Here is a 57,671-nt window from a genome sequence, read left to right as displayed (position 1 = left end):
AGACTGTGCTTGCTAAAAAATTACTTGAAAAGTATAAATATCCTTATTTATCGATAGACCATTTGAAGATGGGTTTAATTCGTAGCGGCTATACTAAACTTACTGTTAAAGATGATGATAAGCTTACAGAGTATCTTTGGCCTATTGTTCGTGAAATGATTAAAACCGCTATAGAAAACAGGCAAAATCTCATTGTTGAAGGATGCTATATTCCATTTAATTGGGGTAATGATTTTGAAAAAGAATATCTTGATAATATTAGGTACTACTGTCTTGTTATTAGCAAAAAATATATTGAGAACGATTTTGATAATATAAAAAAATACGCAAATGCCGTAGAAAGTCGCATAGATGATGAATGGTGTACTATGGAAAGTGCCTTAGATGAAAACACTAAATTTTTGATAGGCGCAAAAAAGCATAATGTAAACATTGTATTTATTGATGACAGTTATAAAGTAGATATTGATTTGTGAGGAGAGGGGTAAATTTAGTGGTTATAAAAAATATTATTGAAAGCATCAATATAGATATTATTAATGTATAGTTGATGTATAAGGTGCGGTACAGACTTATTATTAAAAAGTTGAGGTGGTAAGAGATGAGTATTGAAGCGGAAAACCTTGACTCACTTCGTAAACTGGTAAGAGAGTTGCAAGCAGAAAATACTTTGTTAAAGAAAAAATTAAAGAAAGCCAATATAACATATCCGGAAAGTTGTATATTTGAAGAAAAGATAGAAAATACGTCTGAGTTTGATCCGGATCAAGGCGAAAGAATTATCAGAAAGTATATTACTGAAGAAATGGCAAATAGGTACTTTGCAATGTTCTGGGGAAGAACAGATGTGTATGCAAAGAGAGGGAAAAAGGTGGATATTTTCCTCAATGTGATAATCGCTGGAATGATAGACTTTGTCCCAAACAGCAAGGGGAGAAAATACATTGTGAAGATTGTAAGAACACAAGCTGGACTAAACTTACTGCTAAAAAAATAGTGGAGCACTTGTTAGGATATAAAGATGACGGTTCGGATGTTATAGGCGTATATCCATTATTACCGGATGGTACATGCAGGTTTATAGTATTTGACTTTGATAATCATGAAAAGGGTGCAGAAGAAACAGATTTTACAAATGTGACTAAAGACTGGCATAAAGAGGTGGAAGCTTTGCGTCTTATTTGTGAAAAAAATGGAATCACTCCGCTGGTAGAACGCTCAAGGTCCGGACAAGGAGCACATGTGTGGATTTTTTTTAAAAAGCCTATTCCTGCTTCCTTGGCACGCAACTTCGGTTACCTTTTGTTGGATAGAGGTCAATCTTTAATTAATCTGAAGTCGTTCCAATATTATGACAGAATGTATCCATGTCAGGATAGTGCAAACAGTATAGGAAATCTTATTGCTCTTCCATTGCAGGGAGGGGCATTAAAAAATGGAAATAGTGCCTTTATTGATAGTAACTGGAATGCATATCCCGATCAGTGGGATATTTTATTAAATCATACAATGAAGTTGTCTATGGAAGAGATAGAGGCCTTTATGGAAAAATGGAAGGCTGAAATCACTGAAGCAACAGGTGTTGGACCGGATAATATGGAATGTAGACCTAAACCCTGGAAAAAGAGACAAGTATTTAATAAATCTGATGTTGTAGGGAAAATGCATATTATTCTTGGCGATGGGGTATATGTAGATGCATTGAATCTTATGCCAAGGATACAGAATCAAATAAGAAGCTTGGCTGCATTTGACAACCCTATCTTTTATAAGAATAGGCGCTTAGGATATTCAAATTATTATAATTTTAGTGCTGTTTATATGGGAAAGGATATTGACGGATATATTCGTATTCCAAGAGGACTTAGAGAACAACTTATAAATAATTGTAAAGAAGCCGGCATTGAGTACGATATTAGTGATCAAAGAGAAATGGGAAGACCTATAAAAGTTTTCTTTAATGGAGATTTGCGTATAGAGCAGGATTTGGCGGCGGACAAAATGTTACAGCATGATCATGGAGTGCTTAGTGCAACTACTGCATTTGGAAAAACGGTGGTCTGTAGTTATTTGATATCACAAAGAAAAGTCAGTACATTGATTCTTCTTCATAGCAAAGATTTGATTGAACAGTGGGTAGAAGAATTAAATAGGTTTTTAATTATAAAAGAGAAACTACCAATTTATAAAACAAAGACAGGTAGAGAAAAACGAAGAGATAGTGTCATAGGAGTATTAACAGGTAATAAGAATACACTTACAGGGATTATTGATGTAGCTATGATTGGGTCAATGTATAGTAAGGGAAATTTCAACGATTTTATTAATTCCTATGGGCTGGTCATTATGGATGAATGTCATCATTGTGGATCTAATACCTCGATAGAAGTAATGCAGAGAGTAAATTCTAGATACGTTTATGGAGTTTCAGCAACACCAAAGCGTGGGGATAGTCTTGAAAAAATAATATATATGTTACTAGGTCCGGTAAGACATAGTTATACTGCAAAAGAACGTGCTAAAGAACAAGGGATTGGACATTATGTATATCCAAGATTTACAAAGGTTATTGATACAAATGAAACTATGAATGATATTAATGCTGCTTATAATTTGATAAGTAACAATAAAATAAGAAATGAAATGATTGTTAATGATACAAGACAGGCAATTGCCGATGGGAGAACGCCACTTATCCTTACAAGATATAAGGAACATGCAAAGAATTTACTTGATAGTCTGTCAGGTGCAGCAGATTATGTGTTCTTGCTTTATGGTGATAATAGTGATAGTGAGAACTCTGAAATCAGAAAAAATTTAAAGAAAGTTCTAAATGAAAAATCAATTATTTTGATAGCTACCGGGCAGAAGATTGGTGAGGGATTTGATTTTCCAAGATTAGATACATTGATGTTGGCATCACCGGTTTCATTTGCCGGAAGATTGGAGCAGTATGTTGGGAGATTACATAGAGATTATGAAGGTAAGAAGTATGTAGTTGTTTATGATTATATAGATGCTCATTTAAAAGTTTTTGAGAAAATGTATTCAAAACGTCTAAGAACTTATAAGCGTTTAGGATATTCTATAATTTCGAATGTGATATTAGATAAACAAGTGGCAAATACAATTTATGATTCAGGGAACTATATTGATATATTTGAACGAGATATTATAGAGGCAGAAAAGAGAATAATTATTTCAAGCCCACATATTGTACAGGATAGAATTGATAGAATAATTTATATTACAAAACAGCAGGTGGAAGCAGGATGTAAGATAGTCGTGATAACAATTGATCCTGAAAAAATGAGCTTTGGAAGCATTAATGATTATCATGAAATGATTAATCAGATGAAAACATCAGGAATACAGGTTGTTATTAAAGATGAGGTAGATGAACACTTTGCAGTTATAGATGAAGAACTGGTGTGGCATGGTGGTATGAATCTTTTAGGCAAGGAAGATGTATGGGATAATTTGATAAGGATAAAATCTGCTGTTGTGGCGGAGGAACTGTTGGAATTATCCTTTGGAAATTAGCAGTTTCAAACAAATGAAATCAATTCATTGTTTTTGAATAATTGTAGATAATGCCAATGTTATAAACAAATAAAATTTATTATAAGTCGGATGTTGAAAAGCTAATATTTGCAGTAAAGATAAATTGGTGTAGTTGACATGTATGGAAAGTTGCAAAAAGAAAATTAAAAATAAAGATATGTAAAATAAACCTCAGAGGTTAATTTAAAATTTGACAAAAATTTATATTCATGCTAATATAAATTTACCTCAAAGGTAAATATATATAAGAGGCAATGCTTTGGATATTACTTACAAGAATAAGAAAATTGAAAGGGTTTGTACGGATGCCAAAACAGCGGAGAGAACCTATGGTCGAGAAATGGCAGATAAAATACATCAGCGTATAGATGAAATTTGTGCTGTAGATACGGTTGAGATAATGATACAGTTTCATATCGGGCGATGTCATGCACTTAAGTAGAATAGGAAAGGACAATATACAGTGGACTTGGTTCATCCATACAGATTGGTATTCGAGAAAATTGGTAATGAAATTCAAATAGCAAATATTTTGGAAATTGTTGACTATCATTGATGGTTAATATTTCAAGTCGGGGAGGTAGCGCTATGGTTAGAAGTCGCAGTTATATTGCAACGCCACCCGGAGCGACAATTAAAGAGCAGTTAAACGACAGGGGAATGAGCCAGAAGGAGTTTGCTGCCAGAATGGATATGTCTGAAAAACATATCAGTAAGCTCATTAATGGCGATGTACAGCTTACACCTGAAACAGCAGTCAGATTAGAGATGGTTTTAGGTGTTCCTGCTAAGTTTTGGAATAATTTGGAGTCAATCTATAGAGAGAAGATTATTAAGGCAGAAGCAGAAAATGCAATGGAAGCCGATAAAGAGATGGTAAAAAAAATTCCTTATAGGGAGATGGTAAAATTCGGTTGGATTCCGGATGCAGTAGAATCTAATGAAAAGGTTGTTAATCTTAGGAAATTTTTTGAGGTTGTTGAACTTTCTCTTATCGGAAAGGAGCAGATTACAAGAATTGCATGTAGACGTTTGGCAATTACAGAAAAAAGTGATTTGGCTTTAATGGCGTGGGCTCAAGAAGCAAGGATTAAGGCGCGTAATATTCAAACAGCTTCCATAAATATTAAAGGGTTAACTTCAGTTTTGAATGATATAAGAAATATGACGGTTCTTAAACCAAAGGAGTTCTGTCCTAAGATAAAAAAATATCTTGCAGACTGTGGTATTGCTTTAGTGTTTTTGCCACATCTTGAAGGCTCTTTTCTACAGGGAGCTTCTTTTACAGATGGGAATAAGATTGTTCTTGGACTTACTGCAAGAGGAAAGGATGCAGATAAGTTTTGGTTCAGCTTATTCCACGAACTTGCACACATTGTTCTTGGCCATGTGGAGCAGACAAACGGTACATCTGAAGATGATGAGAAAGAGGCTGACAGATGGTCAGGTGATACACTGATTGACTCTAAAGACTTTGAAGATTTTAGAAGAAATGGAGATTATTCAGAAAGCCAAGTACTTCAATTTGCAAAGGCACAGGGAATCGCTCCGGGGATAATAGTCGGAAGGATGCAGTTGGAAGGGATGATTAAGTATAGTATGTTAAATAATTTGAAAGAGAAATATGAAATATTTATCTAAATCTGTTATCAAAAAATTTAAAGTGTCGGAAAATATGGAGATTTGATAATTCGGCAGTAAAAGTTTTAGTCGATGACATTAATAATATATCTAAATTATAATACGGAGTTACTAAATAAAGTAAAAAACTAAATTTTATGCTAAAATAAAAGGGCAATCCTACATAGGACTGCCCTTTTAGTATACAAATTTCAGGGGGATATAATGAGAGAATTTAAAACAGCATCAACCCTTTTTGATGGAAACTTAAGCTTATCTATAGCACCTGCACTTACCCCAAACGGTATAGAGAATGATCCTTTATTTTTCAATGGAGAAATCATTAATCCGACAATAGTTTCAGGAGGACTGCTTGTGCTGGCAGATATTGTCAGTACAAGATACTTTAAATACGTACCGGTGGACCAAAGAGACCCTATCCTTTCCGCCCAGGGTGACAGACTGAGGGCAGAATGCTTCTCGGCTTGCAACGGTGTTTATGCAAGAATGGATGTATTCCAAAGTGCTTTGGACGGTGACATACTTTATGGTACTACAAATGTGGATATAGGCAACAATTTACGAAAGTCTCTTCTTAATATAAGACAGGGAGACAGGTTGAAGTTTAGGATAGGAGATGAAGGACTTAAGACCTTGCACAGTAAAAATCTTGATAATGGAAGTTTGCTTACAGACATAGTTACTCAAAGGCCTGTAAAGATGCCTGACAGATGGATAAGAGCACTTGGAAATTGTGCTATGCTGCACCAAAATATGAAATACAAGTTCCATGTAGAGGGAATGCAGGCAAAGTCATTTATTGCAATGTTACCTCCTGTTACAGGGAAGGAAAAATCAGGATGGCTTACACCTACAAAGACAGGCGTGATGTTAAAATCAAGAGAAGAAAAAAACAGTGTATATATCAGCGGTATTCACAGACTTAGTGCACTTAAAAAAGTGATGAGCAATGTAAACTCGATCTTTTTTTACGCACCTGAGAATGATGAGCCGGGGCAGATGATGATTGAAGTATGTATGACAGGCGCAAATATTACGCTTAGTTTGACGGCAAAGAGCTATGAAGGGTATTCAGGCGAGGGAGCATTACTTGATTCGCTTTCAACTCCTAAAATACTTGAATGTGCAGACAAAATTGATAATATATTAAATTTTGAATCAAGACTTGATATTGATAAAATATTAAAATCAATCGGAATAGTAAAAAGTGATATGGATGATGCAATGGAGCTGCTTGCCGTTTCAGGGAAGCTTGGTTTTGATGTTCGAGAGAGAGCATTTTTCCATAGGGAATTACCTGATGATCCTGATAGAGTTTTAAAGGATAATCCCAGGCTTGTAGGAGCAAAAAAACTGCTGGAAAATACCGAGTATATTGAAGATAATATATGGCATGTAAAATCAGGGGATACAACTTACAGAGTTATTTATCCTACAGATGAAAATTTGGAAAATGCAAAATGCACCTGTACATGGTATCTGAAACATCAAAACAGTAGAGGACCATGCAAGCATATTTTGGCGGTAAAACTGAAAAAAGGAGTATAGTATGGCAAGTAAATTAGAAAAAGCTGCAGAAATATATCGTTCTCTCGGCTATGAAGAGACAGATTTTGACGATATTTTAAATCTCGGAATAGGAAGCAAAGAAGAACAAAAAGAGGCAAGAGAAGGATTAAAATCCGGAGACTGGACAGAGATAAAACAATTATCAGATAATACATATGGATTTGTTTCTGTGGTGGATGTAAATCTTGAAAAGCTTGCAATCTTTGCTATAAGAGTGGGAGTGGATGCCAAGCGAGCTGCAAATATTCTTAGAAGAAGCAGTGAAGTTGCCCTAAAGGCTATAAAGGAGAGAGGTGAGACTTTCGCAATGAACTTTATACAAGCCGCCTGTACATCAAACAGGAGAATATGGGAGCATTCCCTGTCAGTGCTTGGAATGTTGGCATTAAAACTTGTGCATGAAATGAATCTTGAAATTCCCGAGTCTGTGGAGTATATGAAGGACTGGGCAGCTGTAGCGGCAATACTTTTGACATCAAAAAGAAAAGACTACAATTTTGATGAGAGATTTGTAATTGAAAAATCGGAAATTTTAAGAAGATTTAATGAGCATATAGAAGTAGGCGTTGCCTTGAATGTGCCTGCAACCGGACCTTTTTCAAAGATACTTATATGGGGTGTACAAAATAATCTTATTGCGAAAGATACTGCTATGGAGCAGGTGTTTTACGGACTTAGCATTGCACAAAGGCCGGGAGACAGAAAAGAATATGTAAATGTATTGGAACAAATCGGAATTACAGATGAAGAGATAAAATCAAGAGTAGAAACAATTATTCCACTGCTTGGACTCGGAGAAACGGCTTTGATGGAGAGATTTGCTCCTGTACTTATAGAGAGTGCTACAGACGAATGGCTATATCCTATACTGATTTCCTGCAGTTCTGCAAAGGTGAAAAAAATAAAAAAACTGATTTTAAACACTGTTTTAAAAAGAGAAAAGCCTAAGTCGGTAAAAGAGTATGAAGAATGGCTTTTACTTTATAAGCAGGATGAGGATAAAAGTATAGCAAAGCTTGCGGGAAGTATTGAAAAGGCTTGGGGACTGGAGATAGAAGATGAAGATGTAAAAGAAGAATTGCAAGGGCTTTGGAGAGAAACACCTAAACTTTGGGAGGTGCCAAGGTTTGAAATAGGAGAAGTTTCGCCGGAAAATCTGACTGATCTGTTGGCAGTGATTTCCGACAGAAAAGAATATATTGACGATGTGGCTTTCGAGAGATTTATTGCAATGGCAAATAATATTGCACATAAAAATCCTGATGAAGCAAAAATAAGTCTGTCAGGAATTACAATAAATGATTCAAGCGGTATGTGGGCACTTGGAAGATGGGCAAAAAATATTGAGAATAATGTATGTCCGGACAGTAAGACGAATGAATGGAACGGTGAAAAGGAAGTCTTAAAAATCAGGTATAGCGGATTAGTTTATACAAGAAGGGTAGTATTATTTGAGTCAATAGATAAATGGCCATGTATATTAAGTACACCAAGTTATGAGGACCTAAGTATATCTTTACCTGATTTAACAGATAGACTTATCAGGTATAAGAATGAGAATTTTTTATATGTCGCTGAACCGGATTTACAGTTTGCAATTACCAGGCTGGATATTGAACGTATTACAAAAGAAGATAAAAAAAGGTTTTTGGAAAAAACAGATGGCTTAAAATTAAAAATTTTACTTCCTTTGGGAGAATTTTTAAAGGATGAAAAGGGAGAAGATATCTTTGCTGAGGAAATCATAAAAGATTACTTGGATGACCCATATGTTGAACCTAAATTTATACTTGGAAAAAGCGCATATTGGAGAGAGGACGTTGATGTGCCGAAAAGCTTAAAGGCATTTCCTTTTAGACTTTCATGGTGCTATGAAGATATGTATTCTATATTTCCGACCTGGGGAGATTATTCACTTACTGCAATACGAAGAGATACTGAAGTCTATCATAGTCAGGGTATAAATTTAAGGCAGATAGCAAAAAGGAGAAAACCTCTTACAAAAGGTGCAATGATGAACTGGATTGCAACGAGGAGTAACTTAAGTGATGAGAATGCTGCAGATGTTATTACTGCGACTAATGAAGCATGGGAAAGGGGACTTCTCTTACCGGGAGTTGCAGGTATTTCATATTTGGATTGGAGCGGCGGTACACCTTCAAACTTGGCAAGTCTGGCTTTTGCAATGGAAAATATGGCAAAAGACGGTATGCTGAGTTTGGTATGGATGGCTGCCTGTGATGTGGTGGAGGTATCGCTTAAAGCACCTAGAATGCTTACAGGAACAGCTGAGATTGTAAAATTTCTAAGAGATTATCTTGATGAAGTTATTTTTGCGGTAGAAAATAAGCTTGCCCCACAAAATGCATTGGAAATGAATGCCGTAAAAAATCTCGCCACAAAATCCGGATCTTCAAAGGCTGTAGAATATGCCAAGGAAATAGTGAATAAGCTAAATTCCCTTGGTATGGATATAAAAGAAGGAAAGTATGAAGAAGTACAGAATCAAAATACACCAAATGATTTTGATGAAGTATGGGTAGTATTACCTGAGGCAAAAAAGCTTATCTATGATAATGTTGAGTTTAATATAAATGTATTTGAAGTAAGGAAAGGCGAAAAAGCTTTCAGCTTTGATTTGAAATTACCTGATATACCTGACAGGCTGTTTCAGGTATATATTTACGGATGGTTTTACGGAATTCAAAAAGAGGCTCAAATGTCGGGAGCTGTGGCCGACAACAACGGAAAAATCATAGATGAGAAAGAAAAGAGCGTATGGCTTCATTATGATCCTGAAAAGAAAAAGGTTGTAGTAAGCAAATATAGAAACTGGAGAGGTGAAAAAGAAGGACCACTTGAGGGCAGCTCAACACCTTACTCAAAGATATTTTTAAGTATTGCAGTGAGTACTTTGGCACAGGACGGAGAGAGTATTTATGGAGCAAAAAGTCTTTTCAGACAACTGGCGGACTCGGGAGATTTATCTGTAGAGAATTTAAGAGAAGTCATGAGAGAACTTTTATTACATGAGGAGATAAGCCCGGCAAAGCTTGTAAGAATAGTTGAAAAAGAAAATAAGCTTTTAAGTATATGCTATGTGATGCTTGTTGAGTGTATCAAATATGCAGGAGAGGTTGTTGTAAAAAATAATAAGCCGCCTGTATGGATAAACAGAGTTTTGGATATCTGTACTTATTATGCCGACTATTTAAGGGAAGCAATGAAGAGAGGATTTATTTCAAAAGAAGATGCCGAATGGCAGGGGCTTTTAGAAATTGCAAACTGTACTGCCAAGTCCACTGCAGTGAAGAAGGCAAAGAGTTTGGCAAAAATACTGGGGATAGGATGATTAAGGAATGAGAATAGCGGATAGTGGAATATATAAAACTCCCAAGGAAGCATTGAAGGCTGTATTTGGTTACGACTCATTTAGGCAGGGGCAGGAATCGGTTATTAATGCTGTTTTGGATGGAAGAGATATTCTTGCCGTGATGCCTACAGGAGCGGGAAAGTCACTGTGCTACCAGGTTCCGGCTATGCTGCTTTCAGGCATCACATTGGTCATTTCTCCGCTTATCTCTCTTATGCAGGATCAGGTAAAGGATTTGAATGAAGCCGGTGTGGATGCTGCATTTATAAACAGCTCTTTATCTGAAAGGGAGATGCATGATACTTTCAAAAATGCATCGAAAGGTCAATATAAGATTATATATGTGGCACCTGAGAGACTGATGAGTGAAGGTTTTGTTAGGCTTGCAAAAGGTGTTGAGATTTCAATGATAACTGTGGATGAGGCACATTGTATCTCACAGTGGGGACAGGATTTCAGACCAAGTTATATGGATATAGCGGAGTTTGTAAATGTTTTGGATAAACGTCCGATTATAAGTGCATTTACAGCAACTGCCACTCAGAATGTTAGAGAAGATATTATTTGCTCTTTGGGGCTTAGCAATCCATATTTTCTTGTAACGGGATTTGACAGGGAGAATTTATTCTTTCAGGTAGAAAAACCACAAAGTAAAGACCGCTTTATACTTGATTATTTAGACAGACATAAGGGTGAAAGTGGAATTATATACTGTGCAACCAGAAAAAACGTGGACAGTTTATATACATTATTAAAAAAGCGGAACATATCTGTTGCAAAGTATCATGCAGGAATGAGTATTGAAGAGAGAAAGCAAATGCAGGATGGTTTTGTATTTGACTATACAAGTATCGTAATAGTAACAAACGCTTTCGGAATGGGAATCGATAAATCAAATGTCAGATTTGTCATTCATTACAATATGCCGTCAAGTATGGAAAACTATTATCAAGAAGCGGGAAGAGCCGGCAGAGACGGACTTAACTCCGAATGTATTTTACTGTTTTCACCTCAGGATATTATAATTAACAGATTTTTATTGGAACATAAAGATTTTAGCGATATTGATCCGACAGATGCAATGACAATCAGGGAGAGGGATATTAAAAGACTTCAGATAATGGAGGGATATTGCTATACGACTGAATGTTTGCGCAACTATATTTTAAAATATTTCGGAGAAAATCCCAAAAAGCCATGTGATGATTGCGGTAATTGTCTGCGTCAATTTGAAACTCTTGATATGACGGATGAGGCTAAAAAGATAATAAATTGTATCTATGAGTCTCGTGGAAGGTATGGTAAGAATATAATAATGGATACAGTACTTGGAGCAAAGACTGCAAGGCTGGAAGAAATAGGAGCAAGTGAATATAAATCCTATGGAGTTTTGGAATCATCAAATAAAAATCTTTTACGGCGACTTATTGAAGAGCTTTTACTTGAGGGCTATATTCAGACAGGAGAATATCAGGTTTTAAAACTTGGAGATATAAGTAAATTAAAGTTAAAAGATACTAAGGTCCTGGTAAAGATAACCGATGAAGATAAGGCCACAAATAGGAAGTTAAAGCCTAAGAAGAATATAAAGGGAACGGATTCACTTACTTCTTCAGGATTCAAACTCTTTGATAAATTAAAAGAGCTGAGACTTGAAATTGCCAGAGAAGAGAAGATGCCTCCATATATTGTTTTTAATGATAAGACCTTAATTGATATGTGTGCAAAGATGCCTACTACAAAATCCGATATGCTAAATGTTTCCGGTGTCGGAGAAAATAAATACAGTAAATACGGTGAAAGGTTTATTGATGTAATAAAAGAGCATGTGAAGCAGTTAAAATAATATAATAAATAACAGAGTAAAAAAGGCTCCATTCGATAAGTAATCGTTTGGAGCTTTTTATATGTTTAAAGCGTTATTATATATCGGAATATAATTTTAATGTGCAAAATATTGTACATTCTTTATGCTATTTTAATATAGAAAATAAATCGGATGAAGAAATTTTGGTATGACTAAAGAGGGAGGTTGATTTTTGAATAAATATGACAAAGTAATCGGAAAACAGTTTGGAATTATACAAGGTGAAAAATATCTTGTTTTTATTAAAACCGGTAGAGGTGGAAGTATAGAAGGGTTTGAAAATAAATATTTGAGCATATGCAGTATTTTATTTAAAAAATATGGTTATACATTTGTTGTTTCCGCCAATCCTAAAGATTCGGTATGTGATTTGGAGGAAGAAATAAAATGTATAAGTAAGTATGTGGGGGATTATAAAGAAATAGTTTTTGTCGGCATTTCAAACGGAGCTTTTATAGGTGCAGCTCAGTGTAGAAAAATTGAAAAAATAAAGAATGCTGTTTTAATAAATGCTCCATTGATGATTAACTTTCATAAAATAAAAGAAGGTGTAGAAAAGTTTAGAGGGGATAATATGTACTTTTTGTATGGTGAAGAGGATCCTTCATTTCGCTATATTGAAATTTTGAATGTTATAAAAAATACCGCCTGCAAATATAAAATAATTAAAGGTGAAGGACATGATTTTTCAAAAGAGTCTTTGATATCTGAATTAAATTATTTTTTACAGGTTGAAGGCGGAAAACAAAGGTAATAGAAAAAATCAGGTTAGAATAGAGGAAAATAAAAATGAGTGAATTTGATAAAATTATAGGATATGCTGATATAAAGGATGAATTAATACGTTTTTGTGATGTACTGAAAAACTTTAAAGATTATAAGAGGCTGGGTGTAGAAATACCGAGGGGAATACTTTTGTATGGAGAGCCGGGTATAGGGAAGACTTTGTTAGCTAAGAGCTTTATTAAAGAAAGCAAAATTAAATCATTTACAATAAGGAAAGATAAACACAGCAGAGAGTTTGTTAATCATATCAGAAATATATTTTATAAAGTAAAAAAGGAAGAATGTGCCATAGTATTTCTTGATGATATTGATAAATTTGCAAATGAGGATGAATACCATAAAGATGCTGAGGAGTATGTAGTTGTACAATCATGTATAGATGATTGTAAGGGCTCAAATGTTTTTGTTTTGGCTACAGCAAACAATATATATTGTTTACCGAATTCATTGATGAGAGCAGGGCGTTTTGATAAGGTTATTCAGATGACATGCCCAGGTGGAGATGATGCCAAGAAGATAATAAAGTATTTTTTAAGTAAAAAACGAGTACTTGGAGATATAGATATAGATGATATATCAAGTTTTCTGGCAGGACATTCCTGTGCAGAATTGGAAATGGTTATAAACGAAGCAGGAATTTATGTGGTATTTGATAAAAGGTCAAAGATAGAGCAAAGAGATATTATAAAGGCATGTATGCGTTTGATATTTGATGCATCGGAGTCGGTAGAAAACATCGATACTAATATTTTAAAAAAGATTGCTGTACATGAATCAGGACATGCTGTTATTTCTGAAATTTTGGAACCGGGATCTGTAAATCTTGTTTCAATCTGTGGATACTCAAATAATTCAGGGGGTATAACCTCTGTAAGAAAACCTGACGATTACAATTTTAGTGTAGTTGCAAAAGAGAATGAAATCATCAGAAGTCTGGGAGGTAAGGCTGCGACTGAAATGATTTACGGAACATTTGATCTTGGTTGTGACGGTGATTTGCATACAGCCTTTGATTTGGTTACAACATTTGTTGATGATTATGGTGCATATGGATTTAATGCTTTTGAAAGAGGTAATTCATCCCAATATTTACTGGAAAGCAAGGACAGAAAAGTTGCAGAAGAGTTGGATAGATATTATAGAAAGTCAAAGCAGATTATTGCCGAAAATAGAGGATTTTTTGATGCCATGGTTCAAGAACTTTTGAAAGAGAAAACACTGACTAAAAAGCAAATTAGGAGTATACGAGACAGTGTAATGATTAGAGCTTGAAAAAATGTTGTAATGATGTAGAATAAAAATGAGTTATTATTGTAATCTTAATAGAATAAGTTATTATGAGGAGGAGTTATGGGATTTCCGATTGATTCTAAAGTGTTGGGACTTAGAGATATAATAAAAGAAAGGTATAGAATACCTATTTATCAGCGTCCATATGAATGGACAGAAAAAAATATAAATGATTTTTTGAATACTATTTTTGAAGCATTCAGTACGAAAAATGAAGAGGATGCCGGAAAATATGCAAAGTCCGTGTTTTTTGGGACAATACAGTTTAACAAAGAAACTAAAGATGACAATATACTTGATATTGTTGATGGTCAACAAAGACTTACAACATTTTTACTTTTGTTGGATGTACTTCAAAAAGAGATAATCAAAACCCATCCGAAAGAAAAAAACAATGATTACAGCAATACTATAGATTCTGAAGAACTCAAAAAAGTAATGAGTGAGACTCAAATAAAAAAAGTTTCCTCTAAATATTCTAAAAATAAGGAACAGTTAAGGAAGGCTACTTCTGAGTATTACGAACAAGAGTTTAAAGATAAAACGAATTTTTATTCAGAACTTAAAGATTTTGTATTGGATAATATATACTTTGTAACACTGACGACCGAAGAAATGGATCTACCGGAAGTGGTATCTGTCTTTAATACTATAAATACTACCGGGCTCGATTTGAATGCAACAGATATTTTTAAATTAAGATATTATAATTACCTTAGAAAAATCGATGATACAGACAACTGGATGAAAGAAATTGCCAATTGTTATAAATTGATAGATGATAGCAATAATGCACTGGGCGTAGGCGGAAGAAAAGACCAGACAGAATTTAATATGTCGTGGGTTTTAGATATCTATAAACATATAATTTGTGCGGAATTTGGCTGGGGATTTTCTGAGGTATCCAAAAGCAATGAAAAGTTCTTTGATGAACTTTTCAAAGGAACAAAGCTTGATGAACAAAGGGATCTCAGTGTTCTGGAGTTTTCAACATTCAAGCATATAGTTGAAGAATTTATTAAGTATTGGCGCTGGATTGAAGATGTAAGGTATGACGGCACACATCATGAAATTGCAAAAGAAATCTTTTCGATTTATATGGTTGAAAAAACAAGATATAAAAGGTATTGGACTATACCATTTGTGGTTGCATACTTTAAAGCTAAAGGAAAGGGCTGGAGCGATTACTATATAGATTCACTGAGAGTAAATATGTATATGTTTAGATTCTTTTTAATCTATACCGTTGTAAATGACAGAGTGATAAATTCTGTTCAAAATAAGGTTTGTGAGGAATGCTTTAAGTGGTTTAAGGAATGCAGTACTGATGAGATTATAAAAAATATTAAAGATATACTGTGGTCACCGGTGCGCAGTAAGGACCATGAACCTAAGGAAGATTTTTATACAACTATTAAATCGGGATTATTTTACAATGCAAGTAGAGTCAGGCTTGTTTGTACACTGTCCGGATTACTTGATGAAGTAGCTAATTTGGGGGAATCGTTCATTTGCCAAGGAAATGAAATAGTAATAAGTGAGCAAGAAATCTATGAAAAGTTTTTCCACTATGCAATCTACGAAAAGAATAAAAACCCTTATGATATAGAGCATATACGGGCAAGAAATAATTTCAGTGATAATAGTGATGAGTTTAACGGAATAGGAAATTTGATTGTACTTGATAGCCATATAAATAAGAGTATTCAGGATAATACTGTAAGTAAAAAAATTACTGAATACAAAAATTCACAATATGCGGCAGTTAGAATAGAATTTATGAAAGAATATGAAAGTTTGGGAGATTGGGATATAGAAGCTGTAAGAAAAAGAGCGAAAAAGGAAATTGAAAAGATAGAGAGTTTTATGAATGAAACTTAAGAACAATAGATGTATTATAATACAGGAAAATATATTGAAACTTTAGAATATAAGAATAAAATATCAGTATCTGTTACAGCAGTATATTTGACCTTGAGATGGGGGTGCATGGATGTACGGTATAGGTAATAAAAAGATGTTGAATATGTTCATACTGGAGATACTTCGCAATTATACCGATGAAGATCATTCTTTGACACAACAAGAGATTATAAAGCTTTTGGAAAAAGATTATGGAACGGTATGTGACAGACGCTCTGTAAAGAATAATGTCTTGTTATTGAAAGAATTCGGCGAGAGCCATGGATTTGAAATATCAATGGAAGAAGGATACAGAATGGTTTTTAGAGAGTTTGACGATGCGGAACTTAGGATACTTATTGACAGTGTTTTATTTTCAAAAGAATTTTCTTCAAATCAGGCTAAGGAACTTATTAAAAAGGTACGAGGGCTTTCAAGTAAATACTTCAATGCAAAAGTATCAAATATATACAATATACCTGAGCTTAACAAGAACATAAACCGACAAAACATCTACTCTATAGATAAGATAAATGATGCTATCTCAGAGGGACATAAGATCAGTTTTATATATAATGATATAGGAACCGATTTTAAGCTTCATCCAAGGAGAGAAGAGCGTTATATTGTAAATCCGTACAGGATAGTTGCAAATAACGGGAAATTTTATCTGATAGGAAATTATGACAAGTATGATAATGTAGTACATTTTCGTATAGACAAAATGACTGAGGTATGTGAACTTGAAGATAGAGTTAAGCCGATGAAAGATGTGCCTGAGCTTAAGGCCGGGATAAATCTTCCAAAGCATATGGCTGAACATATTTATATGTTTAGCGGAACAAGCACTGCCGTTAAGCTCCTAACAACCAAAGATATGATGTCTGAGTTGGTGGATTGGTTTGGAACTGATTTTAGTATCATTAAAAAAGATGAAGAACGGATTATAGTGAGAGTCAACTGTAATGAAAAGGCAATGAAATTTTGGGCATTGCAATATGGTCCTTATGTAGAGATTCTGGAACCTGAAAGTCTTAGAAATCAAATTAAAGAAAGTATTGCCGGTATGTCAAAGAAATACTCTGATGGATAATTACCGGCATATAATGGTTTTAAAATGTCAATTTAAGGTTTAGTAGCTGTCATTTTTAATGGACAGATGCTCTGATAAACTCCAATTGTAACAAAGAAGTACTTTGTGGATTGGAGGAAGAAGATGATAGCACAGATGAGTAGTAAATCAAAGATTTATCACAGACCGGGATGCAGATTTATAAATAGAATAGAAGAAAAGTCATTGATAAGCTTTGACATGGATGACGGAAGGATTAAATATTTAAATCCATGTAAGTGCTGTTGCAATATCAAGTCTTTATATAATGAGTATAGAGAAAATTTAAAGGATGTATTTAGAGATTTACCTATCTGGACAGAGCTTAAGGAAGATTATATAGGAGTGCATACTGATTGGTATAATTGGAGAATCAGTCTAAGTGAATCAAGTCAGGAAATACGACTGTACCTTGAAGAGTGGAATGAGGAACTTCAAAAAGATTTGTTAATCAGAGTGGATGAAGTCGGAAAAAGTAAGAATCTGAAAACAGCTATGAGATATATTGCAAAGGAAGAGAGGGTAGCCTTCTATCCTTGTAAGTATAGAAAGTATGCACTCGGAATAGAGTGCTTAGCTAATAAAAGAGGAGTACAAATAGAGTTTGACGATACCAATCTTTATATTCTTACCGATATGGCTGCTTGGAAAATATCATATATACAATATTTTAACAGGTATAAGTTATTGCATTGTCCATTTAACGGGAGGCCTCTTACTATGGAGGAGGCAAAGACTGCACATTACCATGTACAAAGGGATGTGGAAAAGAATCAATCACCGTATAATCATTTGGAATATATTGTAAAACATGATGAAGCAAAAAAGTTAATGCAGATTAGTTATAAAAAATTACCGAAAGTAACAAAGCAACAAAAAAAGTATTATCGTCAAGCTGAAAATAGGGAAAAAAGAAACAGTATCAGAAGAGTTTGGAAGCTATTTGCAGAACTTGAAGCGGGAAAGGAGAAATATGGCAGCGGATTTTAAGTATGATATAGTAGAGGAAATAGGTGTTTTATCGGAGAATGCAAAGGGGTGGAGAAAGGAGATAAACCTTATTTCATGGAACGGTGCAGCACCTAAGTATGATATAAGAGAATGGGCACCGGATCATGAGAAGATGGGAAAGGGTATTACATTAACCAAAGAGGAGCTTGAGGCTCTTAAAAAACTTATAGAGTAAAGGTCTAATACACTAATGGGCAGAGCTGAAATTCGGCTCTGCCCATTGGTAACTATTTTATGAATTTTACCACCGACCTTCAAATTTTTTATTAAAAGTTATATTTGCTGTAAGGGACAAAATATGTTTTGACCGGAGAGAGTATCCTGATAATATAGCGCCATAATTTGCATATAGTCAAATATGAAATAGTTGATATTATACTGTTTATCTATTTTAATATCAAAGAAAATTGAAAGAAAACAGTCAAAAGAGTATAAAAAATACCTTAAATAGAATTATATTGATGATTTTAGCCTAATATGTTATTATATAATTATATGGAGGTAGTTTTATGTGGAAGAGTATTGTTAGATTATCATCTTTAACAATAAAAAATATTAAGAATGTAAAAAGCGGTACAATAATCATGCCACATGAATACAATAGAAGTTTTGATTGTGGAAGTGCGGAAATACTGGGAGTTTATGGACAAAACGGTTCAGGAAAGACTGCAATTGTTGATACATTTTCATTTCTTCAACAAATCATGATTGGTGAGGAATTAGACCAAAGAATAGCTGATTATATTGATACAGATTCAGAAAATGCGGAAGTGAATGCCGAGTTTAAAATATTTAAGGAAAATATTTTATATGAAGTTGGATATTATATAATTTTTTCTAAGGGTGATAATGGAATATGTATCGATAGAGAATACATAAATTGTGCAATAAATCAGGATGGAAGCAGAACAAATAAAAATGTTTTCATGGACTATAGGAGAAATGAGACTGAAACTATTTTTAAGCCACAGAAACGACTTGAGGAATTGATTGGAAAGAATAAGGACATTAAAACAGATCTTATTGTAGCAAAAAAAATGGCTGAAAAAAGTAATTGCTCATATATCTTTGGCGAAAACAGCAGAGATATTTTCTTTAATAATGTATCAGACAAATTTAAAATTTATGTGGATGTACTGAGTGCATTGTTTAGATTTGCACTTGGAGATTTATTTGTAATAGACAATTCACACTCAGGTATGATTTCAACCAATGTTCTTTTACCGATGTCTTTTCGTGTTGATAAAAAGAAAATCGGAATGAAGGGAGATTTTGCAGTACCTTTGATGGAGCCTTTTGTGTTGGACAGTGAACGCGAAGAACTCCTTAAAGAGATTGTGGACCAAATCAACACAGTGCTTTATACAATAATTCCCGGAATGCGGATAGATATTAAAGACTATGGTAAACAAGCTTTAGATTCAGGTGAAGAGGGATGGAAAGTTGAACTTATGTCTGTAAGAGGAAATAAGAAACCTATTCCTATCAGAATGGAATCGGATGGTATTATTAAGATCATTTCCATTTTAAATGCCCTTATACAGGCGTTTAGCAATGCTTCAATATGTTTGATTATTGATGAGTTGGATGCCGGAATCTTTGAATACCTCTTAGGTGAGTTATTGGATATTTTTTCAAAGAGTGCCAAGGGACAGTTGATTTTTACATCTCATAATCTTCGTGCTCTTGAGATGCTTGATAAAGAAAGTATTATGTTTTCAACGGTTAATCCTAATAACAGATATATTCATATGAAGAATGTTAAAGATTCAAATAATCTTAGAAGTATGTACATTCGGAGCATAACGCTTGGAGGACAGGAAGAGCCTATTTATGAAGAAACTGACAGTTTAAAGATAGCAAGAGCATTCAGAAAAGCGGGGAAACTTTTGCATGAAGAGAGAAAAAAAGGTTGTGATGGTAATAGTTGAAGGCCCTAGCGATGAAAATGCAATTGGAGGTATTTTAAAAGAATATTTTTCGTCTAAAGAAGTTCAATTTGCGGTGGTTCATGGAGATATTACATCCGATTTTGCTACTACAAAAGATAATGTACTGATTAAAATAGGAGATAAAGTAGAAGAAATTAGAAACAAGTATGGATATCGTCCGGATGACTTTGTCAGTATAATTCATATAACAGATACAGACGGTGCCTTTACAAAAGATTGTATAAGGCAAAGTAATGTAAAAAATATACAGTATTATGAGGATCATATTGAGACTGATGATGTCTCTAAAGTAGAGAATAGGAATAAACATAAGTCGGAAATCCTTTCTAAGTTATACTCAACCGGAAAAGTTAAAGATATTAATTACAGGATTTACTTTAATTCTTGTAATCTCGAGCATGTATTATATAATGAACTGAAAGATTTTACAGATGAAGAAAAACAGACTCTTTCAGATGATTTTGCAGAGGAGTATGAGGGGGAAGTTGAGGCATTTATTGAATTTATTTCCAATCCGGATTTTGCAGTTATAGATACTTATAAAAACACTTGGAGATTTATAGAGAAGGATATGAACTCATTGCATAGACATTCCAATATGCACTTAATAGTTAAATGATATTTACTTGCAAAGTTTAATGTTATTTGTAGTAAAATTATAATAGAGAAAACAAGAGTATACCGTTAATACAGCATTTCGTAAGACTGCCATATTAACGGTATTTGTTTTACTAGCCGCTACTTTTACCTTCCCGTCTTTATATCCACTTTATTAAGATACAACATACCTATACCAAAAGTAATACAGATATAAAATAAACATGATAATATAGTAAGAGGTATATTAAGCTCTCCCTTGATATTTGTGCTTCCCATGGAATAAATCAGCATTGAAAACGGTGTGGCATAAAAAAGTCCTTTTAAATTAAGCAAAAGTCCAAATATATTTCCAAGGAATGCAAGTCCTACAGGTATTGCAAAGGAGCGTATTATTAATGACAACATACATTGGAAGCCAGCAATAGCAATAATACAGATTAAACTTGTAAAAATCCTTAAAAAGAATATCGGAGGTATATTACCGGGGATACCGAGCAGCTTTCCGGAAATAATATATATTATTGCAATCCATATTATACAAATCATGGAAAGAGCTGCAGTTGTAAGCCATTTATCCTTTAAGATTTTAAATCTTGAGTTTGCTGTAAGTACTATATTCCAGTTATTTCCCTGATGCTCCATACGAAACAGAAGACTTGCCAGAATAGCAATCAAAGGAGACAGGAAAAACATTCCTAAAAATAAAGATTCTTGAGTCCAAAGGTCATCCCAGTTAAAGGACAGTACATACTGGTTTCCAAGGAAATTTATAATACCGATGCTTGCTGAAATAACAGGAATTAAAATAAAGGGAATCCATACAGGATTGTATTTAAGCTTTATAAGTTCGGCAGGCAGTATGGTATATATACTCCTGCTTTTAGCCTTTGAATGAATAAAGGTAAAGTTCCTTGTTTCCGGGGTATTAAATACTTTAAAGCCTATTATAAAGGTAACAAAAAAATATATTAACCCTACAAGAACAGCCGGAATGTTTATCTTATTCCATGAAAGCAGTATTTGTCTTGTTGCAGAATCAAAATCCATAGATACGGTACTTAGAGAAAACAGTACAGACCATGGTGTAAGTGAAAACTTGCTTATAAAAGCAAGGAAAACGCCTGCCAGTGTTCCTCCAAATGCGATAGAAAGTGCTGCAAACTGACTCTGAAATCTTAATGAAAGCAGACATTGCAATTGGAAAATAATCATACCGTATATAATTTCGGATAATATTGTAAATACAAGGTAAAAAAGCGGGAAATCACTTTCGGGCAGAATCTTTATAGAAAAATAAAGCAGTAAGATTGTCTGCAATATACAAAATAAAATTATATGCACGAAACCGAACATCAGCTTTGATATATAAAGTTTTGTTCTGCTATAAAGTGTGGGCAGAGTATTCCACATGTTGCCTTTATTTTCCATATCAATGCATTTGCTGGCAAGTACAGACATCATAATGGAAATCAATAATGTATTGATAAAAGGAATTGAGGCAAAAATCATTTGCCATTCCTGCCCCTGCGGCAGTCTGCCTTGTAATACATAAAGACAGTTTAAAATAATTCCGATAAATAAAAGTAAAGCTGAAATTATAAACTTATTTTTCTTAAATTCTATTAAAAGATACTGATGTAAACCTATTTGCTTCATAGTGATTCCCTTTCTCCGGTAAGTTCCAGGAAAATCTGCTCCAGATTTTCGCCGGTTGATTCAAGTTCGGATAATTTTCCCTGATATAGCATCTGTCCTTGGTGAATGATACCTACATAGTCAGCCATTTGTTCTATCTCATTAAGAAGATGGCTTGATATAAGAACAGTTATATCTCTTTCCTTTGGTAAAGAGGTAATCAGATTTCTGATTTCCATTATGCCTGCAGGATCAAGTCCGTTACTTGGCTCATCCAAAATAAGGAACTTGGGATCCCCAAGTAAAGCCATAGCAATACCAAGTCTTTGCTTCATACCGAGTGAATATGCACCAAGCTTTTTATCCTTTTGTTCATATAAACGAACTGTTTTTAATGCTTTTTCTATTTCCGATTCATTTACACCCTTTAATTTTGCAATGATTTGCATATTTTCAAGACCGCTTAGATGTGGGTAGCCTCCGGGGTTCTCTATAAGGCTGCCTGTTTTATGCAGTAAAGACAAAAGATTTTTAGCCGATACATCTTCACCGAACATCTTTATTTCACCGGCATCCTTTTTTATAAGCCCCAGAATCATTTTCAGAGTGGTTGTTTTACCGGCTCCATTAGGTCCAAGGAATCCGTAGACACAGGATTTCGGTATGCTCATGGATAAGTTTTTGACACGATAGCTGCTACCGCTCTTTTTAGATAAATTTTTGATTTCAAGTATTGTATTGTTCATATATATTCCTTTCTGATTACTTTAAAAGTCTGCCTTTGTCGCAGTCAGACTTTTAGTATTAATATTCCTAAAATCGGCATATGCAGTTTTTTGCATGTATATAGAATAATGGTCAAAGCTTATATTAAGATTATCTCTACATTATGATTACATTAAGAAATTCATTTTTATATATTGTATGAGCTTATATAAGTTATAATAAGTGAAGAAAACAATATAGGAGTAAATATGGAAAAGAAAGATTGTAAAATCCTTATAATAGATGACGAAAGAGAGCTTGCAGGAGTAGTAGCGGATATTTTAAAAAATGAAGGTTACAGCAATGTAGAATCGGCATTCAGTTTAAAAGAGGCAAATGAAAAAATAAAAAAGAGTCAAGTACATTTGATTTTACTGGATGTGATGCTTGGTGACGGAAACGGATTTGATTTTTATGAGAGATTAAAAAATGAAGGAATCTTTCCCAAACTGCCTGTGATTTTTCTCTCCGCAAGGGATGAGGATGAGAGCAGACTGCATGGTCTGGGACTTGGAGCGGATGATTATATTACAAAGCCTTTTCTTCCAAAAGAATTATTGCTTCGTATAGGGGCGGTAATCAGAAGATGTTATACAATAGATGAAAATATATCGGAAGTAATATTGGGAGAAAGCCTGGTATCTTTAGATGGAGGTACAGTTAGAAAAAACGGAGAAGATATAACACTTACAGCAAAAGAACTTACGCTGTTTTCTGTTTTATATCGAAACAGAGGAAGGATAGTAACCACAGATATACTTTGCGAGGAACTTTGGCCGGACGGAAGCTATGGACTGGAAAATTCCTTAATAGTTCATATGCGACATCTGCGTGAAAAAATAGAGAAAAATCCGTCAAAGCCGGTATTTTTAAAAACAGTCAGAGGGCTTGGCTATAAATTGGAGAGAGCATGAGAATAAGGGGAGAAAGAAGAGCACAATTTATAATTAATATATTACTCTGTGCGATAGTCATACTATTTATTGATTTGATAATTTACAGCATAATAGTACATGAAAGCCAGGATGTGTATGAAACATCTGCCGGAGAAATAATGAATAATATGACCGGTGATAAAGGAAAATTCTCATTAAGTGTGGAAGAAAGTGTAAAACTTCATAGTAATAATGAATTTGCTTTTATAATTGATAAAGAGGGAAAAACTGTATGGAGTGAGAATTTACCGGATGATCTAAAAAATCGACAGTATACTTTGCAGGATGTGGCAAAGTTTTCAAGATATTATCTGGAGGATTATCCGGTACATACCTATGTAGTAGATGATGGAGGGCTGTTAATAATAGGCAAGTTAAACAGCAAAATATGGAAATATACATTGGAATATGATGTAAATAATCTTTTATTATTTGTTAAAATAACACCTTTAGTACTTGCTTTTAATATTATTTTATTGATTTTTATCTCTTTAAAGCTATATAAGGCAAAACAAAGAAGGAGAGAAGAAGAAAGGGTGGAGTGGATTGCAGGAGTTTCACATGATATACGAACACCACTTGCTATTATACTTGGCAATGCACAAATGATATTAAATGAAAGCTCGGATGACAGAATAAAAAACAAAGCCGAAATTATTGATAAACAGGGAGTGCGTATAAGATCACTGGTTGAAAATCTAAATCTTTCAAGTAAGCTTGATTTTGGAACAGGAAGATTTATAAAAAAGCGAGTTCAAATGAGTGTTTTTATTCGTAAAATCTTAACCAATATTATAAATACATTGGATGAAGATATGGAATCAAAGTTTGAATTTGATCTGAATATAGAAGAGAGTTTACAGGGAAAAATCTTTTTAATAAATGAGGAGCTTGTGGAAAGAGCGATAATAAATCTTATAAATAACTCTATGAAATACAATGAAGAGGGCTGCTCCATCAGCATAAACCTGAATGAAAATAATAAAAACACTGTTTTAGAAATAAAAGATAACGGGCAGGGAGTAAGCAGGGAGTTTTTGCAAAAAATAAATAAAAAGTCCTATGCCTTTGAAAAAAGTATGGGCAATCACGGACTTGGATTGAAGATAGTAAAAAAGGTGGCGGAATATCATAGATGGAAGATTGAATTTTTAAAAAATGAGGAAGGCGGATTTAGTTGCAGGATGCAGTGGTGATGCATCAAAGCAATATAATGGAGTCGGGCAGCACTATTACAGAGTATTTATTTTGGATAAATACTCTGTGGGTGTGCATCCGTATATCTTTTTAAAACGGCGATTAAAATATGCAGCATCTGAAAAGCCGCATTCATAGGCGGCTTCGGATATAGGCTTTTTTATATTGAGTTTCATTTTTTTAACAGCTTTTTGAACTCTGTAATTAATGAGGTATTGTATAGGTGTTGTACATAAAATATCTTTAAACAGACGCAGACAGGTGCTTACACTTATATCTGCACTTTTTGCTATATCTTTAATACCAATAAATGAATCGTAATTATTTTCAATAAAAACAATAGCTTTTTTGATGCGGGATTCATCTTTTTTTGAATTACCGGTATAAATGTTTTCTTCCGATATAAAATCTATATGATCAATTATTAAAGCAAATACCTGACCAAGATCGGCTTTAACATTTAAAGGATAATCTTTATGCTCATAAGCACCCTGCTGCCAGGCATTTTCACAAAGCTTCAGTATTTTATTCTGCCAGCTGATTTCGGGAGATAATTTTACAAATGGAAAAGAACAATTATTTATAATAGGATCTATATAAGTTTTTCTAATGATATCATCTTTTGAGCATAAAAGATCCGGCGAAAATATAAGGCAGTGCTGATGTCCGGTCGCAGATTTAAGGTTTGCAGAGTGCAATATGCCTCCATTGGCAAAATAACCCTCTCCGGCTTTTAATATAAGTTCGCTGTTTGATATTTTGACATTTACAATGCCCTCAGTAATAATTACCACTTCAAATTCATCATGCCAATGCCATGGAACGGCAACCTTAACCAAATCATCGTCAAAGAAAGCTATCGGAAAATCCTTTGTTCCATAGGTAAGCATTTCCCTACCGTCTTTATCAACCTTATCTACAGAGTACGAAAGTGACATTTTATCTCCTATATAATGACCATATAGTACTATTAAAATAACGATAATAAACGATATAGTACTACATATTTTGATTTATTTTACGATATAATACTAGCATATAAAATGAATATTTGAAATGAGGTAAATATGATTTCTTTACTACTGGCTGTTATATATCTGGTTTTTATCAGTCTCGGACTGCCGGATTCGCTTTTAGGCTCAGGATGGCCGAAAATACAGGTGGTATTTGGAGTACCGTCTTCATACGCAGGTTATATATCAATGACTATATGCTTTATGACTATTATATCCGCACTTTTAAGCCCGAGAATGATTAAGAGATTTCATACAAAGTGGATTGTAATATCATCAATAGTACTTACTATTTTGGGTTTAACCGGTTTTTCCATTTCACACAGATATGAAATGCTTTTTATTTTTGCGATTCCTTACGGGCTTGGAGCAGGAGCGATTGACGCATCTGTCAATCATTATGTGGCAAGCAATTACTCAGGCTCCGTTATGAATTTTTTACATTGCTTTTATGGAGTAGGGGCAATGATCAGCCCGTACATTATGTCGCTTGCACTTAAATATGCCAAGTGGAATGAAGGATATTTATGGACAGCTTTTGTTCAAACGGCTATTTTGGCAATTGTAATAATTTCATTGCCGCTATGGAAGGGAAATGAATCGGAAGCGGAGGAAGACAGGCAGGATAGTGCCGGAATCAGAGAGAGTATTAAGGTGCCGGGAGTATTGTTGACATTGATTGCTTTTTTTGCCTACTGTTCAGGTGAGGCAACCTGTTTTTTGTGGACTCCCAGCTATTTTGCAGGCACCAAGTCAGGACTGTCGGATGAAAGGATTGCAGCATTCGGAGCACTTATATTTGGCGGCTTGATGTTTGGAAGATTGATTTCAGGTTTTATATCAAATATATTTGGAGACAAAAAGCTTATCAGATTAGGTATTATTTTGGAATTTATCGGGATTTTTATGTTATTTATTCCTACACAAAACTATCTTATTGCGGCTATAGGCTTTGTGATAATAGGAACCGGTATGGGACCTGTATATCCTGCAATTCAGCATATGGCACCCACAAATTTTGGAAAAAGATATAGTGCGGCTGTTATCGGACTTCAAATGGCATTTGCCTATACAGGAAGTACATTTATGCCGATGGTATTCGGAGTGCTGCAACAGCATATAGGTATCGGGATAATGCCTGTGTATTTGATATTTTTTGCAATACTTAATATAGGAATGCTTGAACTGGCATATTTAAGATGCAAAAAAATCCAAACCATATAAAATATATTTCCTTCTTATAAGCCCATATAATATGATGTCATTTTTATCGGACACATTATATGCTAGGATAAAAATAGATTTTTTAAAGCCTAAGATGAAGGTTAAACTTATCAAGGAGACGGATAATGAATATGATAAGGAGGCAATCAAGGTGGAACTGCCGGGGCTTGGCACTATAGGTTATGTGGCAAACAGCCCTTATACCGTAGTCGGTGAGAGTTACAGTGCAGGAAGGCTTTATGATAAGATAGGTGAAAGTGCGAAGGGAAGAATTTTATATGTAATGCCAAAAGGCATCCTGTGTGAACTTATAAACTAGTAAAAGCCATAAAATAACAGTGGACTTTAAGTTTATTTACAAACAAATACCGGGGTTAAAGAAAAATGTACATCTTTTGACAGTGTACATTTTTTTACTTATAATGATGTTAAATTGCCTAATGGAGGTATACCATGAATGTAAAAAGAAACACTTTGCTATTGCTTGCATGCTTTGTGTGGATTGCGGCAGGCTTTAATATCTTTAGAATAGGATTTATAGAGTATAAGCCATATCATAATATAATAAATTATTTATTGTCGATACTTGTCTTTGTTGTTTTTCAGATTTTTATTTTCGCTAAATTGGTAAAAAAGCATACGGAAAGAATCGGCAATTATACTGAAGAAAAACATCTTTTTATAAAGTTTTTTGATGGAAAATCCTTTGTTATAATGGCATTTATGATGACATTGGGCATTGTTTTGCGTTATGGCGGATTGGCTCCAAAGCGCTTTATCGCAGTTTTCTATGCAGGTTTGGGGGCTTCTCTGCTTTTGGCAGGTCTTAAGTTCGGGTATAATTTTATAAGAGCGGAATTTAATATTTTAAAATAAAAATATGGGTAAATATATAGGCGATGTAGTATATCGTATATAATATGCAACAATAGGTGACTACTATGAAAGATGATTCTAATAAAAATAAATTCTCAGATGATTTATCATGGGAGGGCTTGTTTGAGATGGCAGAAAATTATGATGATGAAAGTATACAGTTTGATGATATAGATTTTTATGAGTATTCAGGTAAAGAGGATGCGGTATATAATTCTCCCAAAGAAGCTCTAAAAGCGGTATTTGGATATGATTCTTTTAGAGCGGGGCAGGAGGAAATAATAAATGCTATTATGGAGGGGAGAGATGCGCTGTCTGTGATGCCGACAGGAGCGGGTAAGTCATTATGCTATCAGGTTCCGGCTATGTTGCTTTCAGGCATTACTCTGGTCATTTCACCTCTTATTTCTCTTATGCAGGATCAGGTAAAGGCGTTAAATGAAGCGGGAGTTTCGGCAGCATTTATAAACAGTTCTCTGTCTGAAAGGGCAATGAATGTTACATTTAAAAAGGCATCTCAGGGGATGTATAAGATTATATATGTGGCACCTGAGAGGCTTATGAGTGAGAACTTTATAAGTCTTGCAAAATTTGTAAAAATTTCAATGGTGACAGTGGATGAGGCACATTGTATTTCGCAATGGGGACAGGATTTTAGACCAAGCTATATGGATATAGTGAAATTTGTAAATCTGTTGGGTGAGCGTCCTATTATAAGTGCATTTACAGCAACAGCTACAAAGAATGTGTGTGAAGATATTATTTGCTCTTTAGGGCTTGTTAATCCGTATTTTCTTGTAACAGGATTTGACAGGGAGAATTTATTTTTCAAAGTGGAAAAGCCTGTAAATAAAGATAAGTATATATTTGATTATTAGAGAAACATGGCAAAGACAGTGGAATCATCTACTGCGCGACAAGAAAGAATGTTGACAGTCTGTATACAATTTTAAAAGACAGAGGCATATCTGTTGCAAAATATCATGCGGGAATGAGTATTGAAGAAAGAAAGCAAATGCAGGAAGATTTTGTATTTGACTATAAAAGTATTGCAATAGCAACAAATGCCTTTGGTATGGGGATTGATAAATCAAATGTAAGATTTGTTATTCATTACAATATGCCGTCAAGCATGGAAAACTATTATCAGGAAGCAGGAAGAGCCGGCAGGGACGGCTTGGATTCCGAATGTATTTTGCTCTTTTCACCACAAGATATAATGATCAACAGATTTTTACTGGAACATAAGGAGCTTAGAGATATTGATCCTATAGATATTGAAACAATTCGGGAAAGAGATATAAAAAGGCTTCTGGTAATGGAGAAATACTGCTATACAACGGAATGCCTGCGCAATTATATTTTAAAATATTTTGGAGAAACTCCCAAAAAGCCATGTGAGGATTGCGGGAATTGCCTACACCAATTTGAAACTGTTGATATGACAAATGAGGCTAAAAAAATAATAAATTGCATATATGAAGCAAGGGGAAGATATGGAAAGAATATCATTATGGATACCGTTCTCGGTGCAAAGACTGCAAGGCTTGAAGAGATAGGAGCAAGCAGGTATAAATCCTTTGGGGTTTTGGATTCATCAAATAAAAATCTGTTAAGGCGTCTTATTGAACAGATGTTGCTGGAAGGATATATTTTGACGGGAGAGTATCAGGTTTTAAAACTTGGCGATATAGGTAATCTTAAAAATCCCTATACTAAAGTTTTGGTTAAAATAACCGATGAGGATAAGGTTAATGAGAGAATTGTAAAGGTCAAGAAGAATGTAAAGGGAATGGAAGCTCTTACTTCCTCGGGCTTTAAGCTGTTTGGTAAGCTAAAGGAGCTTAGGCTTACGATTGCAAGAGAGGAGAATATGCCTCCTTATATTATTTTTAATGATAAAACATTGATTGATATGTGTGTAAAGCTTCCGACTGTAAAGTCAGAGATGCTGAATGTTTCAGGTGTGGGAGAAAATAAATACTCTAAATATGGAGAAAGATTTCTGGCTGTAATAAAGGAATATGCAAAGGAATAGTATCTTGAAAACATTCAAAGGATACTTTTGGAGCATTATATAAGGTGATGACAGATTGGGATATTAGAGGTATTTATATTTGGATATTTAATATTAGTTTAGTGAACGGAGAAAGTTATGAATAGAGGAAAGCGACCAAAAATTAAAATAACAATTACAGACAGAAGAGGGAAGATGGGCTGTCATAGGGGGCATCATGTGGGAGAGGTTTTTGACTATGATGAGGATAGAGGGAAAATATGCCCTATGGCAATGCACTGTGCCTTTCCATATATTGACATTTTAAGATATGGCGGAAGTCTCCCGGGGCAGCCTGAAGGTCAGGCTGAGTTTTGCTGTTCGGATGCGGATGTTATATTGGTATTTAAAGCGGAGATGGTAGAAGAATAGGTGGGGAATCATAAACAGGCATTTATACTACCGGTAGAATGACAAAAGAATCTTCCCATGTTATTCTTTTACATGACTCTCCTATAGTTCAATGGATAGAATAATCGGCTACGAACCGATTGATTCCGGTTCAAATCCGGATAGGGGAATTATTTTATGATTCACAGTTTTCATTATGAGCTTATGTCATAAAATAAAGAATTATATAAGGGCAGGTGTCCCGAGTGGCGAAGGGGGCGGACTGTAAATCCGTTACAAAAGAAACAACGCCGGTTCGATTCCGGCTCTGCCCATCAGTTTGAAAATGTAATACGATAATATATAGATAAATCCTCTATTGGAATAAAAAAATAATTTTTATTTGGTATGTGACAGGCATTTTTATTGTACACCTGAAATGATATTGTATGGTAAAGAGATAAGCCGATATTATAATATTAAATTTAATTCGGTTATTAGAAAAGCATATTATTGGAGGAATTATGAGAACACGCGAAATGGAGATTTTAAATGACACTTTAAAGATCTTTGAAGAAGGCTTTTATATAAAGGAGGGAGAGAAAAAAGATATAAAGCTTTCAAAAAAAGAGTTACATGTATCCAATGTTTTACTTCCAAATCAGGTAAGTAATATTTGTGAGTGTTTGAATAAGAAAAAGTGTAATGAAGAAGAATCTAAGTATTTTTGTATAAATAAGGATTCTTTTTCAGCTGCATTAAGTATCAAAGAGAGGAAGCCTGATGAAAGAGTTTTGGTGCTTAATTTTGCAAATCCTGTGAATCCGGGTGGTGGAGTAAGAAGAGGGGCAAGGGCACAGGAGGAGGATCTTTGCCGTAAAAGCTCATTACTTTTGGCATTGGAGGATGTATCGGCCAAGGAATACTATAGATATAATTCCACACTGGGATCTCTAATGGGTTCAGATGCTATGATAATGAATCCTACAGTGGAAATTATAAAGGACTTGAATGGTGAATTATTGGAGGATTCAGCCATTGTATCGGTGATGACATGTGCCGCACCTGTAGTTTCACATGGACTTTTTGGCATCGGACAGGAAGATTTTGAAAAATTATTCTTCAAAAGAATAGTTTCAACTATAAAAGTTGCGGCATATTATGGATATAAATATTTGGTACTTGGTGCATGGGGCTGCGGTGCATTTGGTAATGATGCAAAAACAGTTTCAAACTTATACTATAAAGCCCTGGAAGATATAAAATATAAAGATATAGCACTGAAAAAACTATTTAAAGAAATACATTTTGCCGTATTGGATCATTCCGCAAATAAATATAATTTTAATGCTTTTGCAGAGTATTTTGGCGATATTTAGGCATGGAATCGACGAGAGGTTTGTATTATTCCGGAATACCTTGTTGTATATAACCTACATTGACATAAAAACTTTAACCATTATAATGTCTTATAAGTGAAGCAACTTAAAATTATATAAAACATATGAGGTTTTTATATAGTTACTGAGCATGAACAGTTTGGTAGAATGGATGGAGAAAGTATGAAACAATGCATGGATGTAAATAATCTACATAGAAGATTAAAAAAAATAATAGGACAGGTACAAGCAATAGATAAGATGATTGAGGAAGATGTACCATGTGAGGATGTTCTTTCGCAGATAAATGCGGCAAAGTCAGCACTACATGGTTGCGGTAAGGTGATACTTGAAGGACATATACAACATTGTGTTAGAGACGGTATTGAACATGGTGATGTAGATAAGACAATAGAGAAGTTCACAAAAGCAGTAGAAAGATTTGCAAATATGGGATAATATATTCAAATATAAGCATTCAATAGAGCCAATACTTTAATCAAGATTAGTTGATTAAGGTATTGGCTTTTTAATATACACTTGACAACATATACCCCTATAGGTATACTAAATAATTTATATATTCTGAAAGAAGGCTTATATGAAAGGTTTTATGAAAAAAATTGAAGATTTGATGGAAATCGGTGGGATAAAAAAAGATATAGTATTTCTGATAATATCCGGTATATCGCTTTTTTTAAGCTTGACAGCCTTTGTAAAGTCGCCATTTAATCTTGCATGGATTGCAATCGTACTTTGTGGATTTCCTATAATAATTGAAGCTATAATAGGTTTGACTACAGAATTTGATATAAAGGCGGATGTATTGGTATCACTTGCACTTATTGCAGCCATATGTATTAGTGAAGTTTTTGCAGCCGGAGAAATAGCTTTTATCATGCAGTTTGGAGCATTGCTTGAGGATTTAACTGTGGAAAAGGCAAGAGCGGGAATTGAAAAGCTTGTAAAACTGACACCCAAAACTGCAAGGATTATTGAAAACGGTGTTGAAAGAATAATAGAATCTGATAGTGTAAAGACAGGAGATATTATAAGGGTACTACCCGGTGAAAGTATACCTGTTGACGGAATTATTACTTCAGGGCAGACTTCTATAGATCAGTCGATAATGACGGGAGAGTCCTTACCGGTAGATAAAACTGTAGGAGACGAGGTTGCAAGCGGAACAATAAATCAGTTCGGAGTATTTGAAATGAAGGCTACTAAAGTCGGTGAGGACAGTTCTATTCAAAGGATGACTAGACTTGTGCAATCCGCAGATGCAGGCAAGTCAAAGATAGTAGGCATTGCTGACAGATGGGCCACATGGATTGTAAATATAGCACTCAGTGCGGCAGTACTTACATGGATATTTACCGGAGAGATAATCAGAGCGGTTACCATTCTTGTTGTTTTTTGTCCCTGTGCATTGGTACTTGCAACACCTACAGCTATAATGGCAGCAATAGGAAATGCAACGAAACACGGATTTCTTGTAAGAGAGGGCGATGCCTTAGAGAGACTTTCAAAAGTTGATACTATTGCTTTTGATAAAACGGGTACACTTACAACAGGTAAGCTTATGGTTAAGGAATACAAGAGTATATCAAATGATTTTACCGATGAAGATATTTTTTCATATGCGGCAGCTTGTGAGGCACTTTCTGAACACCCTATAGGAAAGGCAATTGTAAATTCATATAAAGAAATAACCGGAAAAGATGTTTTAAAATGTAAAAATTTTCTGATGACAGTCGGTAGGGGAGTATCATCCACAATAGACAATAAAACGGTTCTTGCCGGAAATATAAGACTTTTAAATGACAACAATATTACTGTTGAAAATGAGGAGGAGTTCAGTAAGTATACAAATCAGGGAAGTACAGTTATTTATATAGGAATAGATTCAAAGTTTGCAGGATATATAGTACTTTCAGATACATTAAGAGAAGAGAGTTCTCAAATGATATCAAAACTGTCAGGACTTGGAGTGGCACCGGTTTTACTTACAGGTGATAATGCAAATGCTGCAGGTAATATAGCAAGTACATTAAAGATATCTGAGCATATTTCAGAGTGTATGCCTGAGGATAAGCTCAAGTTTATTGACAGTAGGGAGAAGGAAGAAAAACTTGTATGTATGATTGGAGACGGTGTAAATGACGCGCCTGCACTTAAAAGAGCAACCGTTGGTATTGCTATGGGAGGTGTGGGAAGTGATATTGCCATAGAAGCGGCGGATATTGCACTTGTAGATGATGATGTTAAGGAGCTTCCACATTTATTGTCACTATCTAAAAAGATGATGAATACTATCAAGTTAAATATGTCATTTTCTATGGGGCTGAATTTCATTGCGATTTTCTTGGCAATAACAGGTGTATTAAATCCTATTGTAGGAGCATTGGTACATAATGCAGGCTCTATACTTGTAATAATTAATTCGTCGCTTTTGCTTAAGTGGAAGGGATATATATAAGATTTATTAAGGCAATCCTTTTTGGGACTGCCTTTTTTTATTAATATAGTATATAATATGTTTTTGGCATTAATAATATCTAATTATATAGGAGATAAGATGAGCGAAAAAGAGAAGATGCTCGCAGGAAAGATATATGATCCGACCGATGAAGAATTGGTAAGGCTGAGAACAAAAGCACATAGACTTTCACAACAGTATAATGCTTTATTTGAGGATGACTGTCTGAGAGATACTGTTATTGATGAACTTATACCGAATAAAGGTAAGGGAGTCTATTTACAAGGACCGATTTATTTTGACTATGGAGTTTTCACAACATTTGGAGAAAACTGCTATGCCAATTTTAATTTTACCGTATTGGATGTATGTCCTGTAAATATTGGTGATAATGTAATGTTCGGACCGAACTGCAGTCTTATGACACCTGTTCATCCGCTTAGATGGCAGGAGAGAAATGTAAAATACAAAGAAGACGGAAGCGCATATGATGATGAGTATGCAAAGCCTATTAATATCGGATCAAACTGCTGGATTGCGGCTAATGTGGTAATAACAGGAGGGGTGACTATAGGAGAGGGCAGTGTAATAGCTGCCGGAAGTGTGGTTACAAAGGATATACCGGCAAATTCACTCGTTGCCGGAAATCCCTGCAGAGTGCTTAGAGAGATAACTGAAGAAGACTCTGTAAAATACAAGAGTGAATTATTTTAGAATAAAGGTTTATAAAAGGATGAATAAGGAATTTATAAAAGAATTAACAATTGATATTATCGTGGATATCATAGCAGGTGCTTTTATGGGAATAGGTACATACTGCTTTGCGGCGGCATTCAAATTCCCTATGGTAGGATTTACAGGTTTGGCACTAATTATTTACCAATTGGTAGGACTTCCTGTCGGAATAGGAACAATAATATTAAACATACCTTTTGCAATACTCTCATATAGAGAAATAGGAAGAAAGTTTTTATTAAAGTCTGTTAAATCGATTATAATAACTTCCATAATGATTGATATAGTTGCAAAAGCACTTCCTGTTTATCAGGGAGATTATATGTTGGCTGCTATATGTACCGGAATAATATCGGCAACAGGATATACGCTTATCTTTATGAGAGATTCTTCTACAGGCGGTGCTGATTTTATAATGGTTTTGATACATCATTTCTTCCCGCATATTTCACTTGGAAAGATAGCATTGGTTATAGACTCTTTGATTATTGTGTTGGGTGTTGCATTGGTTTCAAGAAATGTAAACAGTTTGATTTACGGACTTATTATAGCTTATCTGGTATCTGTAGTGCTTGATAAGGCTATGGACGGACTTACTGCGGGTAAGCTTATTATGATTATTTGTGACAAGCCGAAGGAAATGGCAAAGGAAATATCGGATCTTATCGACCGCGGCTCAACATATCTTAAAGCTGTGGGAAGCTATACAGATGAAGAAAGAAATGTGGTAATGTGTGCATGCAGAACAAAGGAAGTGCATACAGTAAGACAGGCTGCAAAAAGGCTGGATCCTAATTCGTTTGTTATTATTTTGGATTCAAATGAAGTGGCAGGAGAAGGATTCAGACATTTATAAGGATGGAAAATGAATATATTTGAAGAAAAGAAAATAAGGATAAGCGAAGCGGTTCTTGCATTGGATCTGGACGGTACATTGACAAATTCAAAAAAAGAGATTACCGAGAATAATAAAGCCGCTATAGACAAATTTATAAAGGCCGGAGGAACGGTTGTACTTGCCTCGGGCAGACCTACATTTGGAGTAAGTCCGATAGCAAATATACTTGAACTTGAAAAGAAAGGCGGCTATATACTTGCCTATAACGGTGGATATTTCTATGATTGTAAAAATGATAAAGAGCTTTTTATGAAGGAGCTTACACATGAGTATCTGCCTATTTTGGAAGAGCAGGCAAAACATTTTGGAGTAAATCTTATGACTTACAATCATGATAAGGCATATGCTCTCGATATAGATGAGCAATATTATATGTTGGAGGTCACAATAAATCACTTTATAAGAGTGAAAGTTGATCCTCTTGCCCCACAGATTACATTTCCTATTATTAAATGTTTGATGACTGCACCGGGTGAGCATCTTGCAAAGGTTGAAAAGGAAATGAAAAAGCTTTGGGAAGGAAAGTTAAATATTGTTCGTTCCGAGCCGTATTTTTTAGAGGTTACAGAGGTAGGCATAGATAAAGCAAATACTCTTTTAAATATGACAAAGAAGATAGGCAAGGACACAAAGAATCTTGTTTGCTGTGGTGACGGATTCAATGATTTATCAATGATACAGGCTGCAAGCATAGGTGTGGCAATGGCGAATGCTCAGGAGAAAGTTAGACAGGCTGCAGACTATATTACAAAGTCCAATGATGAGGACGGTATAGTAGATGTGATTGATAATCTTTTCTATTGGGACAGGTAGATTTCGTGGAGGATTTGAATGAACAGAGGAAAACGTCCAAAAATAAAAATAACTATTACAGATCGTAGGGGAAAGATGGGGTGTCACAGAGGACATCATGTCGGAGAAGTATTTGATTATGATGAGGACAGGGGAAAAATTTGTCCTATGGCAATGCACTGTGCCTTTCCATATATAGATATTCTAAGATATGGAGGCAGCTTACCGGGGCAGCCTGAGGGATGTGCTGAGTTTTGTTGCTCGGATGCGGATGTCATTTTGGTTTTTAAGGCTGAGATGGAAAAATAGAAGGAGAGAGTATGAATAAAAAGCCTATATTTGAAATTATAGCAGATCGCCTGAGGCAAACTGAATTTAAAGATGACGATATAATAACTCTGGGAAAAGATTTTTCGTTACCAAATGATGAAGAAGGTCTTAAGTATATAGACGGTGCGAAGGACGGAATAGGTGTCTATCATATGGGGGCAGCGGAGATTACACAAAAAGACATAGAAGAGATAAATACAGTTATTACGCTTGCTAATACAGGTGATTATGATCAGGCGGATTCTGTGCTTGAAAAGCTTTGTGAACGTATAAGAGTAGTGAATTTCATAGATGAACTTCAAGATTGTATACTTGCCCGCAAGGATGAAATAGAGGATAAATTTTATATATACTCCCTACATTTGATGACTCAGTCTGCAAATATTGAATGTGTTAAAGCCGGAATGATGATTCAGGAATTGTTTGGGCAAAGCGAAGAAGTAAAGGGTATGGTAAGGACTCTTGGTCTGTCGGATGAGTTTACATTATATTCGGTTTTTATAATGAGAAACTGGGAAAATGGTAATACTGAAATAATGAATATTGCGAAGTCTGTAAACGGATGGGGTAAAGTACATGCAGTTCACTATATTGAACCGGAAACGGAAGAGATAAAGTATTGGCTTTTGACAGGTGCGGTATCAAATGATGTTATGCCGGCTTACTCGGGATGGGATTGCTATAAAAAGGCAGATGTGGAAGCAATACTTAAAAAAGATGGACTTAATTATGAGGAGCTTGAAGGCGTTTTGTCGATTGTGGATGCAATGCTTGATGAGGTACCTGTACTTGGTATTTCAAATGTAGAAAATCCTAAAGAAATTTTATTGGAAGTTTTAAATCATTCGATAAAGCATTTACCGCTAAGTTCAGAGAATTGTGAAGTTATAAGTAATATTTCGGATTGGCAAAAGGAAAATCTTGTAGATGAAAACTGTGAGATAGATTTACTTGTAAAACAAATACTTGAAGCGGGTAGGAGATAGTATAAGAAAGGTAAAGGATGCTGGGAAAGACACATTTTTCTGTAGGTATGGCGGCAGGGCTTGCACTCTGCAGGCCACAGAGTATAACAATGCTCGTGGCAGGAACAGCTGTAGCAGGATTTGGAGGTATTATCAGTGATATAGATGTAGGTACATCAGGTGCCTACAATAAGGTGGATCACATTATAGGGTTGGCTGTTGGAACTATTACCGGAATAGTAATTGCAGATGTCATTTTCCACGTTGGTATATATGACAGACTGATGGCGGACAGCAATATTGCAAGAATTATTACCGGAATATTAGCGTTTTTGTGTATATGTATTTTTGGAATGAAACAGCCACACAGATCATTTATGCATTCAATATTGGCATTGCTTGGGCTTGGCTTTTTTGTATACATAATTTTTCCTGATGTGGCTCCATATTTTAGTATAGGTTTTATTTCACATATGGTTATCGACGCACTCAATGGAAAGCGTGAGAAGCTTTTTTGGCCTATCGGCAAGGGATTTGCCTTACGAATGTGCTCATCAAACGGATTAGTAAATAAATTACTTTTTCACATATCTAATTTACTTGTATTGATATTAATACTGACTTCAAGGCCTGTACTTTTTATTCTAATTAATATAAGCGGTTTATTACAAAGATAAAATATATGTATCTAATGTCCTGTTTTAGAATTCAGGACATTTTTTATATTGCAAGTATATTGAAGGTTATCTTGTGTGTTTATATAATATAAAATAGTATAAAAAGGTGGGATTATGGGAAAAGTTTATTTAAAGACAAAATTTGACAATGAAATGAAAATAGAAATTCCTCACAGTGTAAATATTGCAAATGCTATGTATGGTTTTAGAGAGCTGGGAGCGGAGATAATTCCCTATCATAAAATTGATGAAATTTATGACAGAGTAAATAGAGAAGATATTGTGCTGGATTATATAGATCAATGCAACAGTATATTCTCAAAATTCGGTATTGAACCAAGCATACCTGATTATCCAAAAGTACTGAATAAATTTCTTGGAAGAAAAATTTGGAAGGATACAATAAACAGTATTTCAAGAAGTGAAGAAAAATGGTCAGCCGGTTATTTTTTTAAGCCGGTAAGAAGCAAAGCCTTTACAGGAAAAATAATAAGCAGTATATCTGATCTTGTCGGCTGTGGGAACTATTCTGAAGATTATGATGTACTTGTAAGTGAACCTTTGGATATATGTGCGGAATGGAGATGTTTTATAATCTATGATGAGATAGTTGATGTCAGACCATATGGTTTATTATTGGATAGAAGCAGAAAAAGCTATAGATATCATTATGATTTTAAAGTTTTGGATTCTATGATGGAGGCATTTATCAGCTGGGAGGAAAGGCCGATGGCCTGTAGTTTGGACATATGTGTTACAAAAGACGGGCAAACATTGTTGGTAGAGATAAATGATGCCTATTCACTTGGATGCTACGGGCTTGCAAGTGTTTTCTATGCTAAGCTTATTTCAGCAAGATGGAGTCAGATATTAGGCGTAAAGGATGAATATCACTTTTAATTTAATATAAGAAATACAAGATATTTAATAAGTTTTACCGGGAGTATAGGGGAAATTAATGGATAATATTTGGAAATCAGGAATGTATGGTTTGATCGTTGCAGATGCAATGGGAGTACCTGTGGAGTTTAGTTCAAGAGAAGATAGAAAACTTGATCCTGTAATAGATATGAGAGGATATGGCACATACAATCAGCCTGAGGGTACATGGTCGGATGACAGCAGCATGGCGATTGCAACCCTTGCAAGTATCAGGGATAAGGGTAAAATTGATTATAAGGATATAATGGATAGATTCCAAGATTGGTGTATGAATGGGGAGTATACACCTTTTGATAATGTGTTTGATATCGGTATTGCAACTTCAAGAGCTATTATGAAATACAGTACCGGAGCCGATCCTCTGCAATCCGGAGGTGAAACGGAGTGGGATAACGGTAACGGCTCACTTATGAGAATTCTACCTGTATGTCTGTACATATTTGAAAAGCAAAAAAATGTGAAATTGTCTGATAATGAAGCGATAGATATTATACATAATTGTTCAGCTCTGACACATGCACATTTAAGAAGTAAAATAGCCTGTGGGATATATTATTTTTTAGTAAAAGCTATTTTAGATAAAGACGGAGAATTAACAGAAAGGCTACAGCAAGGAGTAGATAAGGCATTTGAGTATTACAATAAAAATACTCAGAGTGAGCTGGATAATTATAACAGACTTATTTCGCTTTCAGAATTTAAAGATATATCTGAAGACCGGATAAAAAGTACAGGTTATGTAGTGTATACACTGGAGGCTGTAATATGGTGTTTGATAAATACATCATCTTATGAGGAGGCTATTTTAAAAGCTGTAAATCTGGGTGATGATACTGATACTGTAGCAGCCATAACAGGTGGACTTGCAGGGCTTTATTATGGCTATGGTAATATACCTGAGAAATGGAAATCTAAACTACAAAAAAGAGACCTGATTGACAGTTTGTTAAATTGATAAGTAGATATTGGAATTTAATGTCGGCATGGTAATGCCGGCATTTTTAATGTACAGCTTTTTGTTTATACTAAAGATAATAAAAACAGGAGTTGTTTAGGGAGTATATATGAGGAAAGAAAATTTAGAGACAGCTAAAAATTTAAACTTTATTTTTTGCAGTCACCCGTTGAATAAAAAGAGCGTGGATGAGGATTATATGGAAGAATATCAAGCGGCAGGCTTGAATCATTCCTGTGCATTATTTAGTTATGAAGACTTGGAAGTTGGGAAACTGTCGCTTTATGGTGAAGATATTAAAGGTTTGACAATATATAGGGGATGGATGATGTCACCAAATATGTATGAAAACTTTTATAATCTGCTGCTTGAAAGAGGAATACAGCTTATAAATACTCCAAAAGAGTATGCAAAATATCATCTTTTACCCGGATGGTACAAAGACTTTGAAAGTTCTACTCCCTTTAGTATTTGGAGTGAGTCAAAGAATATAGAAGATGCATTAAGACTTACAGACGGATTAGAGGGGGCATTCATTATCAAAGACTATGTAAAAAGTAGAAAACATGAGTGGTATGATGCCTGTTTTATAAAAGATATACGGGACAAGGAAAATACTGAGAGAGTAATCAATAATTTTATTAACAGACAAAGCAGTAATCTTGAAGGTGGAGTTGTACTTCGAAAGTTTGAAAGTCTGAAATCTATAGGAAATCATAAAGATAGCGGTATGCCTATTTCAGAAGAATACAGAATATTTGTTTTCAAGGGTGAAATATTGATTGCCGATAATTATTGGAATTACAGTGGAGAATTAAATATAACCGAAGATGAATATACCCTGATTGAATCAATAATAAGTGAGATAGAAAGCAGCTTTATAACCATTGACTTGGCAAGAAAAACTGACGGCAATCTTATAATAATGGAAATGGGAGACGGTCAGGTATCAGGATTACAGCAAATGGATGAATATGAATTTTATGGTGCTTTTCAAAATCAGGGGAAATAAGAAATGAAAATAGTAATAACAGACAGCGGTATATTATGGCATTATGGAAATCCTATATTAAAAAATTATAAGGATTTAGTGTTAGTGGTCTGTCTTCACGGGAGTAAGGTTACAGATGAATATGAGTGCTTTATCTGTCCGAGAAAATCAGTTGGCCTTGGTATGAGTATGGGGGTTGGCAGTAGAGTTTATAATGATTTAGAAGATGTGGCAGATGAACTTTATGACATGTTACAATCTGAAGATGATATATTATTTTTAACAGATGGCGATCCGAACAGTTTATATCCATACCATATTATAAAAAATAGAAAGCATTATATGAATATTCATCTTTGGGCAAGTCCACCTTGGAATATTGAAGGAAAGGCAAGGATGAAAGCTCATAAGGAAATGCTTTCGGATTTATCAGGTGTAAAATCAATTTGCTATATAGACACTCAGGATTATTTGAAAAATGATTATAAGAATTTTGGCGAACTTTTAGAAGCGGTCCAAAATTACTTTAAGGAGATTTTTCCGATTGTAATAGATAGCATAAGTAAATTAGAAAAGGAGTCTTACTTTGATCTGGTGTCAAAATCGTATATTCCGCTTAACAAAGCATCAGTGAAAGAAACTATATTAAAAAGTAGTGAATACCTGTCAGATAAGGATGAGTATACAGATAATATGTATTTAATTGAGGGTATGGTAGATATTCCTGAATACCAAAGGAGTGACAAATATAAAAGGGATATAATATATAGACAGGTAGCCAGAATAGACGGGAAGAAAATTTGCAATTTACTTCGTGAATACAGATATAAATTAGCTCAGATGAACGATATAGAATTTTATTCTGAGGAGTGCAGATATGTGGGTGCATGTGCAGGAACATGCGAAAAATGTGATGAAGAAGCTGAGTATTTAAGCAAGAAGCTTTCAGAGATTCCAAAAGAGAAGCAAAGAATTCCTATTCTTAATCCGGAGGAGGTAGAGTGATGGTCGGAGATATTTTATCTGTTTCAAGGCTCAGAATGGGCACAGATGGAAGAGGTATATCTACATTGGTTGTATTTTTTGATTGTCCTCTCTACTGTAAATATTGTATAAATGATTTTTGTCATAAAAGTAAAACAGTTTTTGGAACAGTTCCTCATGCAGACTTCAGCGTGCAGGAGCTGATAGATGTTTTAAAGAAGGATGATATTTATTATTTAATGAGTGGAGGAGGTGTTGTCTTTGGTGGTGGAGAGCCTTTACTGCAATCAAAGTATATTCATAAGGTTTGTACTATGGCAGACCAGAGATGGGCAAAAAGAATAGAAACTTCACTTAATGTCCCTTGGAATTATATAAAGCCGGTATTATATGATATGGATGAATGGATTATTGATATAAAGGACATAAATAATGATATTTATAAGAGCTATACAAAAACAGACAATAAAAATATGATTGAAAATTTGTTGAAGCTTAGAAATAAAGTGTCAAAGGATAAGATTCATATAAGGATTCCCAAGATACCTGATTATAATACCTCAAATGATATTGAATATTCTGTACAGTGGATTAGAGATAATATCGGAGTGGAGCCTGAAGTGTTTTCGTATAGAAAGACTACAAGCCGGTAATTAAATTGTAAGATTTAGAGCACTTTTTATACCGCCGGTATAATGACAAAAGCACTTTACTGTGTTATTCTATCGATAAAGAAATTGGGCGGATTGTGCCCGGAAAGGAAAAGACATGAGAACAATGAATCGTTTTGACTATTTAAATATTGAACGCTTTGATAACGCACTCCTTAGTATGGCGTCTAGGAAGGGCTTTGTTTTAATGCACTCATTGGAGATAGGTCAAGTACGAGAAAATTGTTTGTATAAATATAGGCATAGGTAGATACTATGCTGATATTAGATAAATGTTTTTGAGGCCGCTTACTCTAAATGGGTAGGCGGTTTTTTTGAGGTAAAGGAGAAGATATGGATAGAATTGAAATAAAAGGTAGAGTAAATACAGCAGTATGTTATGCAAAGGTTGTAGAGGTTGAGGCAATAGAGCAGATAAGAAGAATGTGCGATTATGTGATAACGGAAGGATCAAAAATTCGTATAATGCCTGATGTTCATGCCGGAAAAGGATGTACTATAGGTACTACAATGACTATAAAGGATAAGGCGGTTCCCAATATAGTCGGAGTGGATATCGGATGCGGAATGTACACGGTAAAACTTGGAAAAGTGGAAATAGATTTTGAAAAAGTAGATGAGGCTGCTCATTATATTCCATCAGGAATGAATGTATGGGAGGGCAGACAGGAGCACTTTGATTTAACAAAGTTAAACTGCTTCAGATATTTGAGAGATTCAAGAAGACTTGAGCGTTCACTTGGCACACTCGGTGGCGGAAATCACTTTATTGAGATTGATGAGGCAAGTGACGGATGCAAATACTTAATAGTACATTCAGGATCAAGAAATCTTGGAAAGCAGGTTGCACAGTATTATCAGAGATTGGCGGCAAACTTAGATAGAGGGTATGATACTTATCTTGAAAAAAGAGATGAAATCATAAGAACTTATAAGGAGCAGGGTAGAAAAAATGAGATTCAGACTGCACTAAAAGCACTTCATTGGCATGTTTATGAGTCGGAAACAAGCATGCCTGATGACTTATGTTATGTCTCAGGAAAATATCTGGAGGAGTATTTAAATGATGTTGAGATTTGTCAAAACTTTGCGAAAAGAAATCGTGAGTTGATGGCAGAAATCATCTTAGAAAGAACCGGAATGAAGAGTCTTGAGGCATTCCATACTATTCACAACTATATTGATGTGAGTGAAATGATCTTACGAAAAGGTGCTATTGCCGCACATAGCGGAGAGAAGGTTTTGATCCCAATAAATATGAGGGACGGAAGCGTTTTAGCAGTGGGCAAGGGTAACCCAGATTGGAACTATTCCGCACCTCATGGGGCAGGAAGACTTATGTCAAGAACTGCCGCAAAGAATAACTTAAGTTTGGATGAGTATAAAGAAACAATGAAGGGAATTTATTCCACTTCTATAAATGAAAATACATTGGACGAGGCTCCAATGGCATATAAAAGACTTGAGGATATCATAGATGTTATAAAGGATTCTGTTGATATCATTGAGGTAATGAAACCGATTTATAATTTTAAGGCTTCTGAATAGGAAAAAGTAACTCTTTCCTGTTCGGAAGCGGAAAGGAAGAGTTATGTTTATTTTTCCTACCATAGATTTGGTAGCTACAGGAAAAAATATTGTAAGACTTAGAGAAGAGTCAGGACTTAGTGTGAGAAATTTGCAGGAAATATTTGGTTTTGCCACTCCACAGGCTATTTACAAATGGCAACACGGCACAGCAATGCCGACTATAGATAATTTGATAGTACTGTCAGCAGTATTTCAGGTTTCTATGGATGAGATCATCATATTAGAAAATAATACACAAATAAGTGCATAAACCCGGGTATATACCGATTTTAATTGACTGTGTATATGCAAGATATTAGAATAGCTTAAAAGAGAGGTATATATGGGAATTGAAAAATTGAGTAGAAAAACAGAAATAGAGTTAACAAATATGTGCTTAATCTGTGACGGAAGCAAGGTTTTGGTTCAGGAAAAAGCAGGAACGGATGGTTTGGTATTCCCGGGAGGTCATGTGGAAGAAGATGAGTCACTGCTTGAGTCTGTTATCAGGGAGATGAAAGAGGAGACAGGGCTTACCATTGAAAATCCTATAGCCTGCGGTTTTAAAGATTGGATACAGGAAGACGGAACAAGATATCTGGTACTCTTATATAAGACTGATAAATTTAGCGGTGAATTAAAGGCATCGGAAGAAGGAAGAGTATTTTGGGTTGACCGGTCAGACTTGGACAGTGTAAACCTTATCTGGAATATGAAGGAGTTATTGGATATATTTGATTCTGACAGATACAGTGAGTTCTTCTTTAAAATTAAGAATGGTAAATATAAAGGGGAACTATTAGGATAGAGTATAACAAAAACTGATTCGGGGATTTATTTCGAGTCAGTTTTTTCGTAAAAGCAATTGACAATATAATTATTTTATGTAATACTCTGTAATTGAGTTAGGAGATACTAACGAATTAGGGTAATAGGTAATCAAATTTATTTTATATTCATGGAGGATTTATGAAGAAAAGATATCTATCTATATTGGCACCGGCAGCATTTGCATTGATGATAACAGGTTGTGGAAAAGCAGCTGATACAACCACTACAGCTGAGAGCAGCTCAGTACAGAGCGAAAGTCAGTCTGAGGTAAGCAAGGAGAGTAAGGCTGACATCGGTAATGAAAATTATGTTTATGCAAAGATAAGCATTCCATATGCTGACTACTACTATGGAGAGATAAATAATGTAGAGCCTGAGGCCAATCCTGAGAAGCTTACTGCAAAGCTTGATGCTCCGGATGCGGCAGCAGATATCAGAAGTGATGGAAATTATGATGCTGTAAGCTCTGTAACAAATAAGAAGGCGGAAATGTTTGCAACAGCAGTATCGGAAGTTGTTGGTGACGGATCAACAATTTCAGGAGTGAAAGATGTAAATGTTGCAATTTCAAAGTCACTGTATGAGGATGCAAAAAAGGCTATAGAGGAAAAGAAGGAGTCAACTAATCCTCTTCTTACATTTGTAGCTGAGATTACAGATACTACAGATGAAACTCCATCAGAGTATAAAGTATTAAATTCAGATGGTACATTCTCAAAGACAGTTGGAAATACTGTTAAAAATGATTTGGAGTCAACAATTACAACTACTTCAAATTATGGAAACTATCAAATAGAAGTAAAGGATCTTGAACTTGAGATTGGTGATGTTCAGGGTGTTGTTTTTGAAACAAAAGAAGGCAAGAAGTATGGTATGGAGCATCTGGAAAATATTTGGCGTTCACCTGCAGAACTTGCATTTGCAGCGGCACCGTTTACGGAGAATCATGGAAATGCAGTATCATATATTCGTTATCAGGACTTGCCGGGTCAGACTATTTCTAAGATTACATACTTACTTAAGGATGCCGATGATATAGAGATAGATACAGATTTGTTCTGCAAGCTTTTGGCACCTGAGAACTACAGCATTAAGGGTGATGAGAGCGCTAATTATACTAAGGACGGCTCACAGATTAAGTTTGAAATAACCTCAGATGACAGCAAGTACAGCATCGGAAGAATAGTTTCTAAGAAGAAAGATGTTGATATAGCAAATGTAAAGGAAGATAACGGTACTTTGAATCTTCCAAAGGACCTTGTACCCGGCAAGTATCAGTTTATATTTACAAATGATAAATATGCTGATTTGAATTTCACAGCTGTTATAAATTCAAATTTGAATGCGGAACAGTTCCACTTTGAGAATAATACTCTTAAACTTGATGAAAATGAGGCAGGACTTACTGTAAAGGATTATATAAGTGCTATTACTTATGCAAAGGTGAATGATACAGAGTACAAGGGTGGCAAGGGTAGAAAGTTTGGAAAAGTTGCATTTAATGAAGATGGAAGTATAAATCTGGATGCAAAATACAGTTCGGACGGTAAGGATGAGCCTGTATTTGCAGAAGCAGGAACATATACAGTTGTTCTTAAGGCTGACGGATATCCTGATTTAACAATTGAGGTAACAAAATAATGAAATTTGTCGCATGTCTTATTGTAGTATTGGCTTTTTTTGCAATTTTAGAAAAGCCTATAAAAAAACATGCAACATATTTTTATATTGCAACGATTTTAATAAGTATATTAACTATAATTGCACCTGAAAAAGGCTTGCCGTTTGTAGTTGATTATATTGCAAATGATATATTGGCGAGAGGCACCTTAGCAGGTGCTCTCTTTATACTTGTCATGGTGGCATCTGTATGTCCGGCTGCAAAAATGAGAGGATTACTGCTACGTACAAGAGGTGAAATGGCAATTATTGCGGCTTTATTTACCTTGATTCACAATATATCATATGGGCAGTATTATTTTGTAAAACTCTTTACAAATATATCTGAATTGGATGCACAGAGAATATTTGCGGCAGTATTTTCACTTATAATGATTATTCTTTTGATACCTTTGACAATAACTTCATTTATGGTTATCAGAAAAAGAATGAATCCTAAAAAGTGGAAATCGTTACAAAAACTGTCCTATGTATTCTATGGATTACTGTTTTTGCATATAGCAATGATATTCAGTATATCCATATTTTATGGTCATTTGGATACACTGTTTGATTTAACGGTTTATGCTGTTGTATATGTAGTTTACCTTGTTTTGAGAGCTATAAAGTATAAGAAACAAAGAGTTGTTTGTATAGTCTTTGTTGTGTTTATTTGTATTATTTACGCAGTCCTTGCTGTATTCGGATTTAGAGCGGCAAGAAAGAATGGAGAAGAAGCTGTGGAAGAGCAAAATACTCAAAACACAGTTTCATCAGATGCCTCATACAAAGACGGAACTTATGAAGGAAGTGCTACAGGTCACAGTGGAAAGATGACGGTATCTGTAACTATTGCTAATGGAGAAATCACTGAAATAAATATAGTTGATACAGGGGATGATGAGGAGTATTTAATAGATGCAAGGGATGTGATTCCTGAAATCATAGAAAAACAATCATTGGATGTGGATACTGTAAGTGGTGCTACACACAGTTCTAAAGGAATAATTAAAGCTGTAGGAAAAGCGCTTGAAAGTGCAATGGAATAATCTATTTATAATAGACCCGGGTGAGAACTTGGGTCTTTTTTATGTAATAAAATATTTAAAAATATTACAGCAAAATATATATACCTTACAAAAAAATTAAAATGTTAATATAAACTTTATTATTAATTCTTGTTATAATATTGTGATAATTTATACATTATAGTATACTTTATATAAGTTGTTCAACGAAATACCGAAGAGACGTACATGAAGACAGGAGGAGTGACTATGAACAGTATACGTAAATTGAGGCTACACAGGGGAATGACACAAAAGGAATTTGGTGATATTATCGGAGTCAAGCAGCAAACGGTATGTAAGTATGAAGGTAAAAATTCAAATGTAAGTTTGAGTGTACTGCAAAAGATAAGCGATAAATTTGATATACCGGTAGAAGAACTGCTTGAAGATAAGATAGACCATTATATAAGCACCGGTAGTAGAAAAAATGCAAGTAATGAAATAAAAGCGAATATAATAGCCAGAGTTAAAAGGTTAAACAATTACAAATTAAAGAAATTATTGGAATTTTTATCAATTCTGGATGAGGATTGAAAAGAGAATGACTTGGAAAAATATTAAATTTAAATTAGGAGGTGTAAAAAATTAAAGCCGTTTTTATAGCAATATCACCATATGATATTTGGCGTGATGCATAGTTTAATATGCAAGGCATTGTTTAATATGCTGAAATTAATTAAAATACAACGGAACGTGGTATCTGGTATTGCTAATATGGTGATAGTTTGTATAATGAAAGTATCAAACTTTTTACATGATGTTTGGTTTGATATCTTTTTTCTTATAGAAAGTAAACTTTCTAATCTGTGTATTCTAAAAATTCTAAAAAGTTCTAAACATCATGACATGTCGGTGCACCGACTATTTTCCAAACATAGCCGGGTATTTAATATTAAGGGCATAATACCCGGCTATATTTGATACTTCTGAAATCAAATCTGAAAACTTCTAAAGACAATGGAATCAAAAATAATTCTCTGATATAATAAAGGAGCAGATATGCAAGAAAAAGATATAACTCAAAAGATGCTTGAAAGACACAATGATGTTTTTTCGGATATAGTAAATGTATTGTTGTTTGACGGAAAGAAAGTGGTAGAGGAAGAAACACTTTTTGATGCCGTTACGGATAGTGCATTAAAAATAGACGGAAGAGTTAGGTTTCAAGACAGAGATGTTGCGAAATATTGGAAAGACAGTCAGATAAATATAGCACTTTTAGGAATAGAAAATCAGACAACACCCAATAAATTAATGCCGTTTAGAGTTATAAGTTATGACGGTACGGAATATGGTAAACAGTCAAGAACTGAAAATATTGATAAGAAAAAATATCCTGTAATTTCTTTAGTATTATATTTGGGGTTTGAACAGAAATGGTTGTACCCCAAAAATCTGCTTGGAATAATAGATGTTGATGAGAAATTAAGGCCATATGTAAATGACTATAAGATTAATTTATTTGAGATAGCATATCTGGACAGAGAAATAATAGATTCTTTTAAAAGTGACTTTTGGATACTTGCAGATTATTTGTATCAAATGCGGGTAAATAAGAATTATGTTGCAGATAAGAAGTTTATAGGTCATATAGAGGAATTACTGATGCTAATGTCCGCAATGACAGGAGATAAAAGGTTTGAGGAGATCATAGACGAAGCAAATGCGAAGGAGGTTGTGAATATGTGCGAAGTATTGGATATAGTTGAGGCAAGAGGAATAGAAAAAGGGATAGAAAAAGGAATAGAAAGAGGCAGAGAAGAAGGAATAGAAAAAGGTAGGGAAGAAGGTGCCGATTTAATAAGCAGGTTAAATATAATACTTGCTAAGGAAGGTGATCTGGACAAGATAATAAAAGCCAATACGGATAAGAAATATCGCAATGAGCTTTTAAAAAAGTACAATCTTTTAGGGGATTATGGAAAGTAAACATATTGATCAAAAAATCGCGATACCGACTTGGTACGCGATTTTTATAATGGTATTTAAATATTAAATTTGTATGATGAGCTATAAAAATTCACTGTGTTTTTTATGGCAATATGACCATAAGAAAATTGCCTATATGCACAGTTTTATGAAATAAATTTATTGAATACGCTAAAATTAATCGGAATACAACGGAACGTGGTATCAGGTATTGCCAATAGGGTAATAATTAGTATAATGAAACCATCAAACCTTTTACATGATGTTTGGTTTGATATCTTTTTTCTTATAGAAAGCTAGCTTTCTAATCTGTATTTTCTAAAATTCTACAAAGTTCTAAACATCATGACATGTCGGTGCACCGACTATTTTCCACACATAGCCGGGTATTTAATATTAAGGGCATCATACCCGGCTATATTTAATTCTTCTGAAAGTAAATGTATTGCTGTTTGGCGGAAATTAAATTTATATAAATATATGAATAAATACTTTGATGGGTTGATTTTCAACTCATTTTTACTTTTAAAATCTTGAATTATTATCAAATTATTAAGACGTACTATAAAAATTGTAAGTTCATTTTGCAAATGAAACATTGTACAATTACAGTGTTAAGAAAATCGGTTTGAACTGTGATAATAAATATCTAAATATCTTTAAAGTTTAAAACTAAAATTCAAATTGATACGGAGGTTTGTCTATGAAAAAATCAATTATTTTGGCAAGTGTCTTAGCTGTCAGTGTTTTAGCTGCCGGATGTGGAAAAGGCGCCGATAAGACAGAAAGCAAAGAAAGCAGCAGTGCTGTAGTTGAATCATCAAAGGAAGAAACTACTGCAGAGACTACAAAAGCTGAGAGTAAGGTGAATGAGGATGAATTAAAAGTCCCGGGGTATGCACTTGGAGAGATTCCTGAGGTTCCGGTTGTAGTATTGCCTCCACTTGGTATAGATGAGAATGCTGATGCAAAAATAAAAATGGACGCTACAAAAAGCCTTTCATCAGTGCCAGGTATTACAGTAACACCTGTTAAAGTTGAAAATGACCGGATTATAAGAGGTACAACATCGGTGCAGGTGGGTGAAAACGGTTCAGGACAGTATGCGGACGGAAATACTACGGTTCAGACCGAGGGAGACGGGTCCGGACAATACATTGACAGTGAAAAAGGAATTACTATACAAAGAGAAACCGACGGATCGGGACAATACTTGGATTCTAATAAAGGAATTACATTGCAAGTGGAAGCAGACGGATCCGGAAATTATTCAGATGACAGATATGGTATACATTTGATGGTAGATGCAGACGGAACAGGTTTGTATACCAAGTCGGAAACCAATTTAAGTATATCTGTAGATACTCAGTATGTAATATACAGAGATCAAAATATGGATATTGAAGTAAACGGTAACGGATCGGGAAGCTATAAGAACAAGAAAACAGGTCTCGGAATAGAGAATGACGGTAAGGGAAAAGCTGTTATTACATTTAAGGGTAAAGAGAAGGAAGTTGATGCAAAGCCGTTGGTTTTCTCATATAAACTGCCTTTACTCAGTGCGGTTCCTGCAGTGCCTGCAATAGAGGCAAACAGTATAATGATAACTCTGGATTCAGGAGTATTGTTTGATGTTGACAAATATAATATCAGACCTGATGCGGAGGAAACTCTAAATAATCTTGCAAAGATTTTAATAGAGTCAAATATAACCGATTTTGAAATAGACGGACATACCGACTCCGATGCGGATGATGCACATAACCAGACACTGTCAGAGAATCGTGCAAATTCTGTAAAGAGCTACTTACAATCTGCAGGTGTTACTGCCAATATTACTACAAACGGATATGGAGAAAGCAGACCGGTGGCAACAAATGAGACAGCTGAAGGAAAACAGTTGAATCGACGTGTAGAAATTATTATTCCGGTACTGTAAAGTTTGAGGCGTATGGTTAGACCATATGCCTTATTTTCTTGTTCAAACATTATAAATATAGTATTATAAGTATCGGTTAAAACATTAAGCTCACCTTTACAAGGCATTTTTATAGTACAGCATTTTATATATTATATAAGTATAAAATATTTGGGAGGCTGTTATGAAGCATATCGTAGTTGATTTGGAAATGAACAAAGTTGTAAAAGAGTATAGAAATCTTGGATGTACTATGGAGACTATTGAAATAGGTGCTATAATGTTGGATGAAAACTTTTAGGAGATATCATCATTCAGAACCTATGTAAAACCTGAGTACAATACAAGAATTACATCAATAGTGAGGGACCTGACAGGAATTACCTACGATATGGTTATAAATGCACCTAAATTTGACGAGGCAATAAAGATGTTTTCAAACCGGTGTCTTGGTGTAGATGATGCAAGAAATACAGCAAAGCTTTTCCATATTTTTAAAGATCGTGAACTGTTTGATAATACACTAAGTAAGATAGCGGAAGCTATGAGGCCTACAGATTTTGGAACATCTCTAGGCAGTCTGTTTGATTTGTCAAGTTTTGCTGTTGCATAATATTAGTGATGCCTACAGGTCTGAAACCTGATACAAGTTTTCTTGTAAGAGGATTCAGACCTTTTTGTGATTAAAGAAGGATGGACAAATGGAATTAAAGGAGCTGTTAGATTATATAAAAGAAAAACATAATATTGAAGAGTCCGACAGATGGGATAGCTCTTTAACTATGTCAAGACTGTGCCATCCTTTAACGGGAAAGATGATTGCGCTTCTTATAAAGGAGTGGAATTCCGATACCGGAAGATGGATGGAACATTGTGATTTGAAATATGAAGCAAGTTTATCTGACAGGATAAAAGAGTATATAGTTGATCCTTTGCGTATGCATGGTAGTAGTTGGATAGGCATATCATTTAATGATAAAACTGATAGAGATTATATATTTGAATTATTTGATAATGCGATATTGCAAGGCAATCCGTCTAAAGACACAGCTTTATCAGATACAGGTAAAAGTAAAACTGTATATACGGATACGCCTTTACCATTTGCAAAAGGGAGTGATTTTCTAAAGAAAAAGGAGTGTATCCCGGAGAAAATCACTGAAATGAGAAAACTGTATAGATATGATGATTATTCCGGACAATTAAGAGCTAGAAACTTCTATAGGCAGGCCAAGTTTATGGAAGATTATGAGGATGATTATCATGGGCAGGTATGTGATATTTCGGGTTATTTTACTACATACCATGATTTGAGTGATAAACAATTGAGAACTTATTTCACATGGAGAACTGAAGTTAGGAACGGCGTATATAACAAAACCTTTACATCCTTTATTTACCTATATATCTATGAGCTTCTTTGCGGCATAGGCAGTTCTTCATCTGTTGAGAGTTTGAACAAACTTAAAGAGTTTGAAGAAGAATTTATAGAAGGCGGTTTTTTAGAAGATAATACACAGATAAAAAGGAATTTACACAGATGGTATTTTGAGTATTTGCTTGTTAAAGGCTTTCCGGTGGATGAGGTAAAAAAATATATTGATAAAGAGATATTAGACAGAGATCATGCACTTGAAATTTTGAAAAAATCCGAAGATTATGAAGATATGGAAATATTTGATGCCATATGTTTTTTTGCCGGTAAGAGATTTTTAAATTCCGTAAGTATTAAAAAGGAAAGAGAGAAAAGTATAATTATATATGCCTATGTGTGGAAATATATATTAAAGAGCGGAAATATTGACGGCAAAAGTATATTTACACATTGCTTTGGGAGGCTGCAAAACAGAAGCATATATCCGTTATTAAATGCGGTTTATTGGAATGATAAAACAGAGGAAGATGCAGAATATATAGTAAACGGGGTGAGGTCTTATCATTGCAAAACAGGCAGGTGGAAGGAAAAATCTTATATAAGAGCATACTTTAATAAGAAGAAACTTGCATCTATAGTCCATGAAATTGACAGATTGATCAGAGATGAATTTAAGCTTGGATATTATTTGAAACCAAGTATTGAAGATACCCGGATTGCCACCATTATTGCATCTGCATTTAACGAAGCTCTTAAGAAAATAAAACACAATGAAAGAAACCTGATAAATATAGACTTTTCTGCATTAAAAAAGATTCGAAACGATGCGGAAATTACAAAGACAAGTTTGCTTGTAGATGAAGATTGTATACATTCTCAGGTGATAAATACAGATATAGTTGAAAAGGCTGATATACAAAATACTATCGAAAAGAATTCTATAAAATATAATGACGGTAATCAGAGTAAATCAGAAAACTTAGATTTTGATAAACCGCCGGAAATATCAGATAATATAAATTTAAAGATCCTAAAGTTTATTATTGCAGGAAAGGATTATAAAAGTCTGATAAAGTCAAATAATCTGTTTACATCAATTATTACCGACAATATAAATGAGACTTTCTTTGAAGATATAGGTGACAATATATTGGAATGTGAAGGCGATGAAATATATTTGGTAGAGGATTATAGAGAGGATATTTTGAATATCATAGGAGAGATATATGAATGAAGATAAAAAGGTACCTAAGAGAATTGCTCAAACATTGATTAATTCACTTAAGGGAGGTGTGGTTCCAAGAACAGGTTTGCCATATATTACAGTCGGCAGAAAAAACGAGATAGAGGCATTGCTGCATGATTTGGATATAGTGGCAGAAGGTGGTGCTTCATTTAGATTTATTGTAGGTAAATACGGTAGCGGAAAGAGCTTTTTATTACAGACTATAAGAAATTATGTGATGGATAAGGGCTTTATAGTAGCGGATGCGGATCTTTCGCCGGAAAGAAGGCTGCAGGGAACTAAAGGACAGGGGCTTGCCACATATAGAGAGCTTATAGGAAATTTGTCTACAAAAACAAAGCCTGAAGGTGGAGCAATAACATTACTTTTAGACAAATGGATAAATAATATTCAGACTGATTGTATAGAAAAACGTGGAGTATTACCGGGAAGCAAAGAACTTTTAGATGAGGTGGATAAGAAAATATTTACCGTAATATCCGGACTTTCAGAGATGGTCCACGGATTTGAGTTCGGTTCACTACTGTCTAAATACTATCATGCCTATATAGACGGGGACGATGAAACAAAGATGAAAATCGTTCGTTGGTTTAGAGGTGAATACAGCACAAAGACGGGTGCAAAAGAAGCACTTGGGGTTAATATAATTATCACAGATGAGGACTGGTATGAGTATTTAAAGCTGTTTGCTATGTTTTTCAGACTTGCGGGTTATAGCGGAATGATGATTATGGTAGATGAACTTGTAAATATATATAAGATACCTAATGCTGTTACCAGACAATATAATTATGAAAAGATGCTTACAATGTATAATGACACATTGCAGGGGAAGGCGAAATATCTCGGAATTATAATGGGTGCAACGCCACAGACATTGGAAGATAAGAGAAGAGGAATATACAGCTATGAGGCTCTTCGTTCAAGACTCTCGGAAGGTAAATTTTCAAAGCCGGGTATGAGAGATCTGCTCTCACCTGTAATAAGGCTTGAAGCACTGACTCCGGAGGAGATGCTTGTACTATGTGAAAAACTCTCAGATATGCATGCCGGACTCTATGGCTATAATAGGAAACTAAGTGATATAGAGTTGGATGATTTTATAAAACTTGAGTATTTTAGAATAGGAGCGACAGAAAATATTACTCCAAGAGAAGTTATAAGGGATTTTATTGAGCTTTTGGATCTTATATATCAAAATCCGGATTTAAAAATAAATGAACTTTTGGAATCTCCCGATTTCTCTTTTGCGAAGTCGGAGGCGGTATCAGATAATACCGATGAAAATTTTGTGGAGTTTACATTATGAACACGTATGAAAGATATGCTCCTTTTATAAGGGAATATATTTATAATTCGGGATGGCAGATGCTTAGATGTGTGCAAAATGCTGCTGCAGACGTTTTATTTAATACTGATGAAAACCTGCTTTTAACGGCATCTACAGCTTCAGGAAAAACAGAGGCGGCATTCTTTCCGATATTGACTTTGCTTGAGGAAAATCCTTCAAGCAGTGTGGGAGTACTTTATATAGCACCGCTAAAAGCTCTTATAAACGACCAGTTTTCAAGGCTGAATTTTATATGTGAAGAAGCGGATATTAAGGTAACAAGATGGCATGGTGATGTGACTCAGACCGGTAAGAGAAAACTGTTAAAAAAGCCTTCAGGTATTTTACAGATAACACCTGAATCATTGGAATCATTGATGATAAATAAGCATATGGAAATATCGTCTCTTTTTCATGATCTAAGATTTATAGTAATTGATGAAATACATTCTTTGCTGCGAGCTGACAGAGGTTTACAGACATTTTGTCTTATAGAAAGGCTTTGCAAGATGGCAGGATGTAATCCGAGAAGAGTGGGGCTTTCCGCTACCATAGGAAATCCGAGGCTTGCCGGGAATTTTCTTTCATCCGGAAGCAAGAGAAAAACATTGATACCTGAGTTTGATAGAGGAAAGGAAACCTGGAGATTATCAATGGAACATTTCTTTAATACAGAGCCGCAGGCTATTGATTATGAGGATACGGCAAAGGAGGTAAAAACCGGGTACGCACCGAAAGGCGCAAATCCCGGACTTGCTTATATATTTGAACATACAAAAGGGAAAAAGTGTCTGGTATTTACAAACTCAAGAGAAGAATGTGAGATTGTATGCCAACAGTTGAGACAGTACTGTGAGGTAAATCACGAATCCGACAGATTTTTAATACATCACGGCAATCTCTCAGCTTCATATAGAGAGAGTGCGGAAGAGGAGATGAAGGATGAGGATTCCTTGATATCGATATGTGCTACTGCGACACTTGAATTGGGAATTGATATAGGAAGACTTGAGAGAGCATTTCAAATAGATGCTCCTTTTACAGTATCCGGATTTTTGCAAAGACTTGGAAGAACAGGAAGGAGAGGAGCACCTTCTGAAATGTGGTTTGTGATGAGGGAAGATCACCCGGAGCCAAGAGCAATGATGCCTGAAATGATACCATGGTATCTTGTACAGGGTATAGCTTTGGTACAGCTCTATGTGGAAGAAAGATTTGTGGAGCCTCCAAGGCTTGACAGACTCCCATA

51 protein-coding genes, 2 tRNA genes and 2 pseudogenes (2 of these 55 running past the window's edge) are annotated in these 57,671 nt (G+C 34.7%); 52 read left to right on the top strand and 3 right to left on the bottom strand.

What is annotated here, in order from left to right; translation table 11 throughout:
- From HMPREF1135_RS07935 to HMPREF1135_RS07860, 17 genes and pseudogenes are all read left to right on the top strand, one after another.
- Positions 1-476: the 3' portion of a zeta toxin family protein gene (locus HMPREF1135_RS07935; protein WP_084761731.1), read on the top strand. It extends 79 nt beyond the left edge of the window; the window shows 476 of its 555 coding nt (coding positions 80-555); its start codon lies beyond the left edge, outside the window; its stop codon occupies positions 474-476.
- Positions 477-601: 125 nt separating this feature from the next.
- Positions 602-997, top strand: coding sequence for a hypothetical protein (locus HMPREF1135_RS14160; protein ID WP_007593942.1), 396 nt, complete (start codon positions 602-604; stop codon positions 995-997).
- Positions 916-1,479: pseudogene (locus HMPREF1135_RS14540) on the top strand (TOTE conflict system archaeo-eukaryotic primase domain-containing protein); the annotation flags it as partial. The gene HMPREF1135_RS14160 and the pseudogene HMPREF1135_RS14540, both read left to right, overlap by 82 nt.
- A 30-nt stretch (positions 1,480-1,509) precedes the next feature.
- Entirely contained in the window at positions 1,510-3,543 is a 2,034-nt protein-coding gene (locus tag HMPREF1135_RS07925) for a DEAD/DEAH box helicase family protein (RefSeq protein WP_442852203.1), read from the top strand.
- 280 nt (positions 3,544-3,823) lie between these two features.
- A complete protein-coding gene (locus tag HMPREF1135_RS14155; RefSeq protein ID WP_007593938.1) occupies positions 3,824-4,006 on the top strand; it encodes a hypothetical protein in 183 nt (60 codons plus the stop codon).
- 146 nt (positions 4,007-4,152) lie between these two features.
- Positions 4,153-5,205: a HigA family addiction module antitoxin gene (locus HMPREF1135_RS07915; protein WP_007593936.1), complete on the top strand. Its 1,053-nt coding sequence runs from the start codon at positions 4,153-4,155 to the stop codon at positions 5,203-5,205.
- 204 nt (positions 5,206-5,409) lie between these two features.
- On the top strand, positions 5,410-6,753 hold the full coding sequence (locus HMPREF1135_RS07910; RefSeq protein ID WP_007593934.1) for an SWIM zinc finger family protein: 1,344 nt from the start codon (positions 5,410-5,412) through the stop codon (positions 6,751-6,753).
- A gap of 1 nt (position 6,754) precedes the next feature.
- Positions 6,755-10,126 carry a hypothetical protein gene (locus tag HMPREF1135_RS07905; protein ID WP_007593932.1) on the top strand — a complete coding sequence of 1,124 codons (3,372 nt, stop codon included), beginning with the start codon at positions 6,755-6,757 and terminating at the stop codon, positions 10,124-10,126.
- A gap of 7 nt (positions 10,127-10,133) precedes the next feature.
- On the top strand, positions 10,134-11,993 hold the full coding sequence (recQ, locus tag HMPREF1135_RS07900; RefSeq protein ID WP_007593930.1) for a DNA helicase RecQ: 1,860 nt from the start codon (positions 10,134-10,136) through the stop codon (positions 11,991-11,993).
- 193 nt (positions 11,994-12,186) lie between these two features.
- Positions 12,187-12,768 carry an alpha/beta hydrolase gene (locus HMPREF1135_RS07895; protein WP_007593928.1) on the top strand — a complete coding sequence of 194 codons (582 nt, stop codon included), beginning with the start codon at positions 12,187-12,189 and terminating at the stop codon, positions 12,766-12,768.
- Between the two features lie 35 nt (positions 12,769-12,803).
- Positions 12,804-14,072 (top strand): AAA family ATPase, encoded by a 1,269-nt coding sequence (locus tag HMPREF1135_RS07890; RefSeq protein WP_007593927.1) that lies wholly within the window; start codon positions 12,804-12,806, stop codon positions 14,070-14,072.
- A gap of 78 nt (positions 14,073-14,150) precedes the next feature.
- Positions 14,151-15,971: a DUF262 domain-containing protein gene (locus tag HMPREF1135_RS07885; RefSeq protein ID WP_007593924.1), complete on the top strand. Its 1,821-nt coding sequence runs from the start codon at positions 14,151-14,153 to the stop codon at positions 15,969-15,971.
- Between the two features lie 112 nt (positions 15,972-16,083).
- Complete coding sequence (locus HMPREF1135_RS07880; RefSeq protein ID WP_007593922.1) at positions 16,084-17,085, top strand: helix-turn-helix transcriptional regulator; 1,002 nt, start codon at positions 16,084-16,086, stop codon at positions 17,083-17,085.
- 123 nt (positions 17,086-17,208) lie between these two features.
- Entirely contained in the window at positions 17,209-18,093 is an 885-nt protein-coding gene (locus HMPREF1135_RS07875; RefSeq protein ID WP_007593920.1) for a hypothetical protein, read from the top strand.
- The gene (locus tag HMPREF1135_RS07870; RefSeq protein WP_007593918.1) at positions 18,077-18,289 is read left to right on the top strand and encodes a YdbC family protein; all 213 of its coding nucleotides are present in this window, start codon (positions 18,077-18,079) and stop codon (positions 18,287-18,289) included. Before HMPREF1135_RS07875 ends, HMPREF1135_RS07870 begins: the two co-directional genes overlap by 17 nt.
- Positions 18,290-18,623: 334 nt before the next feature.
- Positions 18,624-20,045 (top strand): AAA family ATPase, encoded by a 1,422-nt coding sequence (locus HMPREF1135_RS07865; protein WP_007593916.1) that lies wholly within the window; start codon positions 18,624-18,626, stop codon positions 20,043-20,045.
- A complete protein-coding gene (locus HMPREF1135_RS07860; protein WP_007593914.1) occupies positions 20,008-20,685 on the top strand; it encodes a hypothetical protein in 678 nt (225 codons plus the stop codon). Before HMPREF1135_RS07865 ends, HMPREF1135_RS07860 begins: the two co-directional genes overlap by 38 nt.
- A 125-nt stretch (positions 20,686-20,810) precedes the next feature.
- Here HMPREF1135_RS07860 and HMPREF1135_RS07855 read toward each other — a convergent pair whose 3' ends face one another.
- Together HMPREF1135_RS07855 and HMPREF1135_RS07850 are read right to left on the bottom strand one after the other, a co-directional pair.
- Positions 20,811-22,322: an ABC transporter permease gene (locus HMPREF1135_RS07855; RefSeq protein WP_007593912.1), complete on the bottom strand. Its 1,512-nt coding sequence runs from the start codon at positions 22,320-22,322 to the stop codon at positions 20,811-20,813.
- Positions 22,319-23,047, bottom strand: coding sequence for an ABC transporter ATP-binding protein (locus HMPREF1135_RS07850; protein ID WP_007593910.1), 729 nt, complete (start codon positions 23,045-23,047; stop codon positions 22,319-22,321). Before HMPREF1135_RS07850 ends, HMPREF1135_RS07855 begins: the two co-directional genes overlap by 4 nt.
- Positions 23,048-23,275: 228 nt before the next feature.
- Between HMPREF1135_RS07850 and HMPREF1135_RS07845 the strand changes: the two genes are divergently transcribed.
- Both HMPREF1135_RS07845 and HMPREF1135_RS07840 read left to right on the top strand, forming a co-directional pair.
- A complete protein-coding gene (locus HMPREF1135_RS07845; RefSeq protein ID WP_007593908.1) occupies positions 23,276-23,980 on the top strand; it encodes a response regulator transcription factor in 705 nt (234 codons plus the stop codon).
- Complete coding sequence (locus HMPREF1135_RS07840; RefSeq protein ID WP_007593894.1) at positions 23,977-25,197, top strand: sensor histidine kinase; 1,221 nt, start codon at positions 23,977-23,979, stop codon at positions 25,195-25,197. The genes HMPREF1135_RS07845 and HMPREF1135_RS07840 overlap by 4 nt, the downstream gene beginning before the upstream one ends.
- A gap of 36 nt (positions 25,198-25,233) precedes the next feature.
- On the opposite strand, the gene HMPREF1135_RS07835 is transcribed toward HMPREF1135_RS07840, so the two are convergent.
- On the bottom strand, positions 25,234-26,136 hold the full coding sequence (locus HMPREF1135_RS07835; RefSeq protein WP_007593893.1) for a helix-turn-helix domain-containing protein: 903 nt from the start codon (positions 26,134-26,136) through the stop codon (positions 25,234-25,236).
- 129 nt (positions 26,137-26,265) lie between these two features.
- Between HMPREF1135_RS07835 and HMPREF1135_RS07830 the strand changes: the two genes are divergently transcribed.
- The 33 genes and pseudogenes from HMPREF1135_RS07830 to HMPREF1135_RS07670 all read left to right on the top strand — a co-directional run.
- Complete coding sequence (locus tag HMPREF1135_RS07830) at positions 26,266-27,435, top strand: MFS transporter (protein WP_007593892.1); 1,170 nt, start codon at positions 26,266-26,268, stop codon at positions 27,433-27,435.
- Between the two features lie 31 nt (positions 27,436-27,466).
- A complete protein-coding gene (locus tag HMPREF1135_RS07825) occupies positions 27,467-27,754 on the top strand; it encodes an HIRAN domain-containing protein (protein WP_007593891.1) in 288 nt (95 codons plus the stop codon).
- A gap of 134 nt (positions 27,755-27,888) precedes the next feature.
- Positions 27,889-28,311 (top strand): hypothetical protein, encoded by a 423-nt coding sequence (locus tag HMPREF1135_RS07820; RefSeq protein WP_007593889.1) that lies wholly within the window; start codon positions 27,889-27,891, stop codon positions 28,309-28,311.
- Between the two features lie 170 nt (positions 28,312-28,481).
- Positions 28,482-30,349: pseudogene (recQ, locus tag HMPREF1135_RS14455) on the top strand (DNA helicase RecQ).
- 117 nt (positions 30,350-30,466) lie between these two features.
- Positions 30,467-30,739 carry a TIGR04076 family protein gene (locus tag HMPREF1135_RS07810; RefSeq protein WP_007593883.1) on the top strand — a complete coding sequence of 91 codons (273 nt, stop codon included), beginning with the start codon at positions 30,467-30,469 and terminating at the stop codon, positions 30,737-30,739.
- A 77-nt stretch (positions 30,740-30,816) separates the two neighbouring features.
- Positions 30,817-30,888 (top strand) — tRNA-Arg (locus HMPREF1135_RS07805).
- 60 nt (positions 30,889-30,948) lie between these two features.
- Positions 30,949-31,032, top strand: a tRNA-Tyr gene (locus HMPREF1135_RS07800).
- Positions 31,033-31,221: 189 nt separating this feature from the next.
- Complete coding sequence (locus HMPREF1135_RS07795) at positions 31,222-32,076, top strand: TIGR02452 family protein (protein WP_007593880.1); 855 nt, start codon at positions 31,222-31,224, stop codon at positions 32,074-32,076.
- 183 nt (positions 32,077-32,259) lie between these two features.
- The gene (locus tag HMPREF1135_RS07790; RefSeq protein ID WP_007593879.1) at positions 32,260-32,535 is read left to right on the top strand and encodes a metal-sensing transcriptional repressor; all 276 of its coding nucleotides are present in this window, start codon (positions 32,260-32,262) and stop codon (positions 32,533-32,535) included.
- Positions 32,536-32,677: 142 nt separating this feature from the next.
- Positions 32,678-34,555: a heavy metal translocating P-type ATPase gene (locus HMPREF1135_RS07785; RefSeq protein WP_007593873.1), complete on the top strand. Its 1,878-nt coding sequence runs from the start codon at positions 32,678-32,680 to the stop codon at positions 34,553-34,555.
- A 99-nt stretch (positions 34,556-34,654) separates the two neighbouring features.
- Positions 34,655-35,269 carry a sugar O-acetyltransferase gene (locus HMPREF1135_RS07780; RefSeq protein WP_034243032.1) on the top strand — a complete coding sequence of 205 codons (615 nt, stop codon included), beginning with the start codon at positions 34,655-34,657 and terminating at the stop codon, positions 35,267-35,269.
- 19 nt (positions 35,270-35,288) lie between these two features.
- Positions 35,289-36,146, top strand: a complete 858-nt coding sequence (locus HMPREF1135_RS07775; RefSeq protein WP_007593871.1) for a YitT family protein — start codon at positions 35,289-35,291, stop codon at positions 36,144-36,146.
- Positions 36,147-36,155: 9 nt separating this feature from the next.
- Complete coding sequence (locus HMPREF1135_RS07770; RefSeq protein WP_007593870.1) at positions 36,156-37,001, top strand: Cof-type HAD-IIB family hydrolase; 846 nt, start codon at positions 36,156-36,158, stop codon at positions 36,999-37,001.
- Between the two features lie 18 nt (positions 37,002-37,019).
- Positions 37,020-37,289 carry a TIGR04076 family protein gene (locus HMPREF1135_RS07765; RefSeq protein ID WP_007593869.1) on the top strand — a complete coding sequence of 90 codons (270 nt, stop codon included), beginning with the start codon at positions 37,020-37,022 and terminating at the stop codon, positions 37,287-37,289.
- Positions 37,290-37,300: 11 nt separating this feature from the next.
- Positions 37,301-38,296 carry a hypothetical protein gene (locus HMPREF1135_RS07760; RefSeq protein ID WP_007593867.1) on the top strand — a complete coding sequence of 332 codons (996 nt, stop codon included), beginning with the start codon at positions 37,301-37,303 and terminating at the stop codon, positions 38,294-38,296.
- A 17-nt stretch (positions 38,297-38,313) separates the two neighbouring features.
- Positions 38,314-38,952, top strand: coding sequence for a metal-dependent hydrolase (locus tag HMPREF1135_RS07755; RefSeq protein WP_007593865.1), 639 nt, complete (start codon positions 38,314-38,316; stop codon positions 38,950-38,952).
- A gap of 114 nt (positions 38,953-39,066) precedes the next feature.
- Positions 39,067-39,852, top strand: coding sequence for an ATP-grasp domain-containing protein (locus HMPREF1135_RS07750; RefSeq protein WP_007593863.1), 786 nt, complete (start codon positions 39,067-39,069; stop codon positions 39,850-39,852).
- Between the two features lie 58 nt (positions 39,853-39,910).
- Positions 39,911-40,849 (top strand): ADP-ribosylglycohydrolase family protein, encoded by a 939-nt coding sequence (locus tag HMPREF1135_RS07745; protein WP_007593856.1) that lies wholly within the window; start codon positions 39,911-39,913, stop codon positions 40,847-40,849.
- Between the two features lie 109 nt (positions 40,850-40,958).
- Complete coding sequence (locus tag HMPREF1135_RS07740) at positions 40,959-41,861, top strand: ATP-grasp domain-containing protein (RefSeq protein ID WP_007593855.1); 903 nt, start codon at positions 40,959-40,961, stop codon at positions 41,859-41,861.
- A gap of 3 nt (positions 41,862-41,864) precedes the next feature.
- On the top strand, positions 41,865-42,845 hold the full coding sequence (locus HMPREF1135_RS07735; protein WP_007593854.1) for a hypothetical protein: 981 nt from the start codon (positions 41,865-41,867) through the stop codon (positions 42,843-42,845).
- Entirely contained in the window at positions 42,845-43,477 is a 633-nt protein-coding gene (locus HMPREF1135_RS07730) for a radical SAM protein (RefSeq protein WP_007593853.1), read from the top strand. Before HMPREF1135_RS07735 ends, HMPREF1135_RS07730 begins: the two co-directional genes overlap by 1 nt.
- A gap of 351 nt (positions 43,478-43,828) precedes the next feature.
- Positions 43,829-45,043 carry an RtcB family protein gene (locus tag HMPREF1135_RS07725; protein ID WP_007593852.1) on the top strand — a complete coding sequence of 405 codons (1,215 nt, stop codon included), beginning with the start codon at positions 43,829-43,831 and terminating at the stop codon, positions 45,041-45,043.
- Positions 45,044-45,086: 43 nt separating this feature from the next.
- Complete coding sequence (locus HMPREF1135_RS07720; RefSeq protein WP_007593851.1) at positions 45,087-45,335, top strand: helix-turn-helix domain-containing protein; 249 nt, start codon at positions 45,087-45,089, stop codon at positions 45,333-45,335.
- Positions 45,336-45,407: 72 nt separating this feature from the next.
- A complete protein-coding gene (locus HMPREF1135_RS07715) occupies positions 45,408-45,872 on the top strand; it encodes an 8-oxo-dGTP diphosphatase (RefSeq protein WP_007593850.1) in 465 nt (154 codons plus the stop codon).
- 161 nt (positions 45,873-46,033) lie between these two features.
- Positions 46,034-47,536, top strand: a complete 1,503-nt coding sequence (locus HMPREF1135_RS07710; RefSeq protein WP_007593848.1) for a hemoblobin-interacting domain-containing protein — start codon at positions 46,034-46,036, stop codon at positions 47,534-47,536.
- The gene (locus HMPREF1135_RS07705) at positions 47,536-48,603 is read left to right on the top strand and encodes an FMN-binding protein (protein ID WP_007593846.1); all 1,068 of its coding nucleotides are present in this window, start codon (positions 47,536-47,538) and stop codon (positions 48,601-48,603) included. The genes HMPREF1135_RS07710 and HMPREF1135_RS07705 overlap by 1 nt, the downstream gene beginning before the upstream one ends.
- 228 nt (positions 48,604-48,831) lie before the next feature.
- On the top strand, positions 48,832-49,158 hold the full coding sequence (locus tag HMPREF1135_RS07700) for a helix-turn-helix domain-containing protein (protein ID WP_007593844.1): 327 nt from the start codon (positions 48,832-48,834) through the stop codon (positions 49,156-49,158).
- A gap of 465 nt (positions 49,159-49,623) precedes the next feature.
- Positions 49,624-50,553 carry an Rpn family recombination-promoting nuclease/putative transposase gene (locus tag HMPREF1135_RS07695; protein WP_007593843.1) on the top strand — a complete coding sequence of 310 codons (930 nt, stop codon included), beginning with the start codon at positions 49,624-49,626 and terminating at the stop codon, positions 50,551-50,553.
- Positions 50,554-51,256: 703 nt separating this feature from the next.
- The gene (locus HMPREF1135_RS07690) at positions 51,257-52,492 is read left to right on the top strand and encodes an OmpA family protein (protein ID WP_007593841.1); all 1,236 of its coding nucleotides are present in this window, start codon (positions 51,257-51,259) and stop codon (positions 52,490-52,492) included.
- A 283-nt stretch (positions 52,493-52,775) separates the two neighbouring features.
- Positions 52,776-53,084 (top strand): exonuclease domain-containing protein, encoded by a 309-nt coding sequence (locus tag HMPREF1135_RS14145; RefSeq protein ID WP_255347319.1) that lies wholly within the window; start codon positions 52,776-52,778, stop codon positions 53,082-53,084.
- An 88-nt stretch (positions 53,085-53,172) separates the two neighbouring features.
- Positions 53,173-55,080: a TerB N-terminal domain-containing protein gene (locus HMPREF1135_RS07680; protein ID WP_007593836.1), complete on the top strand. Its 1,908-nt coding sequence runs from the start codon at positions 53,173-53,175 to the stop codon at positions 55,078-55,080.
- On the top strand, positions 55,073-56,401 hold the full coding sequence (locus HMPREF1135_RS07675; protein WP_007593833.1) for an ATP-binding protein: 1,329 nt from the start codon (positions 55,073-55,075) through the stop codon (positions 56,399-56,401). The genes HMPREF1135_RS07680 and HMPREF1135_RS07675 overlap by 8 nt, the downstream gene beginning before the upstream one ends.
- Positions 56,398-57,671, top strand: the 5' portion of a protein-coding gene (locus tag HMPREF1135_RS07670; RefSeq protein ID WP_007593832.1) for a DEAD/DEAH box helicase. The gene runs 949 nt beyond the window's last position; 1,274 of the gene's 2,223 nt are visible here — the first part of the coding sequence; its start codon is at positions 56,398-56,400; its stop codon lies beyond the right edge, outside the window. The genes HMPREF1135_RS07675 and HMPREF1135_RS07670 overlap by 4 nt, the downstream gene beginning before the upstream one ends.

Origin of the sequence: Lachnoanaerobaculum sp. OBRC5-5 (assembly GCF_000296385.1) — a bacterium.
Lineage (GTDB): Bacteria > Bacillota > Clostridia > Lachnospirales > Lachnospiraceae > Lachnoanaerobaculum.
This window is presented reverse-complemented; position numbering and strand designations above follow the sequence as displayed.

Coding starts and splice junctions, on each gene's coding strand:
- HMPREF1135_RS07910 (WP_007593934.1), top strand. CDS start 5,410: ATGAGAGAATTTAAAACAGCATCAACCCTTTTTGATGGAAACTTAAGC.
- HMPREF1135_RS07725 (WP_007593852.1), top strand. CDS start 43,829: ATGGATAGAATTGAAATAAAAGGTAGAGTAAATACAGCAGTATGTTAT.
- HMPREF1135_RS07730 (WP_007593853.1), top strand. CDS start 42,845: ATGGTCGGAGATATTTTATCTGTTTCAAGGCTCAGAATGGGCACAGAT.
- HMPREF1135_RS07845 (WP_007593908.1), top strand. CDS start 23,276: ATGGAAAAGAAAGATTGTAAAATCCTTATAATAGATGACGAAAGAGAG.
- HMPREF1135_RS07755 (WP_007593865.1), top strand. CDS start 38,314: ATGCTGGGAAAGACACATTTTTCTGTAGGTATGGCGGCAGGGCTTGCA.
- HMPREF1135_RS07810 (WP_007593883.1), top strand. CDS start 30,467: ATGAATAGAGGAAAGCGACCAAAAATTAAAATAACAATTACAGACAGA.
- HMPREF1135_RS07705 (WP_007593846.1), top strand. CDS start 47,536: ATGAAATTTGTCGCATGTCTTATTGTAGTATTGGCTTTTTTTGCAATT.
- HMPREF1135_RS07735 (WP_007593854.1), top strand. CDS start 41,865: ATGAAAATAGTAATAACAGACAGCGGTATATTATGGCATTATGGAAAT.
- HMPREF1135_RS07715 (WP_007593850.1), top strand. CDS start 45,408: ATGGGAATTGAAAAATTGAGTAGAAAAACAGAAATAGAGTTAACAAAT.
- HMPREF1135_RS07775 (WP_007593871.1), top strand. CDS start 35,289: ATGAATAAGGAATTTATAAAAGAATTAACAATTGATATTATCGTGGAT.
- HMPREF1135_RS07765 (WP_007593869.1), top strand. CDS start 37,020: ATGAACAGAGGAAAACGTCCAAAAATAAAAATAACTATTACAGATCGT.
- HMPREF1135_RS07745 (WP_007593856.1), top strand. CDS start 39,911: ATGGATAATATTTGGAAATCAGGAATGTATGGTTTGATCGTTGCAGAT.
- HMPREF1135_RS07855 (WP_007593912.1), bottom strand. CDS start 22,322: ATGAAGCAAATAGGTTTACATCAGTATCTTTTAATAGAATTTAAGAAA.
- HMPREF1135_RS07760 (WP_007593867.1), top strand. CDS start 37,301: ATGAATAAAAAGCCTATATTTGAAATTATAGCAGATCGCCTGAGGCAA.
- HMPREF1135_RS07740 (WP_007593855.1), top strand. CDS start 40,959: ATGAGGAAAGAAAATTTAGAGACAGCTAAAAATTTAAACTTTATTTTT.
- HMPREF1135_RS07820 (WP_007593889.1), top strand. CDS start 27,889: ATGAATGTAAAAAGAAACACTTTGCTATTGCTTGCATGCTTTGTGTGG.
- HMPREF1135_RS07915 (WP_007593936.1), top strand. CDS start 4,153: ATGGTTAGAAGTCGCAGTTATATTGCAACGCCACCCGGAGCGACAATT.
- HMPREF1135_RS07790 (WP_007593879.1), top strand. CDS start 32,260: ATGAAACAATGCATGGATGTAAATAATCTACATAGAAGATTAAAAAAA.
- HMPREF1135_RS07850 (WP_007593910.1), bottom strand. CDS start 23,047: ATGAACAATACAATACTTGAAATCAAAAATTTATCTAAAAAGAGCGGT.
- HMPREF1135_RS07680 (WP_007593836.1), top strand. CDS start 53,173: ATGGAATTAAAGGAGCTGTTAGATTATATAAAAGAAAAACATAATATT.
- HMPREF1135_RS07675 (WP_007593833.1), top strand. CDS start 55,073: ATGAATGAAGATAAAAAGGTACCTAAGAGAATTGCTCAAACATTGATT.
- HMPREF1135_RS07870 (WP_007593918.1), top strand. CDS start 18,077: ATGGCAGCGGATTTTAAGTATGATATAGTAGAGGAAATAGGTGTTTTA.
- HMPREF1135_RS14160 (WP_007593942.1), top strand. CDS start 602: ATGAGTATTGAAGCGGAAAACCTTGACTCACTTCGTAAACTGGTAAGA.
- HMPREF1135_RS07770 (WP_007593870.1), top strand. CDS start 36,156: ATGAATATATTTGAAGAAAAGAAAATAAGGATAAGCGAAGCGGTTCTT.
- HMPREF1135_RS07830 (WP_007593892.1), top strand. CDS start 26,266: ATGATTTCTTTACTACTGGCTGTTATATATCTGGTTTTTATCAGTCTC.
- HMPREF1135_RS07885 (WP_007593924.1), top strand. CDS start 14,151: ATGGGATTTCCGATTGATTCTAAAGTGTTGGGACTTAGAGATATAATA.
- HMPREF1135_RS07700 (WP_007593844.1), top strand. CDS start 48,832: ATGAACAGTATACGTAAATTGAGGCTACACAGGGGAATGACACAAAAG.
- HMPREF1135_RS07880 (WP_007593922.1), top strand. CDS start 16,084: ATGTACGGTATAGGTAATAAAAAGATGTTGAATATGTTCATACTGGAG.
- HMPREF1135_RS07710 (WP_007593848.1), top strand. CDS start 46,034: ATGAAGAAAAGATATCTATCTATATTGGCACCGGCAGCATTTGCATTG.
- HMPREF1135_RS07825 (WP_007593891.1), top strand. CDS start 27,467: ATGATGTCATTTTTATCGGACACATTATATGCTAGGATAAAAATAGAT.
- recQ (WP_007593930.1), top strand. CDS start 10,134: ATGAGAATAGCGGATAGTGGAATATATAAAACTCCCAAGGAAGCATTG.
- HMPREF1135_RS07780 (WP_034243032.1), top strand. CDS start 34,655: ATGAGCGAAAAAGAGAAGATGCTCGCAGGAAAGATATATGATCCGACC.
- HMPREF1135_RS07925 (WP_442852203.1), top strand. CDS start 1,510: ATGAAGTTGTCTATGGAAGAGATAGAGGCCTTTATGGAAAAATGGAAG.
- HMPREF1135_RS07835 (WP_007593893.1), bottom strand. CDS start 26,136: ATGTCACTTTCGTACTCTGTAGATAAGGTTGATAAAGACGGTAGGGAA.
- HMPREF1135_RS07905 (WP_007593932.1), top strand. CDS start 6,755: ATGGCAAGTAAATTAGAAAAAGCTGCAGAAATATATCGTTCTCTCGGC.
- HMPREF1135_RS07785 (WP_007593873.1), top strand. CDS start 32,678: ATGAAAGGTTTTATGAAAAAAATTGAAGATTTGATGGAAATCGGTGGG.
- HMPREF1135_RS07890 (WP_007593927.1), top strand. CDS start 12,804: ATGAGTGAATTTGATAAAATTATAGGATATGCTGATATAAAGGATGAA.
- HMPREF1135_RS07795 (WP_007593880.1), top strand. CDS start 31,222: ATGAGAACACGCGAAATGGAGATTTTAAATGACACTTTAAAGATCTTT.
- HMPREF1135_RS07720 (WP_007593851.1), top strand. CDS start 45,087: ATGTTTATTTTTCCTACCATAGATTTGGTAGCTACAGGAAAAAATATT.
- HMPREF1135_RS07840 (WP_007593894.1), top strand. CDS start 23,977: ATGAGAATAAGGGGAGAAAGAAGAGCACAATTTATAATTAATATATTA.
- HMPREF1135_RS07865 (WP_007593916.1), top strand. CDS start 18,624: ATGTGGAAGAGTATTGTTAGATTATCATCTTTAACAATAAAAAATATT.
- HMPREF1135_RS07750 (WP_007593863.1), top strand. CDS start 39,067: ATGGGAAAAGTTTATTTAAAGACAAAATTTGACAATGAAATGAAAATA.
- HMPREF1135_RS07860 (WP_007593914.1), top strand. CDS start 20,008: ATGAAGAGAGAAAAAAAGGTTGTGATGGTAATAGTTGAAGGCCCTAGC.
- HMPREF1135_RS07690 (WP_007593841.1), top strand. CDS start 51,257: ATGAAAAAATCAATTATTTTGGCAAGTGTCTTAGCTGTCAGTGTTTTA.
- HMPREF1135_RS07695 (WP_007593843.1), top strand. CDS start 49,624: ATGCAAGAAAAAGATATAACTCAAAAGATGCTTGAAAGACACAATGAT.
- HMPREF1135_RS07875 (WP_007593920.1), top strand. CDS start 17,209: ATGATAGCACAGATGAGTAGTAAATCAAAGATTTATCACAGACCGGGA.